This window comes from Azospirillum sp. P4_B5, assembly GCF_056402275.1.
In genome coordinates this window covers 1-56,607 of record NZ_JBFUHT010000004.1, presented here as the reverse complement: position 1 = coordinate 56,607, position 56,607 = coordinate 1, and the positions used below count along the sequence as shown (strand labels likewise).

At 66.3% G+C, this 56,607-nt stretch carries 51 protein-coding genes (1 of these 51 only partly in view); 30 read left to right on the top strand and 21 right to left on the bottom strand.

Features of this window, described 5'->3' with window-relative positions:
• From AC1DVI_RS03975 to AC1DVI_RS03945, 7 genes are all read left to right on the top strand, one after another.
• Nucleotides 1–680, top strand: the 3' portion of a protein-coding gene (locus tag AC1DVI_RS03975) for a putative hydro-lyase (RefSeq protein WP_476956837.1). Its footprint begins 184 nt before the window's first position; only the last 680 of its 864 coding nucleotides appear in the window; its start codon lies beyond the left edge, outside the window; it ends in the stop codon at nt 678–680.
• Nucleotide 681: 1 nt separating this feature from the next.
• Nucleotides 682–1,668 (top strand): TRAP transporter substrate-binding protein, encoded by a 987-nt coding sequence (locus tag AC1DVI_RS03970; protein WP_476956836.1) that lies wholly within the window; start codon nt 682–684, stop codon nt 1,666–1,668.
• A 159-nt stretch (nt 1,669–1,827) separates the two neighbouring features.
• Nucleotides 1,828–2,337 (top strand): TRAP transporter small permease, encoded by a 510-nt coding sequence (locus AC1DVI_RS03965; protein ID WP_476956835.1) that lies wholly within the window; start codon nt 1,828–1,830, stop codon nt 2,335–2,337.
• A gap of 3 nt (nt 2,338–2,340) precedes the next feature.
• Nucleotides 2,341–3,642 carry a TRAP transporter large permease gene (locus tag AC1DVI_RS03960; RefSeq protein ID WP_476956834.1) on the top strand — a complete coding sequence of 434 codons (1,302 nt, stop codon included), beginning with the start codon at nt 2,341–2,343 and terminating at the stop codon, nt 3,640–3,642.
• A gap of 11 nt (nt 3,643–3,653) precedes the next feature.
• Nucleotides 3,654–4,376 (top strand): 5-oxoprolinase subunit PxpB, encoded by a 723-nt coding sequence (pxpB, locus tag AC1DVI_RS03955; RefSeq protein WP_476956833.1) that lies wholly within the window; start codon nt 3,654–3,656, stop codon nt 4,374–4,376.
• Nucleotides 4,373–5,470 (top strand): 5-oxoprolinase subunit C family protein, encoded by a 1,098-nt coding sequence (locus tag AC1DVI_RS03950; RefSeq protein WP_476956832.1) that lies wholly within the window; start codon nt 4,373–4,375, stop codon nt 5,468–5,470. The genes pxpB and AC1DVI_RS03950 overlap by 4 nt, the downstream gene beginning before the upstream one ends.
• Complete coding sequence (locus AC1DVI_RS03945) at nt 5,467–6,246, top strand: LamB/YcsF family protein (RefSeq protein WP_476956831.1); 780 nt, start codon at nt 5,467–5,469, stop codon at nt 6,244–6,246. Before AC1DVI_RS03950 ends, AC1DVI_RS03945 begins: the two co-directional genes overlap by 4 nt.
• 10 nt (nt 6,247–6,256) lie before the next feature.
• Here the strand turns inward: AC1DVI_RS03945 and AC1DVI_RS03940 are convergent, their stop codons facing one another.
• The 5 genes from AC1DVI_RS03940 to AC1DVI_RS03920 all read right to left on the bottom strand — a co-directional run bounded on the left by AC1DVI_RS03940 (nt 6,257) and on the right by AC1DVI_RS03920 (nt 13,869).
• Nucleotides 6,257–6,664 carry a response regulator gene (locus AC1DVI_RS03940; protein ID WP_476956830.1) on the bottom strand — a complete coding sequence of 136 codons (408 nt, stop codon included), beginning with the start codon at nt 6,662–6,664 and terminating at the stop codon, nt 6,257–6,259.
• On the bottom strand, nt 6,657–8,234 hold the full coding sequence (locus AC1DVI_RS03935; RefSeq protein ID WP_476956829.1) for a sensor histidine kinase: 1,578 nt from the start codon (nt 8,232–8,234) through the stop codon (nt 6,657–6,659). The genes AC1DVI_RS03940 and AC1DVI_RS03935 overlap by 8 nt, the downstream gene beginning before the upstream one ends.
• Before the next feature lie 219 nt (nt 8,235–8,453).
• Nucleotides 8,454–9,944, bottom strand: a complete 1,491-nt coding sequence (locus AC1DVI_RS03930; RefSeq protein WP_476956828.1) for a peptide chain release factor 3 — start codon at nt 9,942–9,944, stop codon at nt 8,454–8,456.
• A gap of 127 nt (nt 9,945–10,071) precedes the next feature.
• Nucleotides 10,072–11,085, bottom strand: coding sequence for an aspartate-semialdehyde dehydrogenase (locus AC1DVI_RS03925; protein ID WP_145671931.1), 1,014 nt, complete (start codon nt 11,083–11,085; stop codon nt 10,072–10,074).
• A 285-nt stretch (nt 11,086–11,370) separates the two neighbouring features.
• On the bottom strand, nt 11,371–13,869 hold the full coding sequence (locus AC1DVI_RS03920) for a glycogen/starch/alpha-glucan phosphorylase (protein ID WP_476956827.1): 2,499 nt from the start codon (nt 13,867–13,869) through the stop codon (nt 11,371–11,373).
• A gap of 288 nt (nt 13,870–14,157) precedes the next feature.
• Between AC1DVI_RS03920 and rimI the strand changes: the two genes are divergently transcribed.
• The 5 genes from rimI (at nt 14,158) to AC1DVI_RS03895 (ending at nt 20,088) form a co-directional block, all read left to right on the top strand.
• Nucleotides 14,158–15,351 carry a ribosomal protein S18-alanine N-acetyltransferase gene (rimI, locus tag AC1DVI_RS03915; RefSeq protein ID WP_476956826.1) on the top strand — a complete coding sequence of 398 codons (1,194 nt, stop codon included), beginning with the start codon at nt 14,158–14,160 and terminating at the stop codon, nt 15,349–15,351.
• Nucleotides 15,351–16,832 (top strand): RimK family protein, encoded by a 1,482-nt coding sequence (locus AC1DVI_RS03910; protein WP_476956825.1) that lies wholly within the window; start codon nt 15,351–15,353, stop codon nt 16,830–16,832. The genes rimI and AC1DVI_RS03910 overlap by 1 nt, the downstream gene beginning before the upstream one ends.
• 522 nt (nt 16,833–17,354) lie before the next feature.
• Nucleotides 17,355–17,792 carry a sigma-70 family RNA polymerase sigma factor gene (locus AC1DVI_RS03905; protein ID WP_237906122.1) on the top strand — a complete coding sequence of 146 codons (438 nt, stop codon included), beginning with the start codon at nt 17,355–17,357 and terminating at the stop codon, nt 17,790–17,792.
• Between the two features lie 332 nt (nt 17,793–18,124).
• Nucleotides 18,125–18,352 (top strand): anti-sigma factor family protein, encoded by a 228-nt coding sequence (locus tag AC1DVI_RS03900; protein ID WP_246653896.1) that lies wholly within the window; start codon nt 18,125–18,127, stop codon nt 18,350–18,352.
• Nucleotides 18,353–18,603: 251 nt separating this feature from the next.
• Nucleotides 18,604–20,088, top strand: coding sequence for an alkaline phosphatase D family protein (locus tag AC1DVI_RS03895; RefSeq protein WP_476956824.1), 1,485 nt, complete (start codon nt 18,604–18,606; stop codon nt 20,086–20,088).
• 34 nt (nt 20,089–20,122) lie between these two features.
• Here the strand turns inward: AC1DVI_RS03895 and AC1DVI_RS03890 are convergent, their stop codons facing one another.
• The 7 genes from AC1DVI_RS03890 to AC1DVI_RS03860 form a co-directional block, all read right to left on the bottom strand.
• Complete coding sequence (locus AC1DVI_RS03890) at nt 20,123–20,521, bottom strand: hypothetical protein (RefSeq protein ID WP_014197122.1); 399 nt, start codon at nt 20,519–20,521, stop codon at nt 20,123–20,125.
• A 117-nt stretch (nt 20,522–20,638) separates the two neighbouring features.
• On the bottom strand, nt 20,639–21,550 hold the full coding sequence (locus AC1DVI_RS03885) for a DMT family transporter (protein WP_476956823.1): 912 nt from the start codon (nt 21,548–21,550) through the stop codon (nt 20,639–20,641).
• Nucleotides 21,551–21,566: 16 nt separating this feature from the next.
• A complete protein-coding gene (locus AC1DVI_RS03880) occupies nt 21,567–24,203 on the bottom strand; it encodes a cation:proton antiporter (RefSeq protein WP_476956822.1) in 2,637 nt (878 codons plus the stop codon).
• A 173-nt stretch (nt 24,204–24,376) separates the two neighbouring features.
• Nucleotides 24,377–25,930 (bottom strand): sensor histidine kinase, encoded by a 1,554-nt coding sequence (locus tag AC1DVI_RS03875; protein ID WP_476956821.1) that lies wholly within the window; start codon nt 25,928–25,930, stop codon nt 24,377–24,379.
• 82 nt (nt 25,931–26,012) lie between these two features.
• A complete protein-coding gene (locus AC1DVI_RS03870) occupies nt 26,013–26,813 on the bottom strand; it encodes a response regulator transcription factor (RefSeq protein ID WP_170295841.1) in 801 nt (266 codons plus the stop codon).
• Complete coding sequence (locus tag AC1DVI_RS03865) at nt 26,806–27,345, bottom strand: hypothetical protein (protein WP_476956820.1); 540 nt, start codon at nt 27,343–27,345, stop codon at nt 26,806–26,808. Before AC1DVI_RS03865 ends, AC1DVI_RS03870 begins: the two co-directional genes overlap by 8 nt.
• Before the next feature lie 799 nt (nt 27,346–28,144).
• Nucleotides 28,145–29,485, bottom strand: a complete 1,341-nt coding sequence (locus tag AC1DVI_RS03860) for a hypothetical protein (RefSeq protein ID WP_476956819.1) — start codon at nt 29,483–29,485, stop codon at nt 28,145–28,147.
• A gap of 344 nt (nt 29,486–29,829) precedes the next feature.
• Here AC1DVI_RS03860 and AC1DVI_RS03855 point away from each other — a divergent pair, with 344 nt between their 5' ends.
• The 11 genes from AC1DVI_RS03855 (at nt 29,830) to AC1DVI_RS03805 (ending at nt 39,215) form a co-directional block, all read left to right on the top strand.
• A complete protein-coding gene (locus AC1DVI_RS03855; RefSeq protein ID WP_476956818.1) occupies nt 29,830–30,810 on the top strand; it encodes a hypothetical protein in 981 nt (326 codons plus the stop codon).
• Nucleotides 30,807–31,223, top strand: coding sequence for a phage holin family protein (locus AC1DVI_RS03850; RefSeq protein ID WP_035676152.1), 417 nt, complete (start codon nt 30,807–30,809; stop codon nt 31,221–31,223). Before AC1DVI_RS03855 ends, AC1DVI_RS03850 begins: the two co-directional genes overlap by 4 nt.
• Before the next feature lie 8 nt (nt 31,224–31,231).
• Complete coding sequence (locus tag AC1DVI_RS03845) at nt 31,232–32,212, top strand: hypothetical protein (RefSeq protein ID WP_476956817.1); 981 nt, start codon at nt 31,232–31,234, stop codon at nt 32,210–32,212.
• 284 nt (nt 32,213–32,496) lie between these two features.
• Complete coding sequence (locus tag AC1DVI_RS03840) at nt 32,497–32,979, top strand: SUF system Fe-S cluster assembly regulator (protein WP_476956816.1); 483 nt, start codon at nt 32,497–32,499, stop codon at nt 32,977–32,979.
• Between the two features lie 49 nt (nt 32,980–33,028).
• On the top strand, nt 33,029–34,516 hold the full coding sequence (gene sufB / locus AC1DVI_RS03835; RefSeq protein ID WP_476956815.1) for a Fe-S cluster assembly protein SufB: 1,488 nt from the start codon (nt 33,029–33,031) through the stop codon (nt 34,514–34,516).
• Between the two features lie 32 nt (nt 34,517–34,548).
• The gene (gene sufC, locus AC1DVI_RS03830) at nt 34,549–35,301 is read left to right on the top strand and encodes a Fe-S cluster assembly ATPase SufC (protein ID WP_145623596.1); all 753 of its coding nucleotides are present in this window, start codon (nt 34,549–34,551) and stop codon (nt 35,299–35,301) included.
• A gap of 2 nt (nt 35,302–35,303) precedes the next feature.
• The gene (gene sufD / locus AC1DVI_RS03825) at nt 35,304–36,653 is read left to right on the top strand and encodes a Fe-S cluster assembly protein SufD (RefSeq protein ID WP_476956814.1); all 1,350 of its coding nucleotides are present in this window, start codon (nt 35,304–35,306) and stop codon (nt 36,651–36,653) included.
• A 13-nt stretch (nt 36,654–36,666) separates the two neighbouring features.
• Nucleotides 36,667–37,947 carry a cysteine desulfurase gene (locus tag AC1DVI_RS03820; RefSeq protein ID WP_476956813.1) on the top strand — a complete coding sequence of 427 codons (1,281 nt, stop codon included), beginning with the start codon at nt 36,667–36,669 and terminating at the stop codon, nt 37,945–37,947.
• The gene (gene sufU, locus AC1DVI_RS03815; protein ID WP_476956812.1) at nt 37,944–38,411 is read left to right on the top strand and encodes a Fe-S cluster assembly sulfur transfer protein SufU; all 468 of its coding nucleotides are present in this window, start codon (nt 37,944–37,946) and stop codon (nt 38,409–38,411) included. The genes AC1DVI_RS03820 and sufU overlap by 4 nt, the downstream gene beginning before the upstream one ends.
• A gap of 23 nt (nt 38,412–38,434) precedes the next feature.
• The gene (locus AC1DVI_RS03810; RefSeq protein WP_145623600.1) at nt 38,435–38,842 is read left to right on the top strand and encodes an iron-sulfur cluster assembly protein; all 408 of its coding nucleotides are present in this window, start codon (nt 38,435–38,437) and stop codon (nt 38,840–38,842) included.
• A gap of 16 nt (nt 38,843–38,858) precedes the next feature.
• Nucleotides 38,859–39,215, top strand: a complete 357-nt coding sequence (locus AC1DVI_RS03805; protein WP_454016642.1) for a HesB/IscA family protein — start codon at nt 38,859–38,861, stop codon at nt 39,213–39,215.
• A 68-nt stretch (nt 39,216–39,283) separates the two neighbouring features.
• Here the strand turns inward: AC1DVI_RS03805 and AC1DVI_RS03800 are convergent, their stop codons facing one another.
• Nucleotides 39,284–41,173, bottom strand: coding sequence for an ATP-binding protein (locus AC1DVI_RS03800; protein ID WP_476956811.1), 1,890 nt, complete (start codon nt 41,171–41,173; stop codon nt 39,284–39,286).
• Between the two features lie 311 nt (nt 41,174–41,484).
• Between AC1DVI_RS03800 and pepN the strand changes: the two genes are divergently transcribed.
• Nucleotides 41,485–44,142 (top strand): aminopeptidase N, encoded by a 2,658-nt coding sequence (gene pepN / locus AC1DVI_RS03795; RefSeq protein WP_476956810.1) that lies wholly within the window; start codon nt 41,485–41,487, stop codon nt 44,140–44,142.
• An 85-nt stretch (nt 44,143–44,227) separates the two neighbouring features.
• On the opposite strand, the gene AC1DVI_RS03790 is transcribed toward pepN, so the two are convergent.
• The 3 genes from AC1DVI_RS03790 to AC1DVI_RS03780 form a co-directional block, all read right to left on the bottom strand.
• Nucleotides 44,228–44,608, bottom strand: a complete 381-nt coding sequence (locus AC1DVI_RS03790) for a c-type cytochrome (protein WP_476956809.1) — start codon at nt 44,606–44,608, stop codon at nt 44,228–44,230.
• 129 nt (nt 44,609–44,737) lie between these two features.
• The gene (locus AC1DVI_RS03785; protein WP_476956808.1) at nt 44,738–45,400 is read right to left on the bottom strand and encodes an SRPBCC family protein; all 663 of its coding nucleotides are present in this window, start codon (nt 45,398–45,400) and stop codon (nt 44,738–44,740) included.
• A gap of 100 nt (nt 45,401–45,500) precedes the next feature.
• Nucleotides 45,501–45,962: a hypothetical protein gene (locus tag AC1DVI_RS03780; protein WP_476956807.1), complete on the bottom strand. Its 462-nt coding sequence runs from the start codon at nt 45,960–45,962 to the stop codon at nt 45,501–45,503.
• 235 nt (nt 45,963–46,197) lie between these two features.
• Between AC1DVI_RS03780 and folK the strand changes: the two genes are divergently transcribed.
• The 3 genes from folK (at nt 46,198) to AC1DVI_RS03765 (ending at nt 47,631) form a co-directional block, all read left to right on the top strand.
• Entirely contained in the window at nt 46,198–46,704 is a 507-nt protein-coding gene (gene folK / locus AC1DVI_RS03775; RefSeq protein WP_149165077.1) for a 2-amino-4-hydroxy-6-hydroxymethyldihydropteridine diphosphokinase, read from the top strand.
• 144 nt (nt 46,705–46,848) lie between these two features.
• Nucleotides 46,849–47,256 (top strand): dihydroneopterin aldolase, encoded by a 408-nt coding sequence (locus AC1DVI_RS03770; protein ID WP_247889906.1) that lies wholly within the window; start codon nt 46,849–46,851, stop codon nt 47,254–47,256.
• A 216-nt stretch (nt 47,257–47,472) separates the two neighbouring features.
• Nucleotides 47,473–47,631, top strand: a complete 159-nt coding sequence (locus tag AC1DVI_RS03765; RefSeq protein ID WP_170295842.1) for a hypothetical protein — start codon at nt 47,473–47,475, stop codon at nt 47,629–47,631.
• Nucleotides 47,632–47,691: 60 nt separating this feature from the next.
• Here AC1DVI_RS03765 and AC1DVI_RS03760 read toward each other — a convergent pair whose 3' ends face one another.
• The 4 genes from AC1DVI_RS03760 to AC1DVI_RS03745 form a co-directional block, all read right to left on the bottom strand.
• A complete protein-coding gene (locus tag AC1DVI_RS03760) occupies nt 47,692–48,051 on the bottom strand; it encodes a hypothetical protein (protein ID WP_476956806.1) in 360 nt (119 codons plus the stop codon).
• 237 nt (nt 48,052–48,288) lie between these two features.
• Nucleotides 48,289–48,549, bottom strand: coding sequence for a hypothetical protein (locus AC1DVI_RS03755; protein ID WP_014197158.1), 261 nt, complete (start codon nt 48,547–48,549; stop codon nt 48,289–48,291).
• A 150-nt stretch (nt 48,550–48,699) separates the two neighbouring features.
• The gene (locus AC1DVI_RS03750; RefSeq protein ID WP_476956805.1) at nt 48,700–49,566 is read right to left on the bottom strand and encodes a universal stress protein; all 867 of its coding nucleotides are present in this window, start codon (nt 49,564–49,566) and stop codon (nt 48,700–48,702) included.
• A gap of 138 nt (nt 49,567–49,704) precedes the next feature.
• Entirely contained in the window at nt 49,705–51,264 is a 1,560-nt protein-coding gene (locus tag AC1DVI_RS03745) for a bifunctional aminoglycoside phosphotransferase/ATP-binding protein (protein WP_476956804.1), read from the bottom strand.
• Between the two features lie 332 nt (nt 51,265–51,596).
• Here AC1DVI_RS03745 and AC1DVI_RS03740 point away from each other — a divergent pair, with 332 nt between their 5' ends.
• From AC1DVI_RS03740 to AC1DVI_RS03730, 3 genes are all read left to right on the top strand, one after another.
• The gene (locus AC1DVI_RS03740) at nt 51,597–52,085 is read left to right on the top strand and encodes an acyloxyacyl hydrolase (RefSeq protein WP_149165123.1); all 489 of its coding nucleotides are present in this window, start codon (nt 51,597–51,599) and stop codon (nt 52,083–52,085) included.
• 160 nt (nt 52,086–52,245) lie between these two features.
• Entirely contained in the window at nt 52,246–52,788 is a 543-nt protein-coding gene (locus tag AC1DVI_RS03735) for a DUF2934 domain-containing protein (protein ID WP_149165081.1), read from the top strand.
• A 115-nt stretch (nt 52,789–52,903) separates the two neighbouring features.
• Nucleotides 52,904–53,866, top strand: a complete 963-nt coding sequence (locus AC1DVI_RS03730; protein ID WP_476956803.1) for a DMT family transporter — start codon at nt 52,904–52,906, stop codon at nt 53,864–53,866.
• A 33-nt stretch (nt 53,867–53,899) separates the two neighbouring features.
• Here the strand turns inward: AC1DVI_RS03730 and AC1DVI_RS03725 are convergent.
• Nucleotides 53,900–56,607: PAS domain-containing protein (locus AC1DVI_RS03725; RefSeq protein ID WP_476956802.1), on the bottom strand; the 2,708-nt coding region annotated here is incomplete at its 5' end.

The following is a 56,607-nucleotide window of genomic DNA, read 5'->3' as shown; positions in this document are numbered from 1 at the left end:
GCTCCAACCCGGTGCCCTGCCCGCTGCTCGCCGTGTCGCAGCCGGGCGATCACCGCTTTGCGGAGCTTGGCGCGGACCTCGACCTGCGCACCGACTTCCCGCGCTACCGCGTCTACCGCGACGGCCTGCTGACGGAGGAGCCGGAGGATCTGCTGTCCGTCTGGCGGGGCGATCTGGTCGCCTTCGCCATCGGCTGCTCCTTCTCCTTCGAAGAGGCACTGCTCGCCGCCGGCCTGCCCGTCCGCCACATCGAGCGCGGCTGCAACGTGCCGATGTACGTGACCGACCGGGACTGCGTGGCCGTCCCACCCTTCGCCGGCCGGATGGTGGTGTCGATGCGCCCGATGACGCCCGTGCAGGCCGAGCGCGCTGCCGCGGTGACCGGGCGCTACGCCGCCGTCCACGGCGCGCCGGTCCACATCGGCGACCCGGCGGCGCTCGGCATCCGCGACCTGTCGCGGCCGGAGTTCGGCGACGCCGTTCCGCTCGCCCCCGGCGAGGTCCCCGTCTTCTGGGCCTGCGGCGTCACTCCCCAGGTGGCGCTCGCCGCCGCCCGCTTGCCCTTCGCCATCGCCCACAGCCCCGGCCACATGCTGGTCACCGACCGGCTGAACGCCGAGCTGGAGGGCGTGTCCCCTTCGGTCGCGCAACTTTTCAGACAAGAACAGGGAGCTTCATGACATGACCGCGATCACCCTGCGGACCCGCCTCGCCGCCGCCGCCTTCGGCATCGGCCTCTGCGCCACCCCGGTCGCGGCCTTCGCCGAGACCTGGGACATGCCGACCCCCTACCCCGACACGAACCTGCACACCATCACGGTGCGCCAGTTCGCCGAGGACGTGAAGGCGGCGACCAACGGCAAGATCCAGATCACCGTCCATTCCAACGGCTCGCTGGTCAAGCATCCGGAGATCAAGCGCGCCGTCCAGTCCGGCCAGGCCCAGATCGGCGAGGTGCTCATCAGCTCCTGGGCGAATGAGGATCCGCTCTACGGCCTCGATTCCGTGCCCTTCCTGGCGACCGACTTCGCCGCCTCGAAAAAGCTCTACGAGGTGTCCAAGCCGTACCTGGAGAAGAAGCTGGAGCGTCAGCGCCTCAAGCTCCTCTACTCGATTCCGTGGCCGCCGCAGGGCCTCTACGTGAAGCAGGAGATCGCCTCCGTCGCCGACCTGAAGGGGCAGAAGTTCCGCGCCTACAACCCGGCGACCACCCGCATCGCCGAGCTGGCCGGCGCCGTGCCGACCAAGATCGAGGCCGCCGAGGTGTCGCAGGCCTTCGGCACCGGCATCGTCACCGCCATGATGACCTCCGCCGCCACCGGCGTTGACACCAAGGCGTGGGACTTCGTGAACGTCTATTACGACGTGCAGGCCTGGCTGCCGCGCAACATGGTGTTCGTCAGCACCGAGGTCTGGAAGGGCCTGGACGACGCCACGAAGAAGGCCGTCGAGCAGGCCGCCGCCAAGGCCGAGGCCACCGGCTGGACCGAGTGGGAGAAGAAGACGGCGGAGCTGAACCAGACCCTGTCCGGCAACGGCATGAAGGTGCTGACCCCGTCTCCGGCGATCAAGGACGGCTTCGCCGCCATCGGCAAGACGATGACCGAGGAATGGACCAAGGCCGCCGGCGCCGACGGCGACGCGATCGTTTCGGCCTTCCGGAAGTAAGCGGCGGCGACACTGGCCCCCACCCTAACCCTCCCCCGCTGAGCGGGGGAGGGGATTTAAACTCCCTCCCCTGCGTTAGCGGGGGAGGGCCGGGGTGGGGGCAATACGCCCACCACCAAAAAACACCCCCCGCCCGCTCTACCCGGAGGTGGTCGCGCCATGCGCACCGCATTGACCTTCCTTTACCGCGCCGCCGAGGTCCTGGGCGCGGTGTTCCTGGTGCTGATCGCCGTGCTGATCGTGTCCCAGGTGTTCGCCCGGCTGGCCAACCGCATGGTGCCGGGAGCTGACGAGCTGGCCGGCTACTGCATGGCCGCCTCCTTTTTCCTGATGCTGGGACCGGCGCTGCGCCGCGGCGCACACATCCGCGTCGGCGTGCTGGTCGACCGGCTGCGCGGAGGACCCCGCCGTGTCGTGGAGCTGATCTGCCTCGGCTTCGGCACCGCGCTCAGCGCCTATTTCGCGTGGTACTGGCTGCGCATGACCTACGATTCCTACGATTTCGGCGATCTGGGACAGGGGGTGCTGCCCATCCCGCTATGGATTCCGCAGGCCGCCATGGGTGTCGGGCTGGTGATCCTGGTGATCGCCTTCCTCGACGACCTGCTGGCGGTGATCCAGGGGCGCGAGGCGTCCTACCAAAGCGCCGGCATGCAGAGCGAGGGCTGACCCATGGACCAGACAACCGCATCCATCGTCGTCGTGGTGACGATGCTCCTGATGCTGGGGACCGGCATCTGGGTGGCCCTGGCGCTGGCCGGCGTCGGCTTCGTCGCCATGGCGCTGTTCACCACACGCCCCGTCGGCATGGTCATGGCGACCAACATCTGGGGCGCCAGCACGAGCTGGACCCTGACTGCCCTGCCGCTGTTCATCTGGATGGGCGAGATCCTGTTCCGAACGCGCATCTCGTCCGACATGTTCAAGGGGCTGGCCCCATGGACGGGCTGGCTGCCAGGACGGCTGATGCACGTCAACATCGTCGGCTGCACGATCTTCGCCGCCGTCTCCGGCTCCTCGGCCGCGACCGCCGCGACCATCGGGCGGATGACCATCCCGGAACTGACCCGGCGCGGCTACGACCCGATGATGATCGTCGGCACGCTGGCCGGCGCCGGCACGCTGGGCCTGCTGATTCCACCCTCGATCATCATGATCGTCTATGGTGTGGCCGCGGACGTGTCCATCGCCCGGCTGTTCATCGCCGGCGTCATTCCGGGCATCGTGCTGACCGGGCTGTTCATGCTCTATGTCGGCGGCTGGTCCCTGCTGAATCCCGACCGTGTGCCGCCGCGGGAGGCACGCCAGAGCTTTCTGGAGAAGATCCGCGACACCGGGTCGCTGATTCCCGTCATGCTGCTGATCGTCGGGGTGCTCGGCTCCATCTACGCGGGCATCGCCACGCCGACAGAGGCCGCGGGCATCGGCGTTCTGGGATCGCTGGTGCTGGCGCTGGTGACCGGCTCGATGAGTTGGGCGACCTTCCGCGACAGCGTCCTGGGAGCGGCGCACACCTCCTGCATGATCGGCTTCATCCTGGCGGGGGCGGCCTTCCTGACCGTCGCCATGGGCTACACCGGCATTCCGCGCCTGCTGGCGGAGTGGATCACCTCCATGCAGCTCTCCACCGCGTCGCTGCTGGTCGTGCTGACGCTGTTCTTCATCGTCATGGGCTGCTTCCTGGACGGCATTTCGATGGTCGTGCTAACCACCTCGGTCATCCTGCCGATGGTGCAGAACGCCGGGATCGACCTGCTGTGGTTCGGCATCTACATCATCATCGTGGTGGAGATGGCTCAGATCACCCCGCCGGTGGGCTTCAACCTGTTCGTCCTGCAATCGATGACGGGCAAGAGCATCTTCGCGGTCGGCAAGGCCAGCCTGCCCTTCTTCATGCTGATGATCCTGATGGTGGCGCTGCTCTGGATCTTCCCGGGCATGGTGACGTGGCTGCCCTCGCTGATGATCGGGTGAGGAGCGGCATCATGGACGTCCGTTTCACCACGGCGGGCGACACCGCCTTCAACGTGGAGTTCGGGGAGGGCATCGACCGCCCGACCAACGCCCGCGTCATGGCCCTGCACGCCCGGTTGAAGGCCGCCGCGCCGCCGGGTCTGGTGGAGACGGTGCCGACCTTCCGCTCGCTCCAGGTCGTCTACGACCCGATCGCGACGAGCCGCCGGGAGGTCCAGGCCGCCGTCGAGGCGGAACTGGCCCACGCCGATGAGGCGCCGGCCGCAGGAGCCCTGTGGCACCTGCCCGTCTGTTACGACCCGGATCTCGGCCCGGACCTTGCGGAGCTGTCCGCGTCGCTCGGCCTGACGGCGGAGCAACTGATCGCCCTGCACGGATCGACCGAGTATTTCGTCTACATGCTGGGCTTCATGCCGGGCTTCGCCTACATGGGCGACCTGCCGGCGGAGCTGGAGAAGCCGCGGCGCAGCGAGCCGCGCGTCCGCGTGCCGGCGGGCTCCGTCGCCACCGCCGGGCGGCTGACCACCGTCTACCCGTGGGAAAGCCCGGGCGGTTGGCACCTGATCGGGCGCTGCCCGGTGCCGCTCTACGACGGCGCCCGCCCTGCCCCGGTCCTGCTGGCCGCGGGTGACCGGGTGCGATTCGAGGCGGTGGACCGCGCCCGCTTCGACGCGCTGTCGGCCGAGGCCGCCGCCGGCCGCTTCGATCCCGACACGCTGAGGGCCACGCCATGAACGCGCCCTCCCTTGCGCCCTGCCTCACCGTCGTCCGGCCGGGGCTGTTCGCCACCATCCAGGACCTTGGCCGCTTCGGCCATCAGGAACTCGGCATGCCGGTGGCCGGCGCGCTCGACCCCATCGCCCTGCGCCTCGCCAACGCTCTGGTCGGCAATCCGGCGGGCATGGCGGGGGTGGAGGTCGCCCTGCTCGGCCCGGCGCTGAAGGTGGAGGCCGACGGCGTGCGCGTCGCCGTCGTCGGCCCGATGGCGCTGAGCTTGGAGCGCGAGGGGCAGCCGCCCCAGGCGCTGGAGCCGCACCGCAGCCACACGCTGGCGCGCGGCGACGTGCTGAAGCTGGGCGCCGTCACCGGGGCGGCGGTCGCCTATCTGGCGGTGGCCGGCGGCTTCGCGCTGGAGCCGTTCCTGGGCAGCCTGTCCACCTACGTGCGCGCCGGCATCGGACCGCTCGGCGGCAAGCCGCTGGGCGACGGAACGCGCCTGCCGCTCCACCGCAACGACGCCCCGCCGGGCAGCGACGTGGAGTTGCCGGAGCCGCCGGATTACGGCGGCGGGCCGGTGCGGGTGGTGCTCGGCCCGCAGGAGGACCGCTTCACGGCGGAGGCGGTGGAGACGTTCCTGTCCGCCGGCTACCGCGTCGGCAAGGACGCCGACCGCATGGGCCTTCGGCTCGACGGGCCGACGCTGGCTCACACCGGCTCCGCGGACATTCCGTCGGACGGGCTGGTCACCGGCTCGATCCAGGTGCCGGGCAACGGCCAGCCGATCCTTCTGCTGAACGACCACCAGACGGCGGGCGGCTACGCCAAGATCGCCACGGTGATCTCCGCCGACCTGCCCCGCGTCGGCCGGCTGAGCCCCGGCGGCGGCCTCAGCTTCCGCGCCGTCACGGTGGAAGAGGCGGAGGCCATCCGGCGGCGCCAGGAACAGACCATCGCGGCCTGGGTCCGCGCCATCCGTCCGGTGCGCCCGGCGGGCGGTGTCGATCTGGAGGCGCTCTACGCGGAAAACCTGGTGTCCGGGGTCGTCGACATCGTCAACGGCAACGGCGACATTCTGAACCAAGAACAGATGTGCGGGAGGGCACCATGACCATCACCGTGAACCTGAACGCCGACCTGGGCGAAGGCTTCGGCGCCTACGACATCGGCGATGACGATTCGATGCTGGGCATTGTCGCCTCCGCCAACATCGCCTGTGGTTTCCACGCCGGTGATCCGCTGGTGATGACGCGGACCGTCCGGAACGCGGTTGCGAAGGGCGTCAGCCTGGGCGCCCACCCCTCCTACCCCGACCTCCAGGGCTTCGGGCGCCGCCCCTTGCGGATGTCGGCGGCGGAGGTCGAGGCGATGGTCGCCTACCAGATCGGCGCGCTGATGGGCATCGCCGCCACCGCCGGCGGTTCCGTCACCCATGTGAAGGCGCACGGCGCGCTGAACAACATGGCGGCGGTCGACGAGTCGCTCGCCCTGGCGATCGGCCGGGCGATCAAGGGCGTCGATCCCAGCCTGATCTACCTCGCCACCGCCGGTTCAGAGATGGCGCGGGCCGGACGGACGCTGGGCCTGCCCACGGCGGAGGAGGTCTTCGCCGACCGCGCCTACGACGACAACGGCAACCTCGTGCCGCGCGGTCAGCCCGGTGCGATGGTCCACGACCCGGACGTGGCGGCCGCCAACGTTCTGCGCATGCTGGAGGAGGGCGTGATCCTGTCGGTCACCGGCACCCGCATCCCCTGCACCGTCCATTCCGTCTGCGTCCATGGCGACGAGCCGAGCGCGGTCGCCATGGCCGGCAACCTGCGCCGCACGCTGGAGGCGAAGGGAGTCCGCATCGTTCCTCTGCCGGAACTGCGGCACCGCTTCTAGGAAAGGGCGATCATGCGGGCCGCAGATTCGCCGCTTCGGCGAGGCTGGTGAGCGTGTCGAGGATGACCTGAGGGCTGACCGGCTTGCGCAGCACCACCAGCGGCTGCCAACGGTCGGACGTCAGGTCATCCTCGCCAGCCTCCATCGACAGGAAGCCCGTCATCACCAGGATCGGCAGTCCGGAGGCCCTGACCCGCAGTTCGCGGATCAGGGCGCGGCCGTCCATCCGCGGCATGCGCAGATCGGTGATGACGAGATCGGCGGGATCGGCGCTGTAGCGCTCCAGCCCCTCCTGCCCATCCTGGGCCAGGGTCACCCGGAATCCCTTGCGGGACAGGAAATCCTCCAGCGCCATGGCGGCGAGGGCCTCGTCCTCGGCCACCAGGACATGCAACGGAACGGTGACAGGGTCAGGCATGAGCGCGCTCCACGTCCTGAACGGAGGGATGGGACACCGGCACAATGATGGTGAAACGGACGCCACGGCTCCCGTCGTCGTGGGTCACGTTCGCCGCGTCGATCCGCCCGCCCATGGAATCGATGATGCCATAGCCGATGGACAGGCCGAGTCCGGACCCCTTCCCGACCTCCTTGGTCGTGAAGAAGGGGTCGAAGATGCGGGGCAGGATGTCCGGATCGATGCCGCCGCCGTCGTCGGTGATGGTGATGACAGCCCGCCCGGCGGTCATGTCGCAGCGCATGCCCACCGTGATCCGCCCGGCGGCCGGCGACCCGTCGGGGTCGGCGCGCCATTCCAGGATGGCGTCGCGCGCGTTGGACAGCAGGTTGACCAACACCTGCTCCAACTGCAGGGGACGCCCGCGCGTGACGCAGTCGATGGCCGGGACGTCGCTCACGACCTCGATGTTTTCCAGGGCGAACTGGTTGGACACCAGTTCGACGGCGGAGCGGAGGCAGGCCGCGGGTTCGAAGCGCTGGGTCGCGCCGTCGCGGCGGCTGAAGGTGCGCATATGGTCGATGATGCGGCCCATGCGCTCCGCCTGTTCCGACATGATGGTCAGCACCTTGTCCAGGCGCGCGGTATCGGTGTCGCCGTCGCGCAGGCGGGACAGGGCGTTCTCGGCCCAGATCCGGATGATGTTCAGGGGCTGGCTCATCTCATGGGCCATGCCGGCGGCGAGAGTGCCCAGGGTGGCCAGCTTGGAGGCCTGGACCAGCTCCTCCTGAAGCCTCTTGCGGTCGGTGATGTCGCGGGCGCTGCCCAGGATCTGGACCACCCGCCCATCCTCGCCGCGCACCGGCACCAGCACGGTGTGCCAGGTGCGCCGCCCGACGGGAAGCTCCAGCGTCTCCTCATAATCGACCGGTTCGCCCGCGGCGACGCAGGCGCTGTAGCGTTCGATCACCGCCGCGGCGGTTTCCGGGGGAACGGCGTCGCGGACCAGCCGGCCGCGGATGGTTTCCGGGTCGATGCCCGTCGCCCGCGCGTGGGCGGGGTTCAGCGTGTCGTAGGCGAAGTCTCCGTCAGGCAGAACCGTGACGACGAACAGCCCCTCCGCCAGATTGTTGAAGAAGCTGGCGTAGCGCAGTTCGGCCTGACGCCGGATCTCGATCTCGCGCTGAAGGGCTCCGTTGGCGTCGGCGAGCTGGGTGGCACTGGGCAGAGCGAGGGCCTTGGGCATCTGCACCCACAAGGCGACGGCGGTCAGCACCGACACCATTGCGGTCAGCGCCTTGACGATGCCCTCCACGGCATAGTCGGGATACCACAAGGTCCACAAACTGAAGAAATGCGTCGTGCCGCAGGCCAGGATGAAGGCGGCGAACAGCCAGACGATCCAGGTGAAGGCCACGTCGCGGCGCTTCACGACGAAGTAAAGCAGCGCCACCGGGATCGAATAATAGGAGAGGCCGGTCAACACATCGGACACGATGTGCAGGGTCAGGATTTCCGGACGCCAGAACAGGCACACGCCGTGAGGCAAGTACGCGCTGGTGTCGAAGAAGGCTTCCACGCCACCGAACATGCCGCCCCTCTTTTATTCGGTCACCGTCCGCGGTCCAGCCGGGTCCGGAAACGCCGCCGTTTCTCTGATCTCGCCACAAAACTTTAAAGCACAACGCCTTGTAGCACCATGCCGCGATGGCTGCGTCAGCAAACGCTACTCGAATCAGACAGGAGGAGCAACACGCGGAACGCGATACCAGCGAATGGTCAGCGCGCTCCGCATGGCTTTGGATGAACGTTACGCGGCGGTGTGCACCTTGCGGTTTTGCTCGCGGGTCTTCAGAAAGCGCAGGGCCGGGAAATCTTCCTGCGTGCGGTTCAGGTGCCAAGCGTTGCGGGCCAGGAACACCAGCGCCCCGTCATGGTCTTCCGCCGCCGCCGAGCGGTTGAGGTCGAGGAATTTCTTGAGCTGGTCCTCGTCGTCCGTCTCGATCCAGCGGGCGGCGTCCACCCCCGCCCCCTCGAAGCGGGCGGCGAGGCCGTATTCCGCCTCGATGCGGGCGGCCAGAACCTCGAACTGCAGCTGGCCGACCACACCGACCACCCAATCCGCCCCGGTCAGCGGCTTGAACACCTGGGAGGCACCCTCCTCCGCGAAATGCTCCAGCGCCTTGCGCAAGTGCTTCACGCGCATCGGGTCTTCCAGCCGGACGCGCTGCAGCAGTTCCGGCGCGAAGCTCGGCACGCCGGTGAAGCGCAGGTCCTCGCCCTCGGTCAGCGTGTCGCCGATGCGCAAGGACCCGTGGTTGGGGATGCCCATGATGTCGCCCGGCCACGCCTCTTCCGCCAGTTCGCGGTCGCGGGCCAGGAACAGCACGGCGTTGTTCACCGCCATCAGCTTGCCCGACCGGACATGCTTCAGCTTGGCGCCGCGCTTGAACTTGCCCGAGCAGATGCGCACGAAGGCGATGCGGTCGCGGTGGTTGGGGTCCATGTTGGCCTGGACCTTGAACACGAAGCCGCTGAACTTGCCCTCGTCGGGCTGAACGGAGCGCTGTTCCGCCGGCTGCGGGCGCGGCGGCGGGGCGTTCTCGGCGAGACCCTGGAGAAGCTCGCGCACGCCGAAGTTGTTGATCGCGGAGCCGAAATAAATCGGCGTCAGGTGACCGGCGCGGTAGGCTTCCAGGTCGAAGGGCGGCATCAGCCCGCGGGCCATTTCCACCTCCTCGCGCAGCTTCGCCACCGCGTGGTCCGGCAGCAGCTCGTCGAGGCGCGGGTCGTCGAGGCCGTTGCACTCGATGCCGTCGTCAATCTCGTCGCCCTTGGTGCGATCCATCAGGATCAGGCGGTCGCGGATCAGGTCGTAGCAGCCCAGGAAGTCGCGGCCCATGCCGATCGGCCAGCTCGCCGGGGTGACCTCCAGCGCCAGCGAGCTTTCGATTTCGGAAATGAGGTCGAAGGGATCGCGCGCCTCGCGGTCCATCTTGTTGCAGAAGGTGATGATCGGCACGTCGCGCAGGCGGCAGACCTCGAACAGCTTCAGGGTCTGGCTTTCGATGCCCTTCGCGCCGTCGATCACCATGACGGCGCTGTCCACCGCGGTCAGCGTCCGGTAGGTGTCCTCCGAGAAGTCCTCGTGGCCCGGCGTGTCCAGCAGGTTGAAGGTGCGGCCCTCGTAATCGAAGGTCATGACGGAGGCGGTCACCGAGATGCCGCGCTCGCGCTCCACCTTCATCCAGTCCGACTTGGCGCGGCGCTGCTCGCCGCGGGCCTTGACGGCGCCGGCCATCTGGCCGGGAGGCGGAACGCCCCACGGCCCTCTTCGTTCGGACGTATAGATAGCAGCGAAGACCGCCCCATTCCAGCCTTCATCCCTCCCACCGAAAGGAAGGAAGGATGAAGGAATCCGGTGTACCTTACAGGCTCAGCTCGGCGATCTGCACGGCGTTCAGCGCGGCGCCCTTCAGAAGCTGGTCGCCGCAGACGAACAGGTCCAGGCCGTGGTCGCCGAAGATCAGGCTGGTGCGGATGCGGCCAACCTCGACGTCGAACTGGCCGGTGGCGTTCAGCGGCATCGGGTAGACGCCGTCCGCCGGCACGTCCTTCACCACCACGCCCGGCGCATCGGCCAGAACGGCGCGGGCGGCGTCCGGGGTGACCGGCGACAGCGTCTCGACCGTGATCGCCTCGGAATGGGCGCGGTAGGTCGGGATGCGCACCGCGGTGCAACTGACCGGCAGGTCCGGGATCTCCAGGATCTTCCGGGTCTCCCAAGTCACCTTCATCTCTTCCTTCGTGTAGCCGTTCTCCTGGAAGGCGTCGATCTGGGGGATCAGGTTGAAGGGGATCGGGTGGCGGAACACGCTGTTGACGACCGGCTTGCCGTCGAGCTGGTTGCGGGTCTGCTCCTCAAGCTCGGCCATGCCCTCGGCACCGGCGCCGCTGGTCGCCTGATAGGTGGAGACGATGACGCGCTTCAGGCCGAAGGCCTTGTGCAGGGGCCCGAGCGCCACGACGGCGATAGCGGTCGTGCAGTTCGGGTTGGCGACGAGCTTGGCGTCGCCCATGGCGTGGGCGTTGATTTCCGGCACGATCAGCGGGACGTTGTCGTCGTAGCGGAAGGCCGAGGAGTTGTCGATCACCAGCGCCCCGCCCGCGGCGATGGCCGGCGCGTGCTCCTTGGCGAAATCACCGGACACGGCGAGCAGGACGATGTCGTAACCCTTCACCTTCTCGACGTCGAACGCCACGAGGGTCTTCTCGCCGAACGGGGTCTCGACGGTCCGGCCGGCGCTGCGCTCCGACGCGAACAGCCCGAGTTCCGCGACCGGGAACGAACGGCGGTGAAGAACATCGACCATCTCGCGGCCGACGGCGCCCGTGGCACCGACGATGGCGACGCGGCGGGGAGAAGGAGAAGAGGTGCTCATGGGTGTGGTCCGTCCTTTGGTCTTGCCCGGATCGAGCGTGGACGGCGGCCCCAGATGCACCAAGGCCCCGTCCGTGTCCGGCGGGGCCTTCGTGGTGGGTGAAGCGTCTTACTCGATCAACGCACGCCACCATCCGACGGCCCGCCGGAGCGGGTCGTTTTGGTAGTGGTGGTGGTGATGGCGAGCGAGCGATTCATAACCCGGTAGATAAACGAAAGGCGCGGGGCTTGTAAAGCGCCCGCGCCTTCGCAACACAATTTTTGTCCGGGGCCGGACGGTGGTGCGTCAGCCCTCGGTTTCGGCAGGATGCTCCGGCTTCACGGGATGCACGTCCCAGATCTCCGTCGCATATTCCATGATGGTGCGGTCGGAGGAGAACCAGCCCATGTTGGCTGTGTTCAGGATGGCCTTGCGCGTCCATTCCTCCTGGTCGCGGTAGAGGTCCATGGCCGCCTGCTGCGCCTGGCAATAGTCGGAGAAATCCGCGGTCACCAGGAAATGGTCGCCGCCGTCGGTCAGCGCCTGGAGGATCGGATGGTAGCGGTGGGGATCGTCCGGCGAGAAGACGCCGGTGGAGATCATGTCCAGCGCCCGCTTCAGGCTGGGGTTGGAGGCGATGACGTCGCGCGGGTTGAAACCGCCGCTGGCCCGCAGGTCGTTCACCTCCTCGGCGGTCAGGCCGAAGATGAAGATGTTGTCGTCGCCCACATGCTCGCGGATCTCGACGTTGGCGCCGTCCAGCGTGCCGATGGTCAGCGCGCCGTTCAGGGCCAGCTTCATGTTGCCGGTGCCCGACGCCTCCATGCCCGCGGTGGAGATCTGCTCCGACAGGTCGGCCGCCGGCATGATGATCTCCGCCGCCGTCACGTTGTAGTTCGGCAGCAGCACGATCTTCAGGTTGTCGTGCACCGACGGGTCATGGTTCACCACCTTCGCCACATCGTTGATGAGCTTGATGATGAGCTTCGCCATGTGATAGCTCGGCGCCGCCTTGCCGGCGAAGATCTTGGTCACCGGCACCCAGGAGACGGTCGGGTTGTCGCGCATCTCGTTGTACAGCGCGATCGCCTGGAGGATGTTCAGGAGCTGGCGCTTGTATTCGTGCATGCGCTTGACCTGCACGTCGAACAGGCTGTCGACCTGCACGTCCACCCCGGTCTGGCGCGCGATGTAGGCGGCCAGCCGCTTCTTGTTCTTGCGCTTCGCGCGGCGGAACTCCTCGCGGAAGACCAGATCGTCGGCCTTCTCGGCCAGCGCCTTGATCTGGCTGAGGTCCTTGATCCAGCCGTTGCCGATGCGGCTGGTGATCAGCGCGGCCAGCGGCTGGTTCGCCTGATGCAGCCAGCGGCGCGGCGTGATGCCGTTGGTCTTGTTGTTGATGCGCTCCGGGAACTCCGCGTGGAAGTCGGCGAAGACGGTCTGCTTCATCAGCTCGGTGTGCAGGGCCGACACGCCGTTGACCTTGTGCGAGCCGAGGAAGGCCAGATTGCCCATGCGCACCCGGCGGTCACCGCGCTCGTCGATCAGCGACAGGCGGGACAGCCGCGCGTTGTCGCCCGCCGCCCGCGCCTTGGAGCGGTTGAGGAACTTGGCGTTGATCTCATAGATGATCTGCATGTGGCGCGGCAGCACGCGCTCCATCATGCGCACCGGCCACGCCTCCAGCGCTTCCGGAAGCAACGTGTGGTTGGTGTAGGAGAAGGTCGCGCGGGTGATGTCCCACGCCTTGTCCCAGAGCACGCCGTGCTGGTCCACCAGCAGCCGCATCAGTTCGGCGATGCCGATGGCCGGGTGCGTGTCGTTGAGCTGGATGGCCGCCTTGTCCGGAAGGCTGTCGAAGTTGGAATGGTGCTGCAGATAGCGGCGCAGGATGTCCTGGAGCGAAGCGGAGGTGAAGAAATACTCCTGCTTCAGCCGCAGTTCCTTGCCGCCCTCCGTCGCGTCGTTCGGGTAGAGGACGCGGCTCAGATTCTCGGTCAGCACCTTCTGCTCGACCGCTTTCATGTAGGCGCCGTCGTTGAAGTGGCCGAAGTTGAAGTCGCGCGTGGCGCGGGCCGACCACAGGCGCAGCGTGTTGATCGTGTCCCCGCCGTAGCCGACCACCGGCGTATCGTAGGCCATGGCCAGCACGCGCTCGGCGTCCACCCAGCGGTAGGCGCGCTCGCCCACCGAATCCCGGAACTCCTCGACGCGGCCGTAGAACTGGACGGGGTACAACACCTCCGGACGCGGGAACTCCCACGGGTTGCCGAACTGCAGCCACTGCTCCGGATACTCGACCTGCCAGCCATGCTCGAAGCGCTGCTCGAACAGACCGAACTCGTAACGGATGCCGTAGCCGTAGCCGGGCAGCGCTTCCGACGCCATGCTGTCGAGGAAGCAGGCGGCCAGACGGCCGAGGCCACCGTTGCCGAGCGCGGCGTCCGGCTCCGCCTCCACCACGTCGTCGAGATTCAGGCCGATGCGGTCGAGCGCCTGACGGCACTGGTCGGTGATGCCGAGGTTGGCGAGGCTGTTGGTCAGCAGGCGGCCGATCAGGAACTCCAGCGAGAGGTAGTAAACGCGCTTGGCGTCCTGCTGGTAATAGGTCCGCGTCGTGTCCATCCAGCGGTCCACGAGCCGGTCGCGCACGGCCAGCGCCACGGTGTGGAACCAGTCGCGCCGGGTCGCCGCCCGCGCGTCCTTGCCGACGGAATAAACCAGCCACTCCAGAAACGAGCGCTTCAGCCCGTCGACATCCAGACTGCGGCGTTCGATCTCGCGGGACTTATACCGAGCGTCCATGTCTTGACTTTCTTCTTTCGAGGGCCAACTGGAGCGGCGGTTTCTTAGCCGGTCTTCCATCGGCGGCAGTTTCCGGGGTCCTTGGTTAAGCAACGTTTAAGTCGCCGCGGCCAACCAGTCGAAACGGCTAGGCCGTTCGTCCAGAGCAACAGCCGGGGCTTGCCCTTGTGCCAGACGCGCTGTGTCAAAACGAAGGCCACCCCCGCAGCGCGCCCATACCGGTATTCGCTGCGAAGCCCCGCTGGAGGGAGTAAGATGGCGTCCGTGTCAGCCTCTTTGAACCTCCCGATGCTCGACAATACCGAATCTGCGGACTCCCGCCAGGAGCTGCCGGGCGACGCCACCATCCTGCTCCGTCAGGCCCAGCCGGCGGACATCCCCGCGCTGCTGGCCATCGAGGAGCGGTGCTTCGCCACCGACCGCCTGACCCGACGTAGTTTTCAATATTTGCTGACGAAAGCCAAGGCCACTGGCCTTGTGGAGGTCCACAGCGGCACGGTCGTCGGCTACGCCCTGGTGTCCTTCCACTCCGGCACCTCGCTCGCCCGGCTCTACTCCTTCGCCGTCGACCCCGGCCACCGCGGCCAGGGCGTCGCCAAGCGCCTTCTCGCCGCGGCGGAGCAGGCGGCCCGCTCGCGGGACTGCATCTACCTGCGGCTGGAGGTGCGGCGCGACAACGCTGCGGCCATTGATCTCTACAAGAAGGCCGGCTACCGCGAGTTCGGCGTCTACACCGACTATTACGAAGACCATATGGAGGCGCTGCGGCTGGAGAAGCGCCTCGGCCACAGCGGCCCCAGCGCTCCGCTGGGCGGCCCACTGGTCCCCTACTACCAGCAGACGCTGGACTTCACCTGCGGCCCGTCGGCCCTGATGATGGCGATGAAGGCGCTGAAGCCGGCGGAGATTGAACTGGGGCGGAAGCTGGAGATCCGCCTGTGGCGGGAATCGACGACCGTCTTCATGACCTCCGGCCATGGCGGCTGCGGCCCCTTCGGGCTGGCGCTGGCGGCGGCGCGGCGCGGCTTTGCGGTGGACATCCACATCAAGGACAACGCCACCCCCTTCCTGGACAGCGTGCGCAGCGACGAGAAGAAGGAAGTCATGCGCATCGTGCACGAGGACTTCCTCGACGAGTTGGAGGGCAGCGGCGCCACCGTCCGCCACAACACCCTGACCGCCCAGGACATGGCCGACGCGGTGGCGGGCGGGGCCATCCCCATCGTGCTCATCAGTTCCTACCGGATCTATCACGAAAAATTTCCGCACTGGGTCGTCGTGACCGGTGCCGACGACCGCTTTCTCTATGTTCATGATCCGCTTGTGTATGACCGTCACCACGCTCACATCGACCGGATGAACATGCCGATCCCGAAAGCCGACTTCGAGCGCATGGCCCGCTACGGCAAGGCCCAGTTGAAGGCCGCCCTGCTCCTCCGCCCCCAGTCTTCTGATCGGGCCGCCGATGGGTCCGCCCACTGATGCCCGCGCATCTCCTGGTCGTCGACCGCCGGGCGGACGTGAAATGGGCGAAGGGCGGGCTGCCGGTGATCAGCGCCCGCGACTACATCGCCCACCCGGAGCAGGCGCCGCGCGGCGCGCGGGTGCTGAACCTGTCGCGCAGCTACCGCTATCTGGGCACCGGCTACTACGTCTCGCTGCTGGCGGAGGCGCGCGGCGAGCGGGTGATCCCCTCCGTCCGGACCATCCTGGACCTGTCGCAGAAGACCTTCTACCGCGCCCAGCTGGCCGAGGTGGAGGAGGCGCTGCGCAAGGCCATCAAGCGGATGGACCACCCGCCGGAAGCCTCCTTCAATCTCATGCTCTTTTTCGGACACGCCGACGACGCCCGGTTCCAGGAGATCGCCAGGACGGTCTTCGACCTGTTCCGCTGTCCGCTGCTGAAGGTTCAGGTGCGGCTGAAGGAGGGCTGGACCATCCACGCCCTGGAACCGCTGTCGCTGGCCGAGCTGCGGCCCGACCAGGAGCCGCTGTTCCAGGCGGCGCTCGACGCCTACACCCGCACCTCCTGGCGGGAGCCGGCGGCCAAGGCGCCGCCGCGCTACACGCTGGCCATCCTGCACAACCCGAAGGAGGAGCTTCCTCCCTCCAGCCCGCGCGCGCTCCAGAAATTCGTCAAAGCCGGGGAAAGCCTGGGCATCGCGGTCGAGGTGATCGAGAAGAAGGACTACGCCCGCCTCGCCGAGTTCGACGCGCTGTTCATCCGCGAGACGACCAATCTCGACCACCACACCTATCGCTTCGCCAAGAAGGCGGCGACAGAAGGCATGCCGGTAATCGACGATCCGAACTCAATCCTGAAATGCACCAACAAGGTCTATCTGGCCGAGCTGCTGCGCGCCAACCGCATCCCGGCGCCGAAGACGGTGATCTTCGACAAGCGCGGGCTGGCGACGCTGGACCAGGAGATCCCCTACCCCATCGTCCTCAAAATTCCGGACGGCTCCTTCTCGCGCGGTGTCTTCAAGGTGCAGACCCGCAGCGAACTGGAGGCGACGGCCGAAAGCCTGTTCGAGCAGTCCGACGTGATCCTGGCCCAGGAGTTCATGTACACGGAGTTCGACTGGCGCGTCGGCGTGCTGAACCGGCAGCCGATCTATGTCTGCCAATATCTGATGGCGAAGAAGCACTGGCAGATCGTCAAGCACGGCGGCAACGGCCGGGCCGAACAGGGCTCCTCCCGCACGCTGGCCGTCGACGAGGCGCCGCGCGAGGTCATCGAGACCGCCGTGAAGGCGGCGGGACTGATCGGGGACGGCCTCTACGGCGTCGACGTGAAGCAGAACGAGCGCGGCGTCTTCGTCATCGAGATCAACGACAACCCCAGCATCGACCTCGGCGTCGAGGACGCGAAGCTGAAGGAGGGCCTGTACCGCCTCATCATGGGCGAATTCCTGCGCCGCCTGGAATCGCGGCCGCGCAAGCCCGGCTCTGGAACCTAATTCTCCCTTTTGGGCAGTTCCGCCATCCGTTTGGGCGACCCCCGGATTCCAAACACTTCTCCTCCTAAGATGTTTTCGGCTGTGGCCGCCGGGGAACAAGCCCCTTCCCCCCGCGTTATGAAATCAACGTCACCACGAACGGGAGCAACACCGAAGCGCATCAACGCTTTGGAGTTGCCCAGGCTGGAGAGCGGGAGACCGTTGATGACGACGAACTTCTCATTGTGCTGCGCCGGACCGACACCCGGACACTGCTAGGCAGCACCACCGCATTCTAAATCACCGACACGAATCGCAGAACCGGCACGGCCACAGGACCGGCGCCGGAAGGGACCACGCGTCGAAAAAGGGCGCGTCGAAAAAGGGATCGTCTCCCACCGAAGCCTCGGGAGTCGGAATCCCGGGAACTGAAATCTCGGGACGGGGGCGCCGTCACCACGGACCGGCAGCCCCGCCGAATGAAGAGAAGCTGGAGGAAGAGCAACAATGGCGTATTGTTTCGAATCCGAACTGATCCGTTGCATGCCGAACCTGCAGCGTTATGCCTGCAAGTTGACGCGTGACGTCAGCGCCGCCGAGGATCTCACCCAGGACTGTCTTGCCCGCGCTCTGTCCCGCCAGCATCGTTTCGAGCCCGGCACCAACATGCAGGCTTGGCTGACCACGATGCTGAAGAATCTGCATTTCAACAACCTCCAGCGTGAAAAGCACGTCACCAAGGTCGAACTGTGGGACGGCGCCATGTCGGTCGAGGCCTCGCAGATCGCCCGGCTGGTCTTCCGCGACGTGGACCGCGCCTTCGGGGCGCTCACCCCCAGCCAGCGCAAGGTCGTGAAGCTGGTGGCCATCGAAGGCCGCCCCTACCAGGAGGCTGCGGAGAAGCTGAACGTCTCCATCGGCACCATCCGGTCCCGTCTGTGCCGCGCCCGCGAGCGTCTGAACAACCTGATGGCTGCCTAAGGCGTGGCGGGGAATGCGCCGTGGGGTATGGCAGCCGTACAACAGGTTGATTCTTCCATAGCGTCCGGACAATCCGGCACCGGAACAACCGATGGGAGCGGCTGTTACATCCCGCGTGCGAAACGAGTATGGCTGCTGCGGAGTGGCCGAGCATCCACGGGGAACGATCGGATACGCTTTGCCAACCATTTGGCGGTATCGGCATCATCCCCATAAGAAGAGGTAAGACACCACTCCCGACGCCGTGCCCGCCGCACTATATTGAACTCTGCGTCGCGGATCGTTTCCGTCTCGGGGGGATGGCCTCCGGAGACGTTCCGGGATCAAAAGATATGAAGCGTGTGACGATGAACCATATCAACGCATATCTTGACGGTGCCTTGGACGACAAGGAGCGTCAGGAGTTCGAGCAGTCCGTAGAGGACGACGCCGACGCGAAGGCCGTGGTGACCTTCCACAGAAGCCATGTGGAGGAGCTTCACCGCCTTTACGATCCCGTGCTGGAAGAGCCGGTACCGGCGCGCATGCTCGAACTGCTGAGGCAGCGCCGCAAGAGCTAGCCCTCCGATTCCCGCGTTCCATCGTCACATGAGGGGCGACCGGACGACCCGGCCGCCCGCTTTTTTTGTCCGTACCCTGGCTTTCCAACCAGCGTGGCGGGTTCTCCCGCATTTCCATGCGGCTTCCCCCTTCGGATCAACGCTTGCCCCTTTTACAGACCGGCGGCTTTTCCCATAAACAGGAGCCGCGGAAACGGAAGCTGGGCCATGGGCGCCCGGACCGGCGGGAATGAAGAGGAAGAACAGCGTCCATGGCGCGCGGCAGGCCGGCACCGAACATCATTCTGGGTCCCGTCCTTTACTTCCGGGGAGAGCAAGGCGACCGCTGGTGGCTGTCCGCCCTCTTCGTGCTGGACGGCGACGCCGAACCCTACGATCTGCGGGTGGATGGCGTGACCCTGCCCGTTCCGCCCCGCCACCTCGCCCAATGGCGCAACCGGCACGTCTGGCGCTTCGATTTCGCCATTCCACGCGGCGCTCGCGATGTCGAGGCCGCCTATGGCTTCACCGATGGCGCATCGCCGGGACACACCTGGGCGGTGACGGTGCCGGGACGCGCCTCGTCGCCACGGATCGCCTACGTCTCATGCAACGGGGCGGAGGATGAGGAAAAGATCGCCGGGCTGAACGCACCGCGCAACGCCTTGTGGGGTGATCTGCGCCGCCGTCACGAGAGCGAACGCTTCCACCTGCTGCTGCAAGGCGGCGACCAGCTCTACGCCGACGCGGTGTGGCGCCAGCCGCCGCTGCTCAGCGCCTGGAGGAAGCGGACGGACGCCGCCCGCCTGGACGAGCCCTTCACCGCCGCGATGGCGGAGGAGGCCGAGGACTTCTACTTCGACCTCTACCTGCGGGTCTGGGGCCAGCCGGAAACCGCGGCGGTGACGGCACGCATACCGTCGGTGATGATGTGGGACGACCACGACATCTTCGATGGCTGGGGCTCCCACCCGGACGAGGAGATGATGTCCCCGGCCTGGCGCGGCGTCTATACGGCCGCCCGCCGCCACTTCTCGCTGTTCCAGTTGGCCGCCATGGAGGGCGCCCAGCCGGAATGCGTGTGGGGGGCGCCCTTGGATTCCTTCAGCCAGGGGTTCCGGCTCGGCGATGTCGGCGTTCTGGCGCTGGACATGCGCTGCGACCGCACCCCTCGCCGCGTCCTGTCGGACCGGGTGTGGGATGCCCTGCCGGAATGGCTGGAGCGCTTCAAGGGCTGCCGCCACCTGATCCTGATGTCCAGCGTGCCGCTGCTCTACCTCGACACCGGCGTGATGGAGCGGGCGGTCGGCCTGTCGCCCGTCCGTGTCGGGATTGAGGACGATCTGCGCGACCAATGGCGCAGCCCGGCCCACGCCGAGGAGTGGTTGCGCCTGATCCTCCTTCTGGCGGAATTCTCGCGGCGCACCGGCTGCCGGGTCACCTCCGTGTCGGGCGAGATCCACGCGGGCGCGCGGGCCGTGCTGCGCGGCGGCGGCGTGGAGATCTGGCAGCTCATCGCGTCGGGGGTCGTCCACCCGCCGCCCGCCAAGGCCACCGCCTTCGCCCTGGAATGGCTGGCCGGTCGCAAGGAGACCCTGCCCAACGGCTATGTCTTCGAAATGCCGGCATTTCCCGAATCGGGAAAGCGCATCATCCGGCAGCGCAACTGGCTGTCGCTGATCTTCGACGGCAAGGGCCAGATCCACGCCCGCTGGTCGGCCGAAGGCCAACCCAACCGCTACACCCAGGTGATCTGAACCCGAGTGATCGGGCCGGAGGAGCCAAGCCGGCTCACTCCGACTGCGGCGACCGGCGGCGATTGCGCAGATTGAGCGCGTTGAGGAAGCTGGTGGCCTGCGCCGGTGTGGCCGGGCCGCCAGCTCCCGGCGCCTTGGCCGAGGTCGCCAGGAAGCCTCCGACACGCGCGCGCAGCTCGACCGAATCGTGGGCCGCCTGATCGGCGGTCTCCGCCACCTGACGGCGCACGTCGGCGTCGAGCGTGTTGAAGGCGCGCGTGGCGAATTCGAAGGCCGGCTGGGACTTGGTGGCGATCACCTGCCGCAGCGCCTTGGAAACCAGAACCGTGTCCAGCCCGCCGGGGCCGTCCACCCCATCCAGAACGTCGGCCAGGATGCCGATGGCCTGCAGGGTCTGGTTGTCATCGAGCGAGATGGGCTCCAGGCCGTCCATGACACTCACTTCCGATGTGGGTTGCCGAAGCGTGGTTGAACCAGCGGACACCGCCGGGCATTTTGCCGGTGCGAGGAAGCATAGTCGGACCGCCCCGCCGAGGCAATGCGCACGGCGTCAAGCGGCGCGCCTGACACTGCGGTTGACGAGGGCGACCCCGGCAACCGCCAGCGCCATACCGGACAGGGCCAGCAGCCCCAGCCGTTCCCCGAACATCGCCCAGGCGATCACCGCCGTGACCGGCGGAACCAGATAGAACAGGCTCGCCACGCGCGCCGCCGCGCCACGCCGGATCAACAGGAACAGCAGGAAAATCGCTCCCACCGACAGCACGAAGCTGAGCCACAGCAGGGCGAAGACAAATTCGCCGGTCCAGTCGATGTGCATCGTCTCGAACAACGGGGCCAGCACCGCCAGCACCGCTGCGGTCGCCGCGTACTGGATGGCGGTGCCGCTGCGCAGGTCCATCGCCGTGCCGTGACGCTTCTGGTAGAGCGTGCCGAAGGTGATGCCCAGCAGGGCGGCCAGCGCCAGCCCGATGCCCAGCGCGTCCGTCGAATCGAAGTGGAGCTTCTCGCCCACCACCAGCCCGACTCCGGCCAGCCCCATCAGGAAGCCCACCCACTGCCGTCCGGTCACCCGCTCGCCCAGCAGCGGACCGGAAAGGGCGGCGGTCAGCAGCGGCTGGATGCCGACGATCAGCGCGGTCACCCCCGCCGGCATGCCCTTGGCGATGGCGCAGAACACGCCGGTCAGGTAAACGCCATGCACCAGCAGCCCGGCCAGCGCGATGCGCCCGGCCTCGGCCCAGCTCTTCGGCCAGGGGGCGCCGGTGACCAGGGCGACGACGCCGAGGATCACCGCGACCAGCCCCAGCCGGACCAGCAGGAAGGTCAGCGGTTCCGCGTAGGGAAGGCCGTATTTGGCGCCGATGAATCCGGTGCTCCACAGCAGAACGAAGACGCCCGGCATCAGGCGCACCCAATCGGGCCGCCCGCCCGCTGCGGCGGTGGTCGCTTGCACGGTCATCGCTTTTCCCCGACTCCTATCCCCGCGCCTGCGCGCTTTCCGCGGTTGGAACCTCGACCGCCAAGGGCGGGGCGTCCGAGGCGGACGCACCGCCGGACAGGTCCGGCTTCGGCGCCTCCACCGCACGCGCGTCCGCCACGGGCGTCACGGCCTCCTCCACAGGCTTCGGCGGCGGGTTGCGCCGCGCTTCGGCCACCGACTGGAGATGGGCGCGCAGGCTTGCGTCCTTCTTCACCAGCCGATGGAAGTCTCTCACATCCAGGACCAGCAGTTGGCAATAGCCCATCGCACGCACATCGGCGTTGCGCCGCTGGCGGGTCAGCAGGGCCATCTCGCCGAACACCTCCCCGGTGCCGAGCTGGACCGGCTCGTCCAGACCCGGAACCAGCACCTCGACGGCGCCGGACGCGATGAAGAACATGGCGTCGCCGCGCTCGCCGCGCCGGACGATGGTTTCCCCCGGCAGGACCAGCCGCGGTTTCAGCAGGGTGGCGATGCCGCGCAGACGGTCGCCCTCCAGCCCCTTGAACAGCGGCACCCGCCCGACGAGGTCCATCAGATCCAGCCGCAGATCGAGCTTCGGCAGTGCGTCGAGCGCGCGACGGCGGGCGTCCAGATCGCGTTGCAGGTCGCTTAGGATCTCCTGGCTGATGATCGATTCGGCGAAGAGCGCCCGGTAATCCGCCTCCTCCAGCCGCAGGGCGGCGCGGCTGACGTAGCGGCTCTGCAGAATCAGCGCGTAGTCGGGATATTGCAGCTTCAGCGCCGCCAGGGCCTGCTCGACCATGGCGAGGCGCACCGTCAGGATGCCTTCCAGTTCGCAGGCGACATCGGTGCCCAGGACCTGCCCGACCTTGTCGTTGATGAACTCCAGAAGCTCGCGCTGCACGGTGCGCACGCCCAGAAGGATCTCGAACCGGAAGGCGAGCCGGCGGGCGAGCGGCGCGTGGATGCCCAGCCGGCGGTGCAACAGGCTGGCGACCCGCATCCAGGGAGTGAAGGAAATGAAAGGCTCCTCGAAGGCGCGGTAACCGGCGCGCCCCTGGGTCTTCACCGCGTCGAGCAGGCGCCCGGTGCGGCGGTTCAGCAGCTCCGCCACCCCGCGCGACAGGATACCCTGCCGGAAATGCTCGTAATACAGCTCCTCCTCCCGGTTCACCAGGATGACGAGGCCGATGGTCACGCGGTCTTCGTTGTTCAGCGGTGCTTCGGTCGACCGCTCCCGGACGATGGCGTCGAGCCGGTCGGTGTATTGCGACACGGTGGAACCGACAGCCTGCTCGTCGACCTCGTAGCGGTGGGCCAGATCCTCCACCCGCTCGCGCACGCCGGTCAGCGACAGGGCGAGCGCGCGGTTGCGCATGGCGTGCTCGACCGGCGACAGCTTGTTCAGGCCCAGCAGGTTGATGACGGCGCGCAGCGTCGTGCCGTTGATGAACAGCGTGTAGAAGACGAAACCGGTGACCAGCACAGCGACGAAACCCTGCACCCGGTCGGGAACGCGCCCGTTCTCGGTGACGGCCAGCGCCAGCGTCAGCGATACCGCTCCACGCAGGCCGCCCCACAGCATCACCGTCTTGTAGGCGTGGCTGACGCGCTGCGCCAGACCGGCGCCGGACAGCAGCGGCAGCAGGCCGAACAGCACCAGCGCGCGGGACACCGTGGCCGCCCCGACCACGACCAGCACCAGCCCGACGTCGCTCCAGCCGATGCCGCCGAGCAGGCGCGGCACCAGCAGCGCCGTCATCAGGAAGATCAACGAGTTCGCCCAGAAGCCGAGCTGCTTCCAGACATGCTCCAGCGCCCCCCAGGTGGCCGGGGAGATGCGCGTGCGTCCGACCGAGCCGACGACCAGCGCCGCCGTCACCACCGCCACGACTCCCGATGCGCCGACGTAATGCTCCGCCAGCACATAGCTGAGATAGGCGAGCGCCACGGTCAGCGTGATCTCGGCCATCGGCTGGTCGCGCACCGGCTCGACGATCATGCAGACCACGCGCCCGCACACATAGCCGGTCACCACGCCGCCCGCGAAGTCGCGCAGGAACTCCATCGCCGCTTCCGTCGCCCCACCATGGGCGTTGCGGGTCAGCATGCCGAGCAGCAACGTGAACAGCGCGATGGCCGCAGCGTCGTTCAGCAGGCTTTCGCCTTCGACCAGCATGGTCAAGCGGCGAGGAGCGCCGAGGTCGCGGAAGATGCTGACGACCGCCGCCGGGTCGGTGGTGGCGACGATCGCCCCCAGCAGCAGGCAGGCCACCAGCCCCATCGAGGTGAAGAGATTGAGCGCGTAGCCGACGGCGAAGGTGCAGACGAACACCGCCACCACGGCCATCAGCAAGATTGGCCACACGTCGTCGAACAGCCGCCGCACGTCCACCGCCAGCGCCGTCTCGAACAGAAGCACCGGCAGGAAGACGTAGATCAGCACCTCGGACGAGATGTCCATCTCCGCCAGGGAATTCAGGAAGTCATGGAAGGGGCCGGTGCCGCCCTGCCCGGCGAAGGTCTGGATCGCCAGCCCCAGGGTCACGCCAACGGCGGCCAGAAGCACCGTGTAGGGCATCCGCAGCCGGGCCGCCATAGGCGGCAGCAGGCTGACCAGCGCCAGAAGGCCGGATACCGCGAGGACATAGATGACGATGACGTGCATGGGGCTGCCTTGCCCTTGGAGGGTCGCGGCGCACGGTATCGCCCGATTGGGGCGGGAGCAAGGTCAGGATAAGGGACAAAGCTCTTCCGTACGTGTGACCGGACGTACGGTCCGGCCACACCCGTACGGAAGGGAACGTACAGGGCTTGCGCCCCGTCAGGCCACCGCCCCCGTCAGGCCACCCCCAGGGTCACCGTCATGCGGAAGCCGCCGGTGGAGCGGTTCTCGGCGCGGACCTTGCCGCCGAACGCCTCGATGTTCCGCCGCACGATCCACAGGCCGATGCCGAAATGGGTGGCCTCGGCCTGGTTCTGGGCCGCCGCGTCCTCCGGCATGCCCCGTCCCGGCTCGCGCTGGGAGAAGTAGCGTTCGAAGATGCGCGGCAGGTTCGCCGGATCGACGCCCGGCCCCTCGTCCTCGACCACCAGCTCCGCCCAGGCGCCGTTGCGCGACAGCCGCACGCTGACCGCGCCGTCCGGCGGGGAGAAGCTGACGGCGTTCTCCACCAGATTCTCGATGACGGTCTCCAGGATGTCCTCGCTGGCCCGCACGACCACTCCGGATTCGATGCGCGAGCGCATGTGGAGCTGCCGTTCGGCGAGCAGACTGGTGTAGCCGCCGGCCATCCGCTCCACCAAATCGGACAGGTCCACCCGGCGGCGCGGCGGCACCAGAAGATCGGCGGCGGCCTCGTCCATGCGCCGCCCGAAGGAGACCAGACCGTCGAGCTTGTCCACCGACTTCTCGATCATGGTCAGGGCGCGCTGGCTGCGGTTGTCCTCGGCGGGAAGGGAACGGCGCAGCGGCTCCACCGATTGGCGGATGACCGCGATGGGCGTCTTATAGGCGTGGGCATTGTCCTCCGCCGCGCGGCGCAGCGACCGGGCGCTTTCGCGCAGGGTGTCGACCAGCCGGTCGAAATCCTCGGCCACCCCGGACAATTCCGGCACGGTGTTGCGGTTGGTGAAGGACCCCTGCCCACTCTCGCCGATGCCGCCCGACACGATATCGCGGGCGAGGTCGCCGAAACGGTGCAGATTGCGCCAGACCCCCAGCAGAACGGCCATCACCAGCGCCGCCATGACGATGTAGATCATCGCCGCGGCCTGGACGACCGGCGTGCTCCAGTAGGGGCGTCCCAGGGAGGAGTCCAGATAGCCGCCGGCGGTGTGGCTGGTCACCAGAGCCCAGCAGCCGAAGGCCGTGTTGATCGGCGTGACCGAGGTCAGAATTTCATAGCCACCGGAGGCGCGCGGCAGTCGCAAGGCCAGCGGCTCGTTCCCGGCGCAGGAAGCGCCCAGCCGGTCCAGCACCCCCTGTTCGAGGAGCTGGTGCCGCTCGGCGTCCAGATCGTCGGTGGGCACCGACGGGGCGGCGGCGACGTAGTAGAAGCCGTCGCTGCCCATCAGGTTGTTGCCGGCCAGGGCGCGCGGCCGGACCAGCAGCTTCAGCCGCGTGTTCCCGTCCGCGAAGCGGCGCAGGATCGGGCCGAGCTGCGGCAGGGCCGCGCGGTTGGCGCGGGACAGGTCCGGCTCCAGCGCGCGGGCGATCAGCTCGCCCTGCCGCTGCGCGCTTTGCAACAGCAGGGTCTGCGTCGTGGTGTCGGCGCGCTGGAACTGATCGTAGATCAGCACTGGGACCGCCAGGAAGACGATGGTCAGCAGCGCCAGCCGGCTGGCCAGCGAGTGCCACAGCCACCGCAACCGGCCGCCGGGGAAACCCGCCATGGAGAAGCCTCCCTTGGTGAGTTCCGCACCGTCCCGGGCGCCGTCGCCCCCCCCGCCAGGCACCCCCGCGGACCCGCGGGCCTCAATCGGCAGCAGCGCCATCGACCATCACATCCGCGTCGTCGTCGCGCGTGCGCCCCGTGCCTCCGGTGCCGTTGCCCCAGCGGTAGCCGAAGCCCGGATAGTTCTCGATGCAATCGAAATCGGAGTCGACCACGCGGAACTTCTGGCGGATGCGCTTGATGAAGGCGCGGACGTTGGCGCGGTAGCCCGACGGGCCGTAGCCGGCCAGGAAGCCCTTGCCATGCACCAGATCGTAGATCTCGCGGTAGGACACGTCCTCTTCCGGACGGGTCGCCATCAGCTTGACGATGTTGAACTCGGTCAGCGTCAGGTCGATGCGCTTGCCGTTCCACAGGGCGCGGCTGTTGTCCAGGCGCAGGTCGAGGTTGCCCAGCGCGTAGACGGACTCCTTCGGCCCTTCGGCCTCTTCCGGCGTGCCTTTGGAGCCGTCCACGATGAGGCGCATGCGCTTCAGCAGGATCGACAGGCTGCGCGACTTCTCCACGAAGTCGAGCGCGCCGCCGGCCAGCGCGGCCTCTTCGTAAATCTGGTCCGACAGCACGGTGAGGAAGATCACCGGCAGGTCAATGCCGCGGGAGCGCATCTGGCGAAGGACGTCGATGCCGTCCATCTTCGGCATGCGCCAGTCCAGGAGGACAATGTCCACCGAACCGCCTTCGGCGAAGAAGTCGAGCGCGGGTTCGCCACGGTCGAAGGTGACGACCTCATACCCCTCGTCGGCGAGGTTGAGGCTGAGGGATTCGCGGAACAGGTCGTCGTCGTCGACCAGCGCCACGCGGGCGACGGCGGCCTCAGTCATTGCGGACATCCCAGCCTTGGGCAAGGAGTTGAGCGAAGCATCGTTTATCGACATCTGGGACATTTTCGCTGCTCTTCATATCGTAGGAAAGGGCACGGAAGTCCTGGGAGGACGTCATGTCCATGAAGAAGAAGACTTTGAGCGAGCAATCGCCCTTAGCGTAATGCCACACCTTTGCAGGTGGCGCCTCTTCCGTTGCGGCAGGGGTGCCCAGGAGACGCCGGGTCTGGACTTGGTCCAGGCCGACGAGCGTTTCGGGGGACAGGGTGGCAGGCGGGCTGGCGCCGCCGAACGGTACCGGGGGCAGCCCCGCCACTTCTGTCCCAGCCATGGCGATGACCTCGGCGGCGGGACCGGTCCCCGGACCGTTCACCGCCGGCGTGGCCGCCTGATCCTTGCCCGCGGCCTTGACGCGCGGAGGAGCAGGTTTCGTCTTCGGCACCGGGACGGCCATGGCGGTCGCTCCGGTGGTCTGCGTTTCGAGAGGAACCGTGGTGCCGGGGCACCCGGCCAGCAGAAGAACCGCCAGCACAAGGCCCGCCTTCCGCCGCCGGCACCCCACTCCGGCATTGGTTCCAGCCACTTCGCATATGGTACCCGTCATCGTCATCGTCGGGCCTTTCAAGCATCGTGGTTGAATTCGCGGGCGGTGTTGCTGGCCCCATGCCTGCACTTGCCGCCTCCGTGAGATCAAGGTCAGTCCAGTCTGGTTAATGTGGCGTTAAACCCCTGTTTGATACCCCCTTTTTGCGCACATTTGCGGCCAATTTTTGTTCCTACTCCTATCGATAGGTAGGATTTCGAACTAATTTGCCTATTTGGAGGTTAGGTGGGAGGGCGCCGATCGCCTCAAATACCCATACTTTCCTTTGGCTTATCCTCTTACGGGAAAAGCGCGGGGAGGCCTTGCGCACGGCGCGTGGCACCGCGCGCCCTTGGGCGCGAAAACCGGCGGCTGGGAAGGGAAAAGGAAAGGGCGAAAAAGAGCCCCAAAAACAATCGGCGGCGGAGCCACCCGGGTATGGCCCCACCGCCGGTCAGCCGGACGGGCAACAGTATCGGTAAGATGAGAGCGCCGCACAGGCGTCTCACGGGATGTTGCCGCTTGAACTCCAGCCTTCTATCCGACCGTCGTTACCGCCGGTCGGCGCTGTGCGTACAATGCTTTTCGAGCATCAACCTTCACGCCAACGATCCTGCGCCTGTCCGGCGCCGTCGTCAAGACCGCTTCGACTGCGAAATAGGCTGGATTACCCAGATGGCGATACTTCCGAAGGCGGTCCACTCACGCGCGCGAAGGGGGTGTCCTCCCCATCGGCGCACCGACGCTTCTACGCGAGCAGATTGACCGAACCGGCCAGGGCCGGCATCCCCAAATCCGCCCCACCCAGAGCCGATACGCTGTCGACCGAAGGCGTGATCGCGGCATCCTCGCCGGTGCCTTCCGGATCGCCGGAAATGTTGTCCGTGCCGTCCGGGTCGGTCATGGCCTCCACAAAGTCCTTCAGCGTCGTACTGGACCCGAAGGCCGCCTGACGCAGTTCGTTGACGTTGTCCTGCGCCTCCTCCACGATCTTGTCGTAATCCTTGAAGGACTCCCGCCGCGCCTTGCGCCGCTCTTCGGCCTGATCCAGCTCATTGGCGGCCTTCGCCTCGGCGATGATCGACTTCGCCTCGGCGAGCACGACTTCCACCCGGCGCCCGAACTCGTCAGCCTCGCGGTAGCGCGACATCTTCAGGTCGTTGTCGGCCATCATCCGCTGGATGAAATTGCGCATCCTGTCGCCCTGCGGGGCATTGGGAGCGGCGTTCAGGCTGGGCGCCATGTCCTTCATCCACCGCTCAAGGTCGCTCCCCTGCCCTTCCAAGGCTCCTGCGTTGGCCTCTTCTTCGGCCTCTGCCCTTTCCCTTTCTTCGTCGGTCTTCTCTGTGGCGGTCTTCTCTGTGGCGGTCTTGCCCTCTTCAGACGGTTTGCCATCCGACACCACGCCTTGAGCGTTGGCCTGCCCGGCCAGACCGGCGGCCTCCGCCGCCACCGCCTCGGCGGACAGCGCCTCGCCATCGTCCGCCGCTGCTTCGCCCGCCGCCATGCCCGCAGCCGTGGCGGCGCCCTCTGCGGCCGCGTCATCGACCGGAAGCGGCGAGGGCTGCGTGGCCGCGGCCGGCGGCGCGCCTGCGGCGAAAGCACCATCCGCAGGCGCGCCGTCCTCACGGATGGTCATCGTCACATCGACGGCGATCTCCGTCTGAACGACGGTGACGGAGGTGCGGGTGATCGTCCGCTCGATGGTGATGCCACCAATGGACGGCGCTCCCGCCCCACCGGGAAGCCCCATCTCCGCAGCGGCGGCCACGCCGGCGCCATACTCCTTCGCCGCCCGCCCCGCCTGCTTGGCAAGGATCGCGGCCTCCCGCGCCAGCTGCACCAGCTTTTCCCGGTCGCCCTGATTGTGGCGCATCATCATCTTGAGTTCGGCGATCTTGCGTTCGACCTCCTCCAGCCGTTGCGCGGCGACAGCCTTCGGCCCCCCGACACGTTTGGCCTCCTCCAGCGCGTTGACCACGGCGGTGAAGTTCTTCTGCTGTTCCGGAGTCATGGCGAACGGCAGCTTCGCCTGTTCGGCCTTTTCGGTAAGGCGCTGCGTGGCGTCCTTACCGTCCATGGCGTCCATCGCCCGCTCCCAGTCCTTCTTGGCCTTCTGGAGCTGGAAAAGGCTGTTTTGGCCGTTGGAGAGAACCGAAAAGATGCCGTTCACGACTCCCTCCTCCGGTTCACCGGAACCATCACGAATTCGCGGAGAAGTTTAGCACAGTTCCGTTTCCCGTCCATTTCCGACAGCGGCGCTGGAATCGGTGCCAGCAACTCCGCGTTGCTCCGCAGGAACGCAATACACACGCCGGAACTCCGATGCCGATGAGAGTGTTTGCTTTCCGACATCGGACGCCGCAGAGCGCGGCGAATTGCCGCAGGCTGCTGCCGGGACACACCCGCAGCCGATCCGGAGGAGGAAAACAGATGGCAGACCGCGATACGTTGGGCACCGGCGAACCGAACCGCAAGTCGCCGGACCCGATGGCGAACCGTGGGGCGAACACGGGAATGGGCGGTGATCGTTCGCAGAACAAGGGTTCCTCGGACGATCTCAACCGAATGGCCGGTGAGGCCACCGATGCCGGCCGCGACACCATCGACGCAGCCCAGGGCCGCATCCGTTCGCTTCTTGAGATGCAAACAGGGCGCGCCGCCGACCAGTTGGGCAGCGTCGCCAACGCGCTGCACAAGGCCGCGGAGCAGTTGAACGAGGAGAACAACGGGACCGCCGCCCATTACGCCGGGCAGGCCGCCGACCGGGTGGAACGGGTGGCTGACATGCTCCGCAACTCCACCGTGGACGACATGGTCGGCCAGGTGGAGCGTTTCGCGCGGCGTCAGCCGGAGGTGTTCGTCGGCGCCGCCTTCGCCGTGGGCTTCCTGTTCGCCCGCTTCGTCAAAAGCTCCGGAGAACGGCGATTTCGCGGCGCGTCGTCATCGCATTTGACCGGCGGCTACAGCCGGCACGACCGTGGCCATCGTGACCATGACCATCACGATTACCGCGATTTCGGCCTGCGTGGCGCCGACCGCGCCGGGCAGGAGGCTCTCCGCACCGACCGGGACCTTGCCGGTCACAGCCGTGGCATGGCTGGCGGAAGCGCCGGCTCGGCATCCATGGAAAGCTCGATGGCGCCGCACCCAAGGTCCGGCCTGTCGTCCGGCATCGCTTCTTCCAGCATGACCTCGACCAGCCTGACGCCGGCGGGGGGCGGGATCGGCCGGAACCAGGAGAGCCCGCGTCCGCTGAACGCCGCAACCGCGGCGACGAGCGCGGCGCGCACCCGTGACGCGGCCGAATTGGTGGCTGGCACCACGCCCACCACCACGCCCAACACCATGTCGGGCGCCACCTCCGACACCAAGCCGGTTTCCGGCACGCCGATCCAGGGGATCAAACCATGAGCGCTGCGGAGGACCGTTCCTACGATCCGCGGCAAGACCGACCCATCGCCGGCCTGTTCGCCGATCTGGCACGGGAGACCACAAACCTTGCCCGCACCGAGATCGAGCTGGCCAAGGCAGAGCTGACCGAAAAGGCCGGACAGGCGGCGGGCGGTGCGGCCTACGTCGTCGCCGGCGGATTGATCGCCTTCGCGGGCGTTCTGGTCCTGCTGGCCGCTGCGGTGCTGGCCCTGTCGAAGGTGGTCGAGCCCTGGCTGGCCGCCGTCATCGTCGGGGCCGTCGTGCTCGTCATCGGCGGCGTGCTGGCGATGATCGGCAAGAAACGGCTCAGCCCGGAGAATCTGCAGCCGCAGCGCACCATCGAGACGCTGCGGGACGACAAACGCTGGGCCCGCTCCCAGCTCGCCCGATGAGCGGCCCAATGAGCAAGGGGCCCATGAACGACGGTGAGAAGGGGCGCGCAACGCCCCGCGACTACGACGCGATGCAACGGGAGATCCGCGAACGCCAAGCCCGGATCGGCGACACGATCCAGGTCCTGAAGCGCAAGACCGCGCGGCTCGCTCCCCGTCACCTGATGGAGCAGACCATGAACCGGATGCACACCACCACCGGCGGCTACGGCGAACGCGCCCAGGACCGCTATTACGAGCCGATCCGCAACCAGACCCACCAACGGTCCCATTCGGTCGGCGAGACCATGCGCAGCAACCCGATCCCGCTCGCCATGATCGGCATCGGGCTGGGCTGGCTGGCCCTGACCGCCTCGGGCTACGACCGGCGCATCGCACGCAGCGGAGCGATGCACAACGTTCGCGACCGCGCCGGAAGCGCCGCGCAATACGCCCGCGACACCTTCTACAGCGCCGGCGGCAGCGTGCGCGACGCCGCCAGCCATGCCTACGAGCGGGCCAGCGATGCCGCGGGCCACGTCTACGAACGGGCAAGCGACGCCGTCGAGGAGGCTGGCGACCGCGTGCGCGGCCTGACCGACCACGCCCGCGACCGGGCTCACGACATGCGCCGGGACATGAGCAGCCGCGTGGACAGCCATATCGGCAATCATGGCAGCGCCAGCCACCTGCGGGCGTCGGACCGGCTGCACAGCGCGACCGGTCGATTCTGGGAGATGGTGGACGACCACCCGGTGGTGGCCGGTGTGATGGGCATCGCCCTGGGCGCCGCGCTGGGTGCCAGCATCCCGACCTCCCGCTACGAGGACCGCTGGGTCGGCGACTACGCCGACGAGGCGACCAACCGCGCCAAGGAAATGGCCCGTGACGCCATGGACCGCGGCACCCGCGCCGCCCGCGCGGCGGTCGAAGCCGCCAAGGAAGAAGTCGGCGATGCGGTGAGCGCGGCCAGCGACGCGGCTCGGGAGGAAGCGCGCAAGCCGGGCTGATCCGGTTTCGCTCACGGCTCCCCTCGGCTCCCTTCGGGTTCCACGCTGACTGCACCGGCCCCGCGGCCACAACCGCGGGGCCGGTTTTTCATTGTCCGACCGCAGTGCATGGTTTCCCGTCGCTGGGCACCGGCCGCGACAGTTCGCCGCAGCGTGCGCCGGGCGCAGTCCTGCCATCCTTATACCCGAGTGTTTTTCCCGGTTATCCCGCTCCGGTTCCGCTTGACAAAGGTCCTATGATGGCCACTTAATCAGGACCAATTTAGTCCTGTATCGGGGTGGTCATGATCCGGCTGAGCAAGCTGACCGACTACGCCATCGTCGTGATGAGCGAAATGGCGCGCCATGTGGGCACGGTTCACACCGTCTCCCATCTGGCGGAGCGCACGGGCGTGCCCTCCCCCACGGTCGCCAAGCTCATGAAGACGCTGACCCCGGCGGGCCTCACGACCTCGCACCGCGGCGCCGCCGGTGGTTATGCGCTCAGCCGCACCGCCGACGCAATCTCAATTGCCGAGATCATCACGGCGCTCGACGGCCCGATTGCACTGACCGCCTGCGTGGAGGGCGCCGACAGCCAGTGCGGCGTGCAGCGCCTCTGCCCGATGCGCGGCGGCTGGGAGAAGGTCAACAGCGCCATCCGCGGCGCGCTCGAACAGGTTACGCTGGCCGATATGATGGGACCGCCCGCCTGGGCGGAGGGCCCACCCGGTCCGCTCGACAGCATTGGAGCCGGCCCAGGCCCGGCACGGCGCGCCGCCGTCTGACGTTTCGGCGCCTTCATCGGACAACGCTTTCAGGGAACGAGAGACAAGCATGGCCGCCACGACCGAAACCGTCGAACAGGTCCGCGCCGTCACGGAGCAGAAGTACAAGTACGGCTTCACGACGGACATCGAATCGGATGTCGCGCCCAAGGGCCTGAACGAGGACATCGTCCGCTTCATCTCCGCCAAGAAGGAGGAGCCGGAATGGCTTCTCGAATGGCGCCTGAAGGCGTTCCGCGCATGGCTGGAGATGGAGGAGCCGCGCCACTGGGCGAAGCTGTCCTACCCGCCGATCGACTTCCAGGACGCGCACTATTACGCCGCCCCCAAGACGAAGGACCGCCCGAAGTCTCTGGACGAGGTCGATCCCGAACTGCTGAAGACCTATGCAAAGCTGGGCATCCCGCTGCGCGAGCAGGAGATCCTGGCCGGCGTCGAGGGGGCCGAGGGCAAGAGCCCGGCCATCGCCGTGGACGCCGTGTTCGACAGCGTGTCGGTCGCCACCACCTTCAAGGCCAAGCTGGAGGAGATGGGCATCATCTTCTGCGCGATCTCCGAGGCCGTGCACAAGTGTCCGGAGCTGGTTCAGAAGTATCTCGGCTCGGTCGTGCCCTACACCGACAACTTCTACGCGACGCTGAACTGCGCGGTCTTCACGGACGGCAGCTTCGTCTACATCCCGAAGGGCGTGCGCTGCCCGATGGAGCTGTCCACCTACTTCCGCATCAACCAGGCTAACACCGGCCAGTTCGAGCGCACGCTGATCATCGCGGACGAGGGCAGCTACGTCAGCTATCTGGAAGGCTGCACGGCGCCCCAGCGCGACGAGAACCAGCTTCACGCCGCGGTGGTCGAGCTGGTGGCCCTGGACGACGCGCAGATCAAATACTCGACGGTCCAGAACTGGTATCCGGGCAACGCGGACGGCGTCGGCGGCATTTACAACTTCGTGACGAAGCGCGGCGCCTGCCGCGGCCGCAACTCCAAGATCTCCTGGACGCAGGTGGAGACCGGATCGGCCATCACCTGGAAGTATCCGAGCTGCATCCTGCAGGGCGACAATTCGGTGGGCGAGTTCTATTCGGTCGCCATCACCAACAACTTCCAGCAGGCCGACACCGGCACCAAGATGATCCACATCGGCAAGAACACCCGCTCGACCATCGTGTCGAAGGGCATCTCCGCCGGGCGGGCGCAGCAGACCTACCGCGGGCTGGTCAAGATCCTGCCGAAGGCGGAGGGCGCGCGCAACCACACCCAGTGCGACAGCCTGCTGATCGGCGACCAGTGCGGCGCCCACACGGTGCCCTACATCGAGAACCGCAACCGCACTGCCCGCGTCGAGCACGAGGCGACGACCGCCAAGATCAGCGAGGACCAGCTGTTCTACTGCCGCCAGCGCGGCCTGTCGGAAGAGGACGCCGTGTCGCTGATCGTCAACGGCTTCTGCAAGGAAGTGCTGAAGGAGCTGCCCATGGAGTTCGCCGTGGAAGCCCAGAAGCTCGTCGGCATCAGCCTCGAAGGCAGCGTTGGCTGACCGCCCACCGTATCGCGAAGGAAGAAGAAACGATGATCGAGATCAAGAACCTGCACGCCACGGTGGACGGCAAGGAAATCCTCAAGGGCATCGACCTGACGATCGGTCCGGGCGAGGTGCACGCCATCATGGGGCCGAACGGCTCGGGCAAAAGCACGCTCAGCTACGTGCTGGCCGGCCGCGACGGCTACGAGGTCACCGAAGGCTCGGTGAGCTTCTTCGGCAAGGACCTGCTGGAGATGGAACCGGAGGAGCGCGCCGCCGCCGGCCTGTTCCTGGCCTTCCAGTACCCGGTCGAAATCCCCGGCGTCGCCAACACCACCTTCCTGAAGTCCGCCCTGAACGCCATCCGCAAGAAGCGCGGCGAGCCGGAGCTGGACGCCATGCAGTTCCTGAAGCTGGTGCGCGAGAAGACCAAGGCGCTGAGCATGACCGACGAGATGCTGAAGCGCGCGGTCAACGTCGGCTTCTCCGGCGGCGAGAAGAAGCGGAACGAGACGCTCCAGATGGCCGTCCTCCAGCCGAAATTCGCCATCCTCGACGAGACGGACAGCGGCCTGGACATCGACGCGCTGAAGATCGTGGCCGAGGGCGTGAACGCGCTCCGCTCGCCGGAGCGGTCGATGCTGGTCATCACCCACTACCAGCGCCTTCTCGACTACATCGTGCCGGACCATGTGCATGTGCTGGCCTTCGGCAAGATCCAGCGTTCCGGCGGCAAGGAACTGGCGCTGGAGCTGGAGAAGAACGGCTACGCCGAGTTCGGCGTGAACGAGGCGGCCTGACCATGGCGACGACAACTCTCACGACGGCGCCGCGGGGCTATGACCCAGCGGCGGCCAAGCCCTTCCTGGAGCAGCTCGACCGCGTGAAGGGCGGCCTGCCCGGCGGTGGCCTGTCCTGGCTGGACGGGCTGCGCGACCAGGGCCGCGCCCGCTTCGCGGAACTCGGCCTGCCGACCGTCAAGAACGAGTCCTGGCGCTACACCAACCTGCGCGCGCTCGACAAGCTGGTCTTCCAGCCCGCCTCCGAGAGCGACGCCCGCTTCGACATGCTGCCGACCGTGCGCGCCGACGGCACCACCGGTCCGCGGCTGGTCTTCGTGGATGGGCGCTTCCGGGCGGAGCTGTCCTCGACTGCCGGCCTGCCGGCGGGGGTCGAGCTGCTGAACCTCGCCGACGCCCTGACGCGCAAGCCCGATCTGGTCGCCGGGCATCTGGGCCGCATCGCCGCCCCCGACGATCTGGCTCTCGTCGCTCTGAACACCGCCTTTCTGGCGGACGGCCCCGTCCTGCATGTGCCGCGCGGCGTCACGGTGGAGGAGACCATCGAGCTGGTCTTCGTCTCCGTCGGCTCCGAGGCGCAGCCGACCGCCTTCCACCCGCGCGGCCTGATCGTCGCGGAGGCGGAGTCCCGCGCCGTGATCGTCGAGCATCACGTCGGCCTGGGCTCCTGCACCACCCTGTCGAACGGCGTGACCGAGGTCTTCGTCGGCGAGGGCGCGTCGGTCCACCACTACAAGGTCCAGCGCGAGCACACGGAGTCCTTCCACCTGTCGCACACCGCGGCGAAGGTGGCCGGCAAGGGCGTGTACGACAACTTCATCCTGACCATCGGCGCCAAGCTGTCGCGCAACGAGGTGAACAGCGTCCTCGACGGCGAGGATGGCGACACGCATGTCAGCGGCGCCTACATGGTGCGCGGCGGCCAGCATGTCGACACCACGACCTTCATCGACCACGCCAAGCCCTGCTGCACCAGCCGCGAGGTCTACAAGGGCGTGATCGACGACCAGGCCCGCGCCGTCTTCCAGGGCAAGATCATCGTGCGCCCCAACGCGCAGAAGACCGACGGCTACCAGCAGAACCGCGCGCTCCTGCTCTCCGACACCGCGGAGATCGACGCGAAGCCGGAGCTGGAAATCTACGCCGACGACGTGAAGTGCAGCCACGGCGCCACGGTGGGCGAGCTGGACGACGACCAGCTCTTCTACCTGCGCGCCCGCGGCATCGACAAGGATACGGCGCGCGGCCTGCTGATCGGCGCCTTCCTGTCCGAAGCGCTGGAGGAGATCGCCGAGGAGAGCGTCCGCGACGCCTTCCAGAGCTATGTCGCCGACTGGCAGAACGCGCGCTGAGGAGGGACCGGACATGGACACCCAGATCACGGACACCCTCTCCACCTTCGCCCCCACCTTCGACGTGGAGCGCGTCCGCGCCGACTTCCCCATCCTGTCGCGCACCGTGCACGAGCGGAAGGGCAAGCCCGGCAAGCCGCTCGTCTATCTGGACAGCGCCGCCTCCGCGCAGAAGCCGCGGCAGGTCATCGACGCCATGACCCGCTTCCTGGAGGAGGATTATTCCAACATCCACCGGGGCGTCCATTTCCTGTCGCAGACCGCGACCGACCAGTTCGAGGAGGCCCGCCGCAAGGTCGCCCGCTTCCTGAACGCCCCGTCGGAGCGCAACATCGTCTTCACCCGCAGCGCGACCGAGGCGTTCAACCTCGTCGCCCACAGCTATGGCCGGACCTTCCTGTCGGAAGGCGACGAGATCATCGTCTCGGTCATGGAGCACCACGCCAACATCGTGCCGTGGCAGCTCCTCCAGATGGACAAAGGCATCCGCATCCGCGTCGTCCCGGTGGACGAGCACGGCGTGCTGGACCTGAACGCCTACGAGGACCTGCTGTCCGACCGCACGAAGCTGGTGGCGATGACCCACTGCTCCAACGTGCTGGGCACGGTGACGCCGGCCAAGATCATCGCCCGCATGGCGCACGAGCGTGGCGTGCCGGTGCTGTTCGACGGCAGCCAGGCCGCGGTGCACGGTGTGGTGGACGTGCAGGAGATCGACGCCGACTTCTACATCATGACCGGCCACAAGCTGTACGGCCCGACCGGAACCGGCGTGCTGTACGGCAAGTACGATCTGCTGAAGAAGATGCCCCCCTTCCAGGGCGGCGGCGACATGATCGAGAGCGTCAGCTTCGAAGGCACCACCTTCAAGGCGCCGCCCGCGCGGTTCGAGGCCGGCACCCCGGCGATCACCGAGGTCATCGGGCTGGGTGTGGCGCTGGACTACATGGAATCGCTGGGCCGCGAGGCCATCGCGGCGCACGAGCACGACCTGCTCCAGTACGCCACGCAGCAGCTTTCCCAGATCGACGGCCTGCGCGTCTACGGCACCGCGCCGGGCAAGGGTCCGATCATCTCCTTCACGCTGGAGGGCGTGCACCCGCACGACCTCGGCACCATCGTGGACCAGTACGGCGTCGCCGTGCGGGTCGGCCGCCACTGCGCGGAGCCGCTGATGGAGCGTTTCGGGGTCGGCGCCACGGCGCGGGCCAGCTTCGCCCTTTACAACACGCGGGCGGAGGCCGACGCTCTGGTTGAATCGGTGATCGCGGTGAAGGAGTTCTTCGGAGCATGATGGACGAACTGCGCGAGCTGTACCAGGAGGTGATCCTGGACCACGGCAAGAACCCCCGGAACTTCCGGCATCCCGACGATGCCAACCGGGAGGCCAAGGGCGAGAACCCCATGTGCGGCGACCGCTTCATGGTCTATCTGAAACTGAAGGACGGGGTGGTCGAGGATGTGGCCTTCCAGGGCCGCGGCTGCGCCATCTCCACCGCCAGCGCGTCCATGATGACGGAGGTCATCAAGGGCAAGACCGAGGCGGAGGCCAAGGCCCTGTTCGAGACCTTCCACGACCTGTGCACCAAGGACGACCACGACCACGGCGACCACGGCCCGGTGGACGAGGACGCCATGGAGCGGCTGATGGTGCTGTCCGGCGTCCGTCAGTTCCCGGTGCGCGTGAAATGCGCCACCCTCGCCTGGCACGCGATGAGCGCGGCCATCGAAGGCGAGGACAAGGCGAGCAGCGAGTAAGTTGCAGGAAACGGTGAAACGCGATGCCCGATGACGCGATCTCCAAGGAAGCCGACGCCGCGGAGGCCAAGCCGATGAACCAGACCGAAGCGGACATGGCTGCGGCCAAGGCCGCCTACGACCCGCGCGCCGCGCTGAGCGAGGCGGTGATCTCGGCGCTGAAGAGCTGCTACGACCCGGAAATCCCCGTGGACATCTGGGAATTGGGCCTGATCTACCGTGTCGACATCGGCCCGAACAACGAGGTCGAGATCGACATGACCCTGACCAGCCCCATGTGCCCCGTGGCCGGCGAACTGCCGATGCAGGTGCAGCAGGCGGTTGCGTCCGTCGAGGACGTCACCACATGCAAGGTGGAGCTTGTTTGGGAACCGCCCTGGCACCAGGGCATGATGTCCGAGGTCGCTCGGGTCCAACTGGACATGTTTTAAGGAGGCGAAGATCCCCATGGCTACGGCTTCTACGGCTTCTCTCCCCAAGGCCCTTTCCATCACCGACGCCGCTGCGGAGCGGGTGCGGCTGCTGATGGCCAAGGCGACCGACGATTACATCGGCCTGCGCATCGGCGTGAAGGCGAAGGGCTGCTCCGGCCTCAGTTACGACGTGCAGTACGCCAAGGAAAAGATGAAGTTCGACGAGGTGGTCGAGGACAAGGGCGTCACCGTTTTGATCGACCCCGCCGCCGTCATGTTCCTGATCGGCAGCGAAATGGATTACGTGGACGACAAGTTCCAGACCGGCTTCGTCTTCAAGAATCCGAACGAGAAGGGCCGCTGCGGCTGCGGCGAGAGCTTCCACGTTTAAAAAATCTCAGACAGAGCTCATGCAGAAACAGAATTTTTGTTTCTGCATGAGCGCTTGATTACGACTGCCTACTCCGACACCTTTCTAAACTTTACACCTTCAAAAGCAACCTCAATCAATCGTTTGAGGCATATCACGTTAATAACCTTTGAATATTCTCCACCATCGTCCTTTTCTATATTTTCTATCGTCCACAAGAAGGCATGCTCTTCGCTTTTTTTGATATCGCCAAAACAGGTGAAAGCATCTCGCACCTGCTTTTCTTCGTCCACATCGACGGACCAAGCAACGATATAGTCCACAACGGCAAGCGCATGATTGAAAGGTCCAGAATTGTGGAACTCGTACTTATATTCAACTGATATTATATTATCTTTTGACAACGGGTTCTTGGATTGCGCATCTTTAAATGCCAAACTATCAATTCCTTGAGTAGAAAACGTAACAATTCGCCGCCAGAACTCGGAATAAGGAGAGTTCGGCGGAAGTAGATAAGAAAGCACGGAATAGAGGACTCCGACTAAATACTCCTCTCCCGGCTGAGGAGAAAGGAAAAGGTGCTTCTCTCCATCGGCGGCCACAATGCGAAATCTTTCGCGCATTGCCACTTCGTTACGCGATCCCTCAAGGATATCAATCTGGTCGTTGAGAAGATTTTCCGTGCTTTCCTTTTTAAGGCGAGACAGCAACTCGGAGAAAATTCGGTCGTTAGTTTTTTGAGTATCAAGAAACTTCTTTATTTCTTTCACAAAATTCGGATCTGACAGTGTATCAAACGCCTTTTTGCTGAGTGAATTTCTATTCGTTACAAGATCGAAATCACCATCCAGAATGATACTATAGTGGCTTGGGCTATCTCCTTCTGCCAATATTTGGTACTCTGGTATGGATGAGAGAATGTCAGGGTACTTGCATATCTTTATACCTTTAACGGAAATAAACATACCGCGCTGATCGCTTAATCTTATACCAGAGCGAGCCTTCCCCTTTCGATCTAAATTTTTATACTCTTCGTGGGCTCTTCTGTTTCCATCAATTGCCATAACAATAGAATATTTTGCCTGACCAACTGAAAAAGATTTCGCAGAGCGACTGAAGAAACGGCCATCCCTCAAACGTGAAACCTGTGAAGGAAATTTAAAGCTCAGATCCGAACCATCAACCTCTAGGTAAGGATAACCAAAGGGAACTTTTATCAAATTCTTATTAGCGAACACATAAAGATCGGCGCCATTTAGTTTCCCTGTCACCTGAGCAATACCGCTCCCAGAAAAACCCTGGGTTTTAGTCAAATTTCGAGCATCACCTTGACGGGTATAAAATCGAACATAATTATAAACATATGACTCCTCGATTTTTTTACTGAATGAGAAGTACTTACCGAATGCTTCAGCATCCAGGCCATCAATCACGATAAGAGTACCGCTTTTGATTTTTTTTGATTTTATGAAATCGATCAAAGCGCTCACAGCTAAATTAGTATTAGCTGAGTTACTCGTATAAAAATCATGCAAAAGAAGCTCAATTTCTTCTGTTGCCTTCGGTCGGATATCAAAGTTTATATCTAGATTATTTCTAGGGTTATCAATAATCTTGTAAAGCCAAGACTTTGACCCATTCAATAATGTGGCAACTAAAATTCTTGAGCACGCAAAACAAAGCTTAGATCCCTGGCATTTATAACCAATTCCCTCACCTTTTTGTTTAGTCGATTTTCCGATGGAAAAAAATGCTTCCCACGGAGTGATGCCATTCTTCTGATTAGAGGTGTTTAAACCAATGCCGTCGTCAAAAAACATTAGACCTTTCTGGTCCTCTAAAGGAAAATACGCAATATTTTTTGCTTCAGCATCATATGAATTCGATATTAGCTCTCGAATTATCTCACAAGGATCGTTCCTATTTACCGACAGCTCGCCAAGAACATGCTTAAATTCGATTTGTGGCTTCATAGTCATTTATATTTTTCCTGTCGCCCGCCTGATAGGGATATCTATATCATAAATAGCACATTTAATTTAATATTCCCATGATTTTTAAAGGCAGTCTTCTACTGGATTGCATACCCCAGTATTCCCAGTATTTTCCTCTACGCACCTTTCAGGCCGCGGACAACCTGCATGCATTTCACGTCAACGAACACGCGAATATCGCTTCTCTGCATATGTAGCCGTGCCCCTGTCCAACGGCGCCCCGCGTCCCCACTCTCCATGCTAGAGTCCGTCCCCGCGACGCCGACACGGCCAAAACAAGGTTAGAGAAAAGCCCCATGGACAAAGGCACGCCCAAGGCCATCCGCCTCCAGGACTACCGCCCGCCCGTGCATCTGATCGACACGGCCGATCTGTTCTTCGATCTCGGCGAGGAGGTGACCACGGTCCGCGCGCAGCTCGGGCTGCGGCGCAACCCGGCGCGCGACGATGCGGCGGCGCTGCCGCTGACGCTGGACGGGCAGCGGCTGGAACTGGTGTCCGTCGCGCTGAACGGGCAGCCGCTGGGCGACGCCGACTACACCGTCACTCCGGACCATCTGACCGTCCACAGCGTGCCGGAGACCTTCACGCTGGAAACCGTCGTCCGCATCAAGCCGCAGGAGAACACCGCGCTGGAGGGGCTCTACAAGTCCTCCGGCAACTTCTGCACCCAGTGCGAGGCGGAGGGCTTCCGCAAGATCACCTATTTCGCCGACCGGCCCGATGTGATGGCCCGCTACACCACCACGATCACCGCGGACAAGGCGCGCTATCCGGTGCTGCTGTCCAACGGCAATCTCATGGAATCCGGCGACCTACCCGACGGGCGCCACCGCGCGGTGTGGGAGGACCCCTTCCCCAAGCCCTGCTACCTGTTCGCCCTGGTCGCCGGCACGCTGGTGCATCAGGAGGACCGATTCCGCACCGCATCCGGCCGCGACGTGACCCTGCGCATCTATGTCGAGCCGGGGAACGAGGACAAGGTCGACCACGCCATGCGCTCGCTCATCAAGTCGATGCGCTGGGACGAGGAGGTGTTCGGTCTGGAGTACGACCTCGACATCTTCAACATCGTCGCGGTCGGCGACTTCAACATGGGGGCAATGGAGAACAAGTCCCTCAACGTCTTCAACACCAAATACATCCTGGCGAAGCCGGAGACCGCCACCGACCAGGACTTCCTGGGCATCGAGGCGGTGGTGGCGCACGAGTATTTCCACAACTGGACCGGCAACCGCGTCACCTGCCGCGACTGGTTCCAGCTGTCGCTGAAGGAGGGGCTGACCGTCTTCCGCGACCAGGAATTCTCCAGCGATATGAACTCGCGGGCGGTCAAGCGCATCGCCGACGTGCAGCGCCTGCGCACCGTGCAGTTCCCCGAGGATTCCGGTGCCATGGCGCACCCCGTGCGCCCGGACAGCTATGTGGAGATCAACAACTTCTACACCCCCACAGTCTACGACAAGGGGTCGGAAGTCATCCGCATGTACCACACGCTGCTGGGCGCGCAGGGCTTCCGCAAGGGCATGGACCTGTATTTCCAGCGCCACGACGGGCAGGCGGTGACCTGCGACGACTTCGCCGCGGCGATGTCCGACGCCACCGGGGTGGACCTGAGCCAGTTCAAACTCTGGTACCGGCAGGCCGGCACACCGGAACTGGACGTGAGCGGCGCCTATGACGACGACGCGAAGACCTACCGGCTGACCGTTAGGCAGACCGTGCCGCCCACTCCCGGCCAGCCGGTGAAGGAGCCGATGCACATTCCGCTGGTCATGGGGCTGCTCGGTCCGGACGGGGCGGACCTGCCGCTGCGCCTGACGGGCGAGGCCGAGGCCGCCGGCACCAGCCGCACCCTGCACATCACCGAGGCCGAGCAGACCTTCACGTTCGTCGAGGTTCCGGCCCGCCCGGTGCCGTCGCTGCTGCGCGGCTTCTCCGCCCCGGTGAAGCTGCGGGCCGACCTGACGGACGGCGACCTGACCTTCCTGATGGCCAACGACAGCGACGCCTTCAACCGCTGGGAGGCCGGGCAGACGCTGGCCACCCGGCTGCTGCTCTCCCTCGTCGCCGACCGGCAGGCCGGGCGGGATCTGGCGCTGCCCCAGAGCTTCATCGACGCGGTGGGCGCCGTCCTCAAGGACGCCGACCAGGACCCGGCCTTCGCCGCGCAGGCCCTGGTACTGCCGACCGAGAGCTACCTCGGCACGCAGATGGAGGTGATCGACCCCGACGCCATCCACGCCGTGCGCGAGTTCGCGCGCCGCCGGCTGGCCGAAGAGCTGCGGCCGGGCTGGCTGGACACTTACCGCCGCAACGCGGGCAACGAACCCTTCTCGGTGGACGCGGCGGCCATCGGCCGGCGGGCGCTGAAGAATCTCTGCCTCGCCTATCTCATGGCGCTGGAGGACGAGGAGGCGCTGGACCTCTGCCTCGGCCAGTATCGCGGCGCCCAGGCGATGACCGACGTGATGGCGGCGCTCCAGTTCCTCAGCAATTCCAGCGCACCGGAGCGGGACGAGGCCATCGCCGGCTTCTACGAACGCTGGAAGGGCGAAGCGCTGGTGGTCGACAAGTGGTTCGGCGTGCAGGCGACCTCGCACCGGCCCGACACGCTGGAGCGGGTGACGGCGCTGCTCGCCCATCCCGCCTTCGAAATCCGCAACCCGAACAAGGTCTACGCCCTGATCGGCGGCTTCGCGGGCGGCAACCCGGTGCGCTTCCACGACACCAGCGGGGCGGGCTATCGCTTCCTGGCCGATCAGGTGCTTCGGCTCGACCCGATGAACCCGCAGGTGGCGGCCCGCATGGTCGGTCCCTTCTCGCGCCTGCGCCGCTACGACGCGACGCGCCGCGCCCTGATGAAGGCCGAGTTGGAGCGCATCGTCGCCACGTCGGGCCTGTCGCCCGACGTCTTCGAGGTGGCGAGCAAGAGCCTGGAGGCGGCCGGCTGACCGAAAAAGGCCAGTTGCAAAAGGAAAGGGCCGGAGGGTTTCCCCTCCGGCCCGTCCTTACCCCCGCGCCGAAACGCGGGCGTCTTTACTTCTGCTCGCCCAGGAAGGCGATCAGATCGTCCACCTTGCCGGCGTCCTTGATGCCCGCGAAGGCCATCGTGCCGCCCGGAACGACTTCCTTCGGGGCGGTGATGTAGGCCTTCAGGTTGTCCGGGGTCCAGGTCAGACCGCCGGCGGCCTTCTCCTGCATCGGCTTGGAATACTTGAAGCCGTCGATGGCGGCGGCCGGGCGGCCGACGACGCCGAACAGCGACGGGCCGACCTTGTTCTTGCCCTGCTCGGCGGTGTGGCAGGCCATGCACTGCTTGAAGACGTCCTTACCGGCGGCGGCGTCAGCGGCCTGCGCGGCGCCCGCGCCCATGGCAATGCCGGCGATCAGGGCGACGCCCAGGATATGCTTATTCATTGGTCAGATTCCCCCTTCCGGATGAGGCCGGCGTTCTGGTGCCGGCAGGTTCGGGCGCAGCATACACATTCTGTGGTTAAGGCCAACCCCCCAACGTGTCGCGCCCACAGCACAAACACCAAATACGGGTTATTTCATCCATGCCAGAAGAAGGACAAGTACGGCCACCACGACCAGCGCCGCCCAAGGCACATAAAAGCCTCCACGGCCCCGGGCGGCGGGAAGCGGAATGGGGATCTCAGGGGCGGGGGCGGCCACGGCGGGCGTTATCGGTTGTGGAGCGGCCGCACTCGTCGCCGCAGGCTGCGCGACCGTCTGAACGACCGGCTCGGTGACCGGTTCGGGCGGCGGCCCGCCGACCACCGCCGTGAAGCGGTTGAAGAAATCGTCCGCCATCTTGCGCGCCGTGGCGTCCACCAGGCGCGAACCGATCTGCGCGAGCTTGCCGCCGACCGTGGCGTGGGCGGTGTAGGACAGCACCGTCGCCGCCTCACCGTCCGGTTCCAGCGAGACCTTGGCGCCACCCTTGCCGAAACCGGCGGCCCCGCCCGAGCCTTCGCCGGTGATGGTGTAGCCGTTGGGCGGGTCGAGATCCGACAGCGTCACCTTGCCGGAGAACTTGGCGCTGACCGGACCGACCTTGGCCACCACCTTCGCGGTGAATTCCGTGTCGGAGGTCTTCTGCACCTCCTCGCAGCCGGGAATGCACTGGCGCAGGATGTCCGGATCGTTCAGCGCCGCCCAAACCTTGTCCCGCGGGGCCGTGATGCGCTGGCTGCCGCTCATGTCCATGACGTGGTCTCCCTGCCTTTGTTCACAGCCAAGCCATAGCCGGACGATACGGCAAGGCCGCAACCGGCGACAGTCCCCCTTTCAGCCAGGACGGGACGGTTCAGCGCGGGGCCGGCGGAACGCAGTTCTGGACGATCGGCGTGCAGGCGGACAGCGAGGCGTTGCCGGGATAGGAGACCTGCTCCACCACCCCCCCCGGCCCCAGGACGAAGGTGGCCTCGCACATGCCGGGAGACGAGGAACCGAGCGGAAGCCCAAATCCCAGCCCGACGCCAACACCGCTGGAACCGCCCCCGCCGAAGCCGCCGACGCCAATGCTGCTGCCACCCAACGGGCTGACCGCCACTCCGGGATCGGAGACATAGGTGTAGTATTCCCGACCGCCGGCCTGAGCCTGCCGCGTCGGCACCCCGGCGCAGGAAAGCAGACGTTCCTTCGGCATGCCGACCAGTTCGGTCTGGGCGCGCCGGGCGATCTGCGGGTCCGGCCCCGTGGCGCAGGACGCCAGGAGCGCCCCGGCCAGACCCAGAAGCGTTGCCGTCCCGACATGCCGAACCGTCATGACCATCCCCCTCCGATGCAGCATCTCACGACTGGCACAACCCCGTCCGCCGCTTGCGGTTCCCGGAGAAAGCCGGCTACCTAAACCGGAGCGTGCTCCATACCGACCCTTTCAACGTGACGAAGGGGCGGTTTCGACTATGACGGCGTCGCCGTCCGATGCTTTGACGGTTGAAGGAACGGAGGATCATGGTATGACTGACGAGGGTTTGGTTTCGACTAGCGACGGTTCAGCGATGACCACGGTCTACCTTGCGCTCGGCAGCAATCTGGGCGACCGCGCCGCCAATCTGGCGGCGGCACAGCGGCGGCTCGCTCCGCAGGTACGGGTCACGCTGGCATCGCCCGTCTACGAGACCGCCCCGATGTACGTGACCGACCAGCCGCCCTTCCTGAACATGGCGCTGCGCGGCCAGACGTCCCTCGGTCCGTGGGAGCTTCTGCGCCATGTCAAGAACATCGAGGCGGAGATGGGCCGCGATCTGGAAGGCGGCCTTCGCTTCGGGCCGCGTCCCATCGATATCGACATCCTGCTCTATGGCGAGTTGGTGATGTACGCGCCTGAGTTGGAGATCCCTCATCCCCGCATCGCGGAGCGCGCCTTCGTCCTGGCCCCGCTTGCCGATATCGCGGGCGGCCTTCAGCATCCGGCCATCGCGCGAAGCGTCGACGATCTTCTGGCCGCCGTGCCGGGGCGCGATACCGTGGTCCGCACTGTCACGGACCTGTCGGTGGCGGTCTGAGGCTGTCGACGGCTTGGCGTACTGATGCTCTGACCTTGCCGAAGGGGCTGGCGCCTGCGCTATAGTGGGCGTGGCGCAGCGACGAGGCGGCCGCCCCGGACCGGGGCATCGATCAGGGCCGCCGCCCGCCAGGAGATGTCTTTTTTGGCCAACGATCCTGTTTCCCGACACACCGGCTCCAATTCCCCCGGCGCCGCGGCGACTTACACCATTCTGTTGCGCGATTTCACCGCCACCGTGTCGCTCGCCGGGCGCTCCGGACGTCACACTGTCCATATCAGCTTGGAGTTGAAGGTCAGCCACCCCGGCCAGGGCTTTCCCGACGATATAACCGCGGTCATGTCCTACGAGGACATCGTGGAGGATCTGCGCCGGCTGTGCGCCGAGGAAACGGTGCCCGGCCCTGATTATCTGGCCGACCGCACCGCGGCGTTCTGCATGGCCCAGCCGAAGGTCCGCCATGTGCGCGTCGACGTGGAGTTGCCGTCCCTGCTTCCCGACACGGCTGGGGCCGGCGTCACGATCATGCGGAACCGCGACGCGGACCGCTGACCCCTCCACCCCCATCGTGGTAACTCCCTTACCGGTATAGGCATCATACTGGTGTTCAGGCATGAACACTCAGCGCCCTTCTACTCTTACACTGTCTGTGATAGTTTATTTCGCGGCGCAGCATTCTTGCGAAACACTGTATCTTGCGTACAATGGAAACGACGCGGCCTAAGGCCGGCCGGAATGAACAGGGCCGGCATGAACAGGGAGGGTAACATGGACCAATTGACGGCTCCGACCCTGTCGGAAATCCTGGACGAGCCGATCATCGTCGCCCTGATGAAGCGGGATGGCATGACCGCCGAGACTCTGCGGCAGCTTCTCGAACAGGTCGGACGCAATTTGCGCGACCGCGAGGAACGGCTGGCCGCCTGATCGGCGGAATTGGGCGACGGATCCGGACAAGGCGGTCCGCCGCGCGTCGCTGGCCGATGTTCAGCGGACGGAAACGATGCGGAAGGGGCGCTGCTCACCGTCATGTTCGGTGATGGAGATGTATTCCCCCTCGACCAGGGTGTGGCGGTCGAAGCGGAAGATCGTCTCGTCGTCGTCGCTGTCGTCGGCATCGTAATCGAACAGCCATCCCTTACCCCGATGAATGAGGTGGCCGGTCTGCTCGTCCTCGCCGCGCCAGAAGCGGCGGACCGTGCAGGCCGCCTTGTGGCCTCGCCATTCCTCCAAGTCGAGATGGCCGTCCGCGGTCAACGGGGCCTTGAACTCATAACCATGCTCAGCGCTGCCTTCCGGGTGGTCGGCGGTGCGGGCCAGTTCGAGGCGGATCGTCTTCAAGGGCATTGGCGTTCTTCCTTTGGCTGGCAGCGGAGCAAGACAGCGCGTCGCTGTGGCCCGACGGTTGGGGGAGCGCGCCATTCGCGCTCCCCGCCGTCCCCCCCGACGCGATCCCGCCAATGCCAACCGGACGGGGGGCCGGTTGTTCCGCACCTCCCCGCCCCCAGGCGCACCGTTACGGTGCGTGTGGGGCATTCCTTCCCATCGCCGTCTCGTGTTGCTGGCTCCCGTCGCAAGTCCGGGCTATAGGGCCGGGTGCTGATGCACGAAGCCGTCCAGGACGACGGTCAACTGGCGGGCGTGAACGGTCTGCCCATGACTGCGGGCCCGGTCGATGTCCTCGCGGATGATGCGGGCGATCCGGCGGATGCCTTCGGCGTCGTGGGCAAGGCAGCAGCCCAGTTCCACCGCCAGGATTTCCGGCAGATGCTCATGCTCCGCGATGGCGTCGATTTCCTCTTCGGTCAGATCGCTGAGCGCGATGCAATCGTCGATCGTCAACATGGCGCGTTCCTTCCCGATTGCCGGGCCTTGCCCGGACCGGAGTCCGGGTGGCCCTTGTGGTTGAAAACCATCGGCGTGGAGGGCGCCCGTCGTTGCGGCGCCGCGCGTCGGATCGGAGAAGCCCGGCCTTTCAAAAGAGAGGCCCTGTCGTCAGTGGGCCATCAGCACGGGCAGGCCGGCGTGATTCAGAACATAGCGGGTCACGCCACCCAGGATCATTTCCCGCATCCGGCTGTGTCCGTAGCCCCCCATCACGAGGAGGTCGGACCCAAGTTCCGCGGCCTTGTTGATGATGGCTTGGCCGACGGGTTCCGATCCCGGCTTCAATATGGTTACCTGAACGTTAACACCATGCCAAGCGAGATATTGGGCAATGCGACGCCCTGTCGCAGCCTGGGTGTTCGAGGTCTCGGCGGTCAACACATGAACGGTGTCGGCGCCGGTCAGGAAGGGCATCGCCCCGGTCAGGGCGCGCACCGATTCGGGGCTGCCGTTCCAGGCGAGCGCCACTGTGCGGCCGATCTCTTCCGGCATCGTGGCGGGTGCCAGCAGCAGCGGGCGGGCCGCCCCCAGCAGCGCGCTTTCCACCGTTGCGTAAGCCTGGGTGTTGCTGTCCAGAGTGGTGTGGGCGAAGACCAGCAGGTCGGCCAGCCGCCCTTCGCGGGGCACCACCTCCTCGACACGCCCTGTCTCCTCCCGCCACTGGGCGGTCGGCGCCTCGACTCCGGTTGGGATGTCGCGCAGTTCGATGCCCGCGGCACGGACCACGTCGTCGAAGGTGCGGCGGGCGGTGTGCAGGTGGGTCTTCGACTCCCCTTCGGCGGCGCGCATGATCTCCTCGACCATCGCGCCGGACATGCCCTCGCCCAGCATGGGCACGGCGTCGCGCGGGTCCAGCGACACGAACAGGGCGTCGATATGGGCGTCGAATTCGCGCGCGATCTTCAGCGCCGCGTTCAAAGCCACCGTGTCGCCGTCGAGGCCGGCCAGCGGCACAAGGATCGTCTTGAGTGACATGATCTCCCCCCGGGCCGTTTCCGCCGGCCCATCTTATGGACGGTGCCTGTCGGAACAGCGGCTGGATGCACCGTTTCCAGCGCCGCGCCGCCCGTATTCTAGACCATGAGGAACCGGCGGCGCCCGTTCCACCTGGAATTACACCAGTCGCTCCAACACGGCCGCAAGCGTTTCCCCCGCATCCCTGCCAGCATTCGTACGCAGCCACTCAAGCGGGCCCAGATCATAGACGTCCTGCCGCTCGGCCACCTCCGCCGTGGCGTCGGAGGCGTCGCCCCGGCGGGTGGCGATGCGGGCGACCCGCGTGTCCAAGGGCGCGTCCAACCAGACCCCGTCGAATCGCGCGCCGACCTCCGCCGCAAGACGGGCGGCGGAGGACCTCTCCTCAGGACGGGCATGGACGGCGTCCAGCACCACGCTGTGCCCGGCGGTCAGCACGGTCCGCGCCCGTTCCAGCAGCCCGGCATAAACCCGTTCGGTCACCACCGTCGTGTAGGCGTCCGCGGGGAGCCGCTCGGCCTCCCCAACCCCGAACAGGCGCTTGCGCAGCGCGTCGGAGCGCAGGACCACGGCGCCCGGCGACGCGCCCAGCGACGGCGCCAGGGCGCGGGCCAGCCGGGTCTTGCCGGTGCCGGACAGGCCGCCGATGGCGACCAGCCGCGGCGGCGGGGGTTCCAACGCCGCCGCGGCTTGCTCCAGATAGACCAGGGCCTCCCGCTTCGACGACCGCGCCGCAAAGTCGTCCGGGCGGAGCGCCGCCGTGGTGGCGGCGATCTTGGCACGGATGGCCGCCCTCACCGACAAGAACAGAGGCAGGAGCGCCAACGCGTCATAGTCCTCCGTTGCGTCCAGGCTGCGGTTGAGGAACGCGTTGCCGAGCGGACGAAGCCCCCGCCGTTCCAATTCCATCAGCAGAAAGGCGAGGTCGTAGGCGACATCGATGACCGCCAACCGCGCGTCGAACTCAATGCCATCGAACAGCACCGGCTTTCCTTCGAGAAGCACGATGTTCCGCAGATGCAGGTCACCATGGCAGTGCCGGACGAAGCCACCCAGCCGCCGTTCCTCCAGCAACGGGCTCAGGCGCTTCAGCGCGTCCGCCGACCTTTGGGCCAACGATTCGACGCGCTCCGGAGGAAACAGGGAAGGGTTGGCGCGCAGTTCGGCGATGTTGCCGTCCACCACCTCCCGCATCGCCAGGGCCCCGCCGCCGTCGGGGCGCGGTTCCGCGGCCTTGTGAAAGGCCGTCACCGCGTCGGCCAGATCGCGAATCAGCCCGTCGTCGAGACCGCCCCGCTCCGCCACGCGGTCCAGCAGGGCGTCCTGTGGAAAGCGGCGCATCGCAACCAGCCAATCCAACGCCGCTCCACCCGCCGCACCCTCGCCACCGAAGGCCAGCGCTCCGTCCGCCCGCCGCACCACCGACTCCAGACCAAGATAAAGGGATGGCGCGGTTCGGCGATTCAGGCGCAATTCCTCCACGCATGCCGCACGCCGCCGCTCGGCCGTCGAATAGTCGAGATAGGGGTAGCGGACCGCGCGCTTCAGCTTGTACGCCCGGTCGCCGGCCAGGAAAACGATGGCGGCATGGGTTTCGACACGCTCCACCGCTGCCCCGCCGTGGCTCGCCGGGTCGGCGAGGAAGGCGGCCACCATCGGCGTCGGGTCCTGTGCGGGATCGGAAGCGGCGTGCTGCATGACCGCAGTCTAACATGCTCCATGCTCCCCGAAGACCTCCGCCAACCGCCTAGGCCTTCGCAAACAGGGCAGCCCTCCCACCATTGACGCCGGGGGCGGCGCGCACGACATCTGGGAGTAGCACCGTTACGCGCTTGCGCGGGGGTGCGGTGCAACGCGTAATGCCACGACCGCTCCGACATCGGACGCGGTAGGCTGGAGCAGCCGGAGTAGGACGGTCAACGATCGATCGGGAGCAGGCCGCCGTGCGTCATGGGTCCTCGTGCCTTTGTCTGGTGGTTGCCGCGGCGGGCCTCGCGCTCTCCGCTTCCGCAGGCGCACAGACCCTGGCGATGCCGGACGACCGGATTGGCAACTGGAAGATCGGCGGCCTCGCCTACAGTGTGGGAGAGGCGCCGGACACCAAGGTGTCCGACCTGCACAACAAGATCCGCATCGGCTCCTCCCTTCTGCCAAAGCTCGACGGCTATGCGGAGGTGCGCCCTTGGGTGTCGCTCGGCCCCAGCGCGCCGGACGGCAGCCTGCACGGCATGGGCGGCATCCTGATCGACGTTCCGCTGGGGGGATCCTCCTTTGTCTTCACCCCCAGCCTCGGTGCCGGAACCCTGCCGGTCACCCCCCGCGACCCGGCGTCGTCGGGCAGCGTGGTGGAGTTCCGCTCCCAGCTCGAACTCGGATATCAGTTCGAGAACAAGGCCCGCTTCAGCTTGGGCTACAGCCGCATCGACACCAGCGGCCCTGCCGCGGACGCCGCCGCACCGGCCAACAACGTGTTCGGATTCTATTACCGCATGCCGTTCGGAGCCTTCACCGGACGCTGAGTCCGCCCGTTCTTTTGCAGCGCAGCAAGACCATTCGCGAATCACTTGGCGTTTCTTCTGACGCTAAGGCTGCGCAAAAGGGTTGGCAATACTCGCCTTAACCACTTGTTAACAACGGCTGGTTCTATTGACCTCGGGGACCAACGCCGGGGATTCGATCATGGCCAAGCGCAAGACCGCCACCGCAAAGACCGTCGAAGCCGCTCCGTCGCCTGAAGCGGCCGAAGCGCTCGCCACCGACACCGGGGCGGAAATCGTCCTGAACACCAACTTCGCGGCCATCGAACAGGATGCGGTCGCGTTGCTGCACGCCGCCAGCCTGCTCGTCGAAGCCGACACGCCGGAAAAGGCGAATCACGCGCTCGACCACAATCTGCGCCTATGGGTCGCCATCAAGACGGTGCTCAAGAACGAGGAAAACACGCTGGAGTCCGAGGTCAAGGCGAACCTGCGCAACCTTGCGCAGTATGTCACCGACACCACCATGGAAGCCACCCGGGGCTCCATCGAGGCGCGCAAGCTGGTGTCGCTGTCGCGCATCAACATGCACATCGCCGAGGGTCTTCTGCAGGGCCAGAAGAGCCGCATGGTTCAGGAGCGCGCCTATGAGATCTGGGAACGCGAGGGTCGCCCGGACGGCCACGAGATGGACCACTGGTTGAGGGCAGAAGGCGAAATCGCCGAATTGCTGAACAACCGCTGACGACGCGCGCAACGGCCGGATCGGTGTCTCACCGCAATCCGGCCATTCCTTCAGGACATGACCATCCGTGTCGCGGCAACGTGACGCGGGTGGTTGCAGTTGATAGCATCCGGGCGTGACCGCGCCCCCCCTCTCCCCCGCCCCCGCCCGTCCCGCGACGCCCCGCCACATCCGCGTGGAGAACATACCGCTCGGCATCGTCATGATGCTGGGGTCGGTGCTGCTCTTCTCCCTGATGAACGTGCTGGTGAAGCTGCTCTCGGAGACGTACCCCGTCATCGAGGTGACCTTCTTCCGCAACGCCATGGCCCTGATTCCCGTGGCGGTGGTCATCTCGCTCCAGGGCGGCTGGATCAACAGCCTGCGCACCGAACGCCCGATGGGCCATGTCTGGCGCTCGGTCGTCGGACTGACCGCGATGTCGCTGACCTTCTGGTCCTTCAGTTTGCTGCCGCTGGGGGACGCGGTGGCGCTGAACTTCTCGGCACCGCTGTTCCTCACCGCCCTGTCGGTGCCGCTGCTCGGCGAGAAGGTCGGCATCCACCGGTGGAGCGCGGTGCTGGTCGGCTTCGTCGGCGTTCTCATCATGGTCCGGCCGTCGGGCGAGATGCTGACGCATCTGGGCGCTCTGGTCGCGCTCGGCGCCGCCTTCTGCCAGTCCTTCGCGATGGTGGCGATCCGCCAGCTCAGCAAGACCGAGCACGCCAACACCATCGTCTTCTACTTCACCGCGATCACCACTCTGATCCTGGCGCTGGTCATGCCGTTCGTGTGGATCACCCCGCACAACCTGACCGACCTCGCCCTGCTGTCGGCCACCGGCGTGCTCGGCGGCGGCGCCCAGCTGTTCCTGACCCGGGCCTATTCGCTGGCCCCGGCGGCCGTGGTGGCGCCTTTCAACTACGCCGCGCTGCTGTGGGCCGTTCTGTTCGGCTGGATGCTGTGGGGCGAGATGCCCACCCTGCACATGGTGCTGGGAGCCGCCGTGGTGGCGGTCAGCGGCCTGTACATCCTGCACCGCGAAACCCGTCGCCGTCTGCCGCCCACCCCGCCCGCGATGGGCGGGGGCGGCGACTGACCGCCCGGGACCGCCGGATTCATTCTGCCGGCCTCATTCCGCCGGTTGCAGGGAGCGCTCCATGGCTCCGGCGAGTTGGCGCGGGGTCACCGGCTTGTGCATCAGGCCGAAACCGTGGCGCACGGCGTCGCGCTGGCACTCCGGACCGGTTTCCCCGGTCACGATGATCGCCGGGATGTCGGCGTCGAACAGCCGGCGGATGTCTAGGATGGCGTCGGTGCCGACCTTGCCTTCACGCAGGCGGTAGTCGGCGATGATGATGTCGGGCTTGCGGCTGACCGAGCGCAGCTTGTCCACAGCCTGCTCCCCCGAGCCGGCGATCAGCACCTCGTACCCCCACTCGCGCAGAATGGCCTGAAGGCCCAGCAGCACAATGGCGTCGTCGTCCACGACCACGGCCAACCGCTCATCACCGCTCGCCGACGCCGTGGGCGTCGCAGCCATCGTCTCGATGGGCTTCGGAGTCTCGCCCAACGGCACCTCGATAATGAAGACCGACCCCGCGCCGGGCGTGGAGCGGACGGTCACCGGATGGTCCAAAAGCTGCCCGATGCGCTGAACGATGGCGAGGCCCAGCCCAAGTCCCTGGCTGCGGTCGCGCTCTGGATTGCCGACCTGATGGAACTCCTCGAAGATTCGGGGCAGATGCTCTTCGGAAATGCCGATGCCGGTGTCGGAAACCGTTATCCGCATCCGCCCGCCGACGGCCGTGCAGGCAATGGCGATGCTCCCCCGCTCCGTGTAGCGGATGGCGTTCTCCACGAGGTTGCGGATCATCCGGCCCAGCAAGACGCGGTCGGAGCGGATGCTCAGCGGACACCCCTCCATCGTCCAGTCGAGCCCCTTGCCACGGGCCACCGGGGCATAGCCCGCCGCGATGTGGTCGAGCAGCAGCGCCACCGGAAAATCCTCCAGCGTCGGCTTGACCACCCCGGCGTCCAGGCGCGACACGTCGAGCAGGCTGTCCAGCAACCCCTTCAGCGCGTCCAGCCCGCTTTCGAGATGGCGCAGCGCCTTCATCCCCTTCTCGCCATGGACATGACCGTGCAGCGCGCCGGAGAACAGGAACAGCGACTGCATCGGCTGACGAAGGTCGTGGCTGGCCGAGGCGAGGAACTTGGACTTGGACAGGGCGGCCCGTTCCGCCTCCTCCTTGGCGCGGCGCAGGGCGTCCTCGGCCTCCAGCCGGTCGGTCACGTCGGTGTTGGTGCCGAACCACAGCACGACGGCGCCGGCGGAATCGCGCACGGGCAGCGCCCGCGACAGGAACCAGCGGAAGGCACCGTCCCGTCCGGCCATGGGAAAGGTGTCCTCCCACGGCTCCCCGGTCTGGAAGGAGCGCTGAAGGCTGGCCGTAACGCGTTCGGCATGCTCGGCGGGAAGGATGCCATCCCACAGCCGACCTGATGCGGCGTCCGCGCCCTCGACGCCCGTGTAGTCGTACCAGCGCTGATTGTACCAGAAGATGCGCCCGTCCGGACGGGCCATCCAGGCAAGCTGCGGGATGGAATCCGCCAGCGTGCGGAATCGCAAGCCCACTTCCTCCGCCTCCTCCTTGGCCGCCTGCATGGCGTTGCGCGCCTCGAAGATGTCGGTGATGTCGGTGGAGGTGCCGAACCAGCGCTCATCTCCGGTTTCCGGGTCGACGGTCGCCAGGGCGCGCTGCTTGAACCAGCGATAGGTGCCATCGGCGCTGCGGATGCGCGCCTCCGTGTCGAAGACCATCCCTTGAGCGACAGCCTGGGCCCAGACCGCGGAAATCCGCTCCTGATCGTCGGGATGAATGGAGCTGGTCCAGCCGAAGCCCTGGGCCGACGTCTCCGTCTGGCCGGTGTAGGCCAGCCATTGCCGGCTCAGAAAATCGCCGCTGCCGTCCGGCCGGCAGGTCCAGACCATCTGCGGCAGCGCTTCCAGGAGCGTGCGGTAGCGGTGCTCGCTGGCGCGCAGGGCCGCCTCCGCCGCGCGGTGGGCGGACACGTCGCGGAAGTAGATGGACAGGCCGCCGCCCGCCTGCGGATAGACGTTGAACATGGTCCAGCGCTGGAAGATGCCGGACAGCGCCTCGAACTCGCGCGGCTGCTGGTCGGCCATGGCGGCCTCGAAGCTGCGGATGATGGTGTTGCCCGCGACGTCGGGAAAGAGGTCCAACAGGCAGCGCCCGACGAGGTCGTCGCGTGGGCGCTCGAACATCTCCTGGGCGCGCTTGTTCACGTAGGTGATCCGCCAGTCGCGGTCGATGGCGTAGAAGGCGTCGCCGATGCTCTCCAGGATCTGGTTCGCCTGCTCCACCGCGCGTTCCAGCGCCCGTTCGGCGAGCAGGCGCTTGCTGATGTCCTGGAAGTAGACGGCCAATCCGGCGGAGGACGGAAAAACCCGCAGGAAGAGCCAGACGCCGAGCGGCGCGAAATAGGCCTCGAACTCGTCGGGATGACGATCCCTCATGGCGAGGTGCAGGCGGTCCCACAGCACCGTTCCCATGGCGTCGGGAAAGGCCTCCCACAAACGCTGTCCGGTCAGGTCGCTGCTGCCGCCCATCAGGCCGCGCGCGCGTCCGTTCATGTAGACGATGCGCCAGGACCGGTCGACCTCGTAGACGCCGTCCGTCGTGCTTTCCAGAATGGCATGGGATCGCCGGTCGGCCTCCGCCGCGGCCTCCGCCACCCGCGCGCGCCGCTCCGCCGCCTCGCGCCGGTCGTGGGAGCGGGCAAGGGCCCAGGCGACCAGCGCCGCCACCGCCAGCG

Bases quoted from the DNA above. Each gene is read 5' to 3' on its own strand.
- AC1DVI_RS03760 (WP_476956806.1), bottom strand. From the start codon at position 48,051: ATGCCCTTGAAGACGATCCGCCTCGAACTGGCCCGCACCGCCGACCAC.
- pxpB (WP_476956833.1), top strand. From the start codon at position 3,654: ATGGACGTCCGTTTCACCACGGCGGGCGACACCGCCTTCAACGTGGAG.
- AC1DVI_RS03930 (WP_476956828.1), bottom strand. From the start codon at position 9,944: ATGGCCGGCGCCGTCAAGGCCCGCGGCGAGCAGCGCCGCGCCAAGTCG.
- AC1DVI_RS03920 (WP_476956827.1), bottom strand. From the start codon at position 13,869: ATGGACGCTCGGTATAAGTCCCGCGAGATCGAACGCCGCAGTCTGGAT.
- AC1DVI_RS03945 (WP_476956831.1), top strand. From the start codon at position 5,467: ATGACCATCACCGTGAACCTGAACGCCGACCTGGGCGAAGGCTTCGGC.
- AC1DVI_RS03935 (WP_476956829.1), bottom strand. From the start codon at position 8,234: ATGTTCGGTGGCGTGGAAGCCTTCTTCGACACCAGCGCGTACTTGCCT.
- AC1DVI_RS03900 (WP_246653896.1), top strand. From the start codon at position 18,125: ATGAAGCGTGTGACGATGAACCATATCAACGCATATCTTGACGGTGCC.
- AC1DVI_RS03850 (WP_035676152.1), top strand. From the start codon at position 30,807: ATGAGCGCTGCGGAGGACCGTTCCTACGATCCGCGGCAAGACCGACCC.
- AC1DVI_RS03940 (WP_476956830.1), bottom strand. From the start codon at position 6,664: ATGCCTGACCCTGTCACCGTTCCGTTGCATGTCCTGGTGGCCGAGGAC.
- AC1DVI_RS03965 (WP_476956835.1), top strand. From the start codon at position 1,828: ATGCGCACCGCATTGACCTTCCTTTACCGCGCCGCCGAGGTCCTGGGC.
- AC1DVI_RS03740 (WP_149165123.1), top strand. From the start codon at position 51,597: ATGCCGGACGACCGGATTGGCAACTGGAAGATCGGCGGCCTCGCCTAC.
- sufC (WP_145623596.1), top strand. From the start codon at position 34,549: ATGATCGAGATCAAGAACCTGCACGCCACGGTGGACGGCAAGGAAATC.
- AC1DVI_RS03870 (WP_170295841.1), bottom strand. From the start codon at position 26,813: ATGACTGAGGCCGCCGTCGCCCGCGTGGCGCTGGTCGACGACGACGAC.
- AC1DVI_RS03910 (WP_476956825.1), top strand. From the start codon at position 15,351: ATGCCCGCGCATCTCCTGGTCGTCGACCGCCGGGCGGACGTGAAATGG.
- AC1DVI_RS03820 (WP_476956813.1), top strand. From the start codon at position 36,667: ATGGACACCCAGATCACGGACACCCTCTCCACCTTCGCCCCCACCTTC.
- AC1DVI_RS03735 (WP_149165081.1), top strand. From the start codon at position 52,246: ATGGCCAAGCGCAAGACCGCCACCGCAAAGACCGTCGAAGCCGCTCCG.
- AC1DVI_RS03880 (WP_476956822.1), bottom strand. From the start codon at position 24,203: ATGCACGTCATCGTCATCTATGTCCTCGCGGTATCCGGCCTTCTGGCG.
- AC1DVI_RS03950 (WP_476956832.1), top strand. From the start codon at position 4,373: ATGAACGCGCCCTCCCTTGCGCCCTGCCTCACCGTCGTCCGGCCGGGG.
- sufB (WP_476956815.1), top strand. From the start codon at position 33,029: ATGGCCGCCACGACCGAAACCGTCGAACAGGTCCGCGCCGTCACGGAG.
- AC1DVI_RS03860 (WP_476956819.1), bottom strand. From the start codon at position 29,485: ATGGACGCCATGGACGGTAAGGACGCCACGCAGCGCCTTACCGAAAAG.
- AC1DVI_RS03780 (WP_476956807.1), bottom strand. From the start codon at position 45,962: ATGACGGTTCGGCATGTCGGGACGGCAACGCTTCTGGGTCTGGCCGGG.
- sufU (WP_476956812.1), top strand. From the start codon at position 37,944: ATGATGGACGAACTGCGCGAGCTGTACCAGGAGGTGATCCTGGACCAC.
- AC1DVI_RS03755 (WP_014197158.1), bottom strand. From the start codon at position 48,549: ATGTTGACGATCGACGATTGCATCGCGCTCAGCGATCTGACCGAAGAG.
- AC1DVI_RS03745 (WP_476956804.1), bottom strand. From the start codon at position 51,264: ATGCAGCACGCCGCTTCCGATCCCGCACAGGACCCGACGCCGATGGTG.
- AC1DVI_RS03905 (WP_237906122.1), top strand. From the start codon at position 17,355: ATGCCGAACCTGCAGCGTTATGCCTGCAAGTTGACGCGTGACGTCAGC.
- AC1DVI_RS03790 (WP_476956809.1), bottom strand. From the start codon at position 44,608: ATGAATAAGCATATCCTGGGCGTCGCCCTGATCGCCGGCATTGCCATG.
- AC1DVI_RS03855 (WP_476956818.1), top strand. From the start codon at position 29,830: ATGGCAGACCGCGATACGTTGGGCACCGGCGAACCGAACCGCAAGTCG.
- AC1DVI_RS03750 (WP_476956805.1), bottom strand. From the start codon at position 49,566: ATGTCACTCAAGACGATCCTTGTGCCGCTGGCCGGCCTCGACGGCGAC.
- AC1DVI_RS03925 (WP_145671931.1), bottom strand. From the start codon at position 11,085: ATGAGCACCTCTTCTCCTTCTCCCCGCCGCGTCGCCATCGTCGGTGCC.
- AC1DVI_RS03890 (WP_014197122.1), bottom strand. From the start codon at position 20,521: ATGGACGGCCTGGAGCCCATCTCGCTCGATGACAACCAGACCCTGCAG.
- sufD (WP_476956814.1), top strand. From the start codon at position 35,304: ATGGCGACGACAACTCTCACGACGGCGCCGCGGGGCTATGACCCAGCG.
- rimI (WP_476956826.1), top strand. From the start codon at position 14,158: ATGCTCGACAATACCGAATCTGCGGACTCCCGCCAGGAGCTGCCGGGC.
- AC1DVI_RS03805 (WP_454016642.1), top strand. From the start codon at position 38,859: ATGGCTACGGCTTCTACGGCTTCTCTCCCCAAGGCCCTTTCCATCACC.
- AC1DVI_RS03885 (WP_476956823.1), bottom strand. From the start codon at position 21,550: ATGACCGTGCAAGCGACCACCGCCGCAGCGGGCGGGCGGCCCGATTGG.
- AC1DVI_RS03810 (WP_145623600.1), top strand. From the start codon at position 38,435: ATGCCCGATGACGCGATCTCCAAGGAAGCCGACGCCGCGGAGGCCAAG.
- folK (WP_149165077.1), top strand. From the start codon at position 46,198: ATGACCACGGTCTACCTTGCGCTCGGCAGCAATCTGGGCGACCGCGCC.
- pepN (WP_476956810.1), top strand. From the start codon at position 41,485: ATGGACAAAGGCACGCCCAAGGCCATCCGCCTCCAGGACTACCGCCCG.
- AC1DVI_RS03765 (WP_170295842.1), top strand. From the start codon at position 47,473: ATGGACCAATTGACGGCTCCGACCCTGTCGGAAATCCTGGACGAGCCG.
- AC1DVI_RS03845 (WP_476956817.1), top strand. From the start codon at position 31,232: ATGAGCAAGGGGCCCATGAACGACGGTGAGAAGGGGCGCGCAACGCCC.
- AC1DVI_RS03960 (WP_476956834.1), top strand. From the start codon at position 2,341: ATGGACCAGACAACCGCATCCATCGTCGTCGTGGTGACGATGCTCCTG.
- AC1DVI_RS03840 (WP_476956816.1), top strand. From the start codon at position 32,497: ATGATCCGGCTGAGCAAGCTGACCGACTACGCCATCGTCGTGATGAGC.
- AC1DVI_RS03970 (WP_476956836.1), top strand. From the start codon at position 682: ATGACCGCGATCACCCTGCGGACCCGCCTCGCCGCCGCCGCCTTCGGC.
- AC1DVI_RS03895 (WP_476956824.1), top strand. From the start codon at position 18,604: ATGGCGCGCGGCAGGCCGGCACCGAACATCATTCTGGGTCCCGTCCTT.
- AC1DVI_RS03785 (WP_476956808.1), bottom strand. From the start codon at position 45,400: ATGGACATGAGCGGCAGCCAGCGCATCACGGCCCCGCGGGACAAGGTT.
- AC1DVI_RS03800 (WP_476956811.1), bottom strand. From the start codon at position 41,173: ATGACTATGAAGCCACAAATCGAATTTAAGCATGTTCTTGGCGAGCTG.
- AC1DVI_RS03875 (WP_476956821.1), bottom strand. From the start codon at position 25,930: ATGGCGGGTTTCCCCGGCGGCCGGTTGCGGTGGCTGTGGCACTCGCTG.